The sequence below is a fragment of the Clostridium muellerianum genome (assembly GCF_012926525.1).
Classification (GTDB): Bacteria; Bacillota; Clostridia; order Clostridiales; family Clostridiaceae; genus Clostridium_AM; species Clostridium_AM muellerianum.
Window position 1 is genome coordinate 57,672 of record NZ_JABBNI010000001.1, and the last position, 57,671, is coordinate 115,342.

General features: G+C 27.7%; 62 protein-coding genes and 3 pseudogenes (2 of these 65 cut by a window edge). 61 read left to right on the forward strand and 4 right to left on the reverse strand.

Translation table 11 applies throughout. The features are described from left to right. From pdxR to HBE96_RS00260, 10 genes are all read left to right on the forward strand, one after another. A protein-coding gene (pdxR, locus tag HBE96_RS00215; RefSeq protein ID WP_169295764.1) for a MocR-like pyridoxine biosynthesis transcription factor PdxR crosses the window boundary here: on the forward strand, positions 1-1,133 show its 3' portion. The gene continues 271 nt to the left of window position 1, outside the view; 1,133 of the gene's 1,404 nt are visible here — the last part of the coding sequence; its start codon lies off the left edge, out of view; its stop codon occupies positions 1,131-1,133. A gap of 17 nt (positions 1,134-1,150) precedes the next feature. Further along, entirely contained in the window at positions 1,151-1,828 is a 678-nt protein-coding gene (locus HBE96_RS00220; RefSeq protein ID WP_169295765.1) for a HEAT repeat domain-containing protein, read from the forward strand. A 6-nt stretch (positions 1,829-1,834) separates the two neighbouring features. Next, on the forward strand, positions 1,835-2,488 hold the full coding sequence (locus tag HBE96_RS00225) for a YigZ family protein (protein ID WP_169295766.1): 654 nt from the start codon (positions 1,835-1,837) through the stop codon (positions 2,486-2,488). 128 nt (positions 2,489-2,616) lie between these two features. Further along, a complete protein-coding gene (locus HBE96_RS00230; protein ID WP_169295767.1) occupies positions 2,617-3,357 on the forward strand; it encodes a YebC/PmpR family DNA-binding transcriptional regulator in 741 nt (246 codons plus the stop codon). A gap of 150 nt (positions 3,358-3,507) precedes the next feature. Continuing rightward, positions 3,508-4,428: a tyrosine-type recombinase/integrase gene (locus HBE96_RS00235; RefSeq protein ID WP_169295768.1), complete on the forward strand. Its 921-nt coding sequence runs from the start codon at positions 3,508-3,510 to the stop codon at positions 4,426-4,428. Further along, the gene (locus tag HBE96_RS00240) at positions 4,428-4,691 is read left to right on the forward strand and encodes a hypothetical protein (protein WP_169295769.1); all 264 of its coding nucleotides are present in this window, start codon (positions 4,428-4,430) and stop codon (positions 4,689-4,691) included. The genes HBE96_RS00235 and HBE96_RS00240 overlap by 1 nt, the downstream gene beginning before the upstream one ends. 3 nt (positions 4,692-4,694) lie before the next feature. Next, positions 4,695-5,270, forward strand: a complete 576-nt coding sequence (locus HBE96_RS00245; RefSeq protein ID WP_169295770.1) for a hypothetical protein — start codon at positions 4,695-4,697, stop codon at positions 5,268-5,270. 546 nt (positions 5,271-5,816) lie between these two features. Continuing rightward, the gene (locus tag HBE96_RS00250; RefSeq protein WP_169295771.1) at positions 5,817-6,002 is read left to right on the forward strand and encodes a hypothetical protein; all 186 of its coding nucleotides are present in this window, start codon (positions 5,817-5,819) and stop codon (positions 6,000-6,002) included. Between the two features lie 276 nt (positions 6,003-6,278). Next, on the forward strand, positions 6,279-7,550 hold the full coding sequence (locus HBE96_RS00255; protein ID WP_169295772.1) for a hypothetical protein: 1,272 nt from the start codon (positions 6,279-6,281) through the stop codon (positions 7,548-7,550). 93 nt (positions 7,551-7,643) lie between these two features. After that, complete coding sequence (locus HBE96_RS00260; RefSeq protein WP_169295773.1) at positions 7,644-8,825, forward strand: AlbA family DNA-binding domain-containing protein; 1,182 nt, start codon at positions 7,644-7,646, stop codon at positions 8,823-8,825. Between the two features lie 280 nt (positions 8,826-9,105). On the opposite strand, the gene HBE96_RS00265 is transcribed toward HBE96_RS00260, so the two are convergent. After that, positions 9,106-9,282 carry a hypothetical protein gene (locus HBE96_RS00265; protein ID WP_169295774.1) on the reverse strand — a complete coding sequence of 59 codons (177 nt, stop codon included), beginning with the start codon at positions 9,280-9,282 and terminating at the stop codon, positions 9,106-9,108. Positions 9,283-9,620: 338 nt separating this feature from the next. On the opposite strand from HBE96_RS00265, the pseudogene HBE96_RS00270 reads away from it, so the two are divergent. The 3 genes and pseudogenes from HBE96_RS00270 to HBE96_RS00280 form a co-directional block, all read left to right on the forward strand. Continuing rightward, positions 9,621-10,046: pseudogene (locus HBE96_RS00270) on the forward strand (SF0329 family protein); the annotation flags it as partial. 393 nt (positions 10,047-10,439) lie between these two features. Further along, a complete protein-coding gene (locus HBE96_RS00275; RefSeq protein WP_169295776.1) occupies positions 10,440-10,829 on the forward strand; it encodes a cyclic-phosphate processing receiver domain-containing protein in 390 nt (129 codons plus the stop codon). Then, positions 10,813-11,019 (forward strand): hypothetical protein, encoded by a 207-nt coding sequence (locus tag HBE96_RS00280; protein WP_169295777.1) that lies wholly within the window; start codon positions 10,813-10,815, stop codon positions 11,017-11,019. Before HBE96_RS00275 ends, HBE96_RS00280 begins: the two co-directional genes overlap by 17 nt. 228 nt (positions 11,020-11,247) lie before the next feature. Here the strand turns inward: HBE96_RS00280 and HBE96_RS00285 are convergent, their stop codons facing one another. After that, positions 11,248-11,994: a hypothetical protein gene (locus tag HBE96_RS00285; protein WP_169295778.1), complete on the reverse strand. Its 747-nt coding sequence runs from the start codon at positions 11,992-11,994 to the stop codon at positions 11,248-11,250. Positions 11,995-12,540: 546 nt separating this feature from the next. Between HBE96_RS00285 and HBE96_RS00290 the strand changes: the two genes are divergently transcribed. Together HBE96_RS00290 and HBE96_RS00295 are read left to right on the forward strand one after the other, a co-directional pair. Then, entirely contained in the window at positions 12,541-12,699 is a 159-nt protein-coding gene (locus HBE96_RS00290; RefSeq protein ID WP_169295779.1) for a hypothetical protein, read from the forward strand. Then, entirely contained in the window at positions 12,696-13,094 is a 399-nt protein-coding gene (locus HBE96_RS00295) for a PBECR3 domain-containing polyvalent protein (RefSeq protein WP_169295780.1), read from the forward strand. The genes HBE96_RS00290 and HBE96_RS00295 overlap by 4 nt, the downstream gene beginning before the upstream one ends. 315 nt (positions 13,095-13,409) lie before the next feature. Here HBE96_RS00295 and HBE96_RS00300 read toward each other — a convergent pair whose 3' ends face one another. Continuing rightward, the gene (locus HBE96_RS00300; protein ID WP_243186784.1) at positions 13,410-13,637 is read right to left on the reverse strand and encodes an XRE family transcriptional regulator; all 228 of its coding nucleotides are present in this window, start codon (positions 13,635-13,637) and stop codon (positions 13,410-13,412) included. Between the two features lie 302 nt (positions 13,638-13,939). Between HBE96_RS00300 and HBE96_RS00305 the strand changes: the two genes are divergently transcribed. From HBE96_RS00305 to HBE96_RS00410, 22 genes are all read left to right on the forward strand, one after another. Next, positions 13,940-14,377 (forward strand): hypothetical protein, encoded by a 438-nt coding sequence (locus HBE96_RS00305; protein ID WP_169295781.1) that lies wholly within the window; start codon positions 13,940-13,942, stop codon positions 14,375-14,377. 6 nt (positions 14,378-14,383) lie between these two features. Next, positions 14,384-14,599 carry a hypothetical protein gene (locus HBE96_RS00310; RefSeq protein ID WP_169295782.1) on the forward strand — a complete coding sequence of 72 codons (216 nt, stop codon included), beginning with the start codon at positions 14,384-14,386 and terminating at the stop codon, positions 14,597-14,599. 484 nt (positions 14,600-15,083) lie between these two features. Beyond that, the gene (locus HBE96_RS00315) at positions 15,084-15,392 is read left to right on the forward strand and encodes a hypothetical protein (RefSeq protein WP_169295783.1); all 309 of its coding nucleotides are present in this window, start codon (positions 15,084-15,086) and stop codon (positions 15,390-15,392) included. A 105-nt stretch (positions 15,393-15,497) separates the two neighbouring features. Next, entirely contained in the window at positions 15,498-15,770 is a 273-nt protein-coding gene (locus HBE96_RS00320) for a hypothetical protein (RefSeq protein WP_169295784.1), read from the forward strand. Positions 15,771-15,803: 33 nt separating this feature from the next. Beyond that, on the forward strand, positions 15,804-16,256 hold the full coding sequence (locus HBE96_RS00325) for a hypothetical protein (RefSeq protein WP_169295785.1): 453 nt from the start codon (positions 15,804-15,806) through the stop codon (positions 16,254-16,256). 32 nt (positions 16,257-16,288) lie between these two features. Further along, the gene (locus HBE96_RS00330) at positions 16,289-16,483 is read left to right on the forward strand and encodes a hypothetical protein (RefSeq protein ID WP_169295786.1); all 195 of its coding nucleotides are present in this window, start codon (positions 16,289-16,291) and stop codon (positions 16,481-16,483) included. A gap of 19 nt (positions 16,484-16,502) precedes the next feature. Beyond that, a complete protein-coding gene (locus HBE96_RS00335; protein ID WP_169295787.1) occupies positions 16,503-18,401 on the forward strand; it encodes a DEAD/DEAH box helicase family protein in 1,899 nt (632 codons plus the stop codon). 379 nt (positions 18,402-18,780) lie between these two features. Continuing rightward, positions 18,781-21,918, forward strand: a complete 3,138-nt coding sequence (locus tag HBE96_RS00340; RefSeq protein WP_169295788.1) for a hypothetical protein — start codon at positions 18,781-18,783, stop codon at positions 21,916-21,918. A gap of 322 nt (positions 21,919-22,240) precedes the next feature. Continuing rightward, positions 22,241-22,426: a helix-turn-helix domain-containing protein gene (locus HBE96_RS00345; protein WP_169295789.1), complete on the forward strand. Its 186-nt coding sequence runs from the start codon at positions 22,241-22,243 to the stop codon at positions 22,424-22,426. Between the two features lie 64 nt (positions 22,427-22,490). Further along, positions 22,491-22,739 (forward strand): hypothetical protein, encoded by a 249-nt coding sequence (locus HBE96_RS00350; protein ID WP_169295790.1) that lies wholly within the window; start codon positions 22,491-22,493, stop codon positions 22,737-22,739. 132 nt (positions 22,740-22,871) lie between these two features. Continuing rightward, positions 22,872-23,024 carry a hypothetical protein gene (locus tag HBE96_RS00355; RefSeq protein ID WP_169295791.1) on the forward strand — a complete coding sequence of 51 codons (153 nt, stop codon included), beginning with the start codon at positions 22,872-22,874 and terminating at the stop codon, positions 23,022-23,024. A gap of 58 nt (positions 23,025-23,082) precedes the next feature. Continuing rightward, complete coding sequence (locus HBE96_RS00360; protein WP_169295792.1) at positions 23,083-23,649, forward strand: HNH endonuclease; 567 nt, start codon at positions 23,083-23,085, stop codon at positions 23,647-23,649. A gap of 708 nt (positions 23,650-24,357) precedes the next feature. Further along, a complete protein-coding gene (locus HBE96_RS00365) occupies positions 24,358-25,032 on the forward strand; it encodes a recombinase family protein (protein WP_169295793.1) in 675 nt (224 codons plus the stop codon). A gap of 375 nt (positions 25,033-25,407) precedes the next feature. Continuing rightward, positions 25,408-25,587 carry a hypothetical protein gene (locus HBE96_RS00370; protein WP_169295794.1) on the forward strand — a complete coding sequence of 60 codons (180 nt, stop codon included), beginning with the start codon at positions 25,408-25,410 and terminating at the stop codon, positions 25,585-25,587. Between the two features lie 68 nt (positions 25,588-25,655). Then, positions 25,656-26,420 (forward strand): hypothetical protein, encoded by a 765-nt coding sequence (locus HBE96_RS00375; protein WP_169295795.1) that lies wholly within the window; start codon positions 25,656-25,658, stop codon positions 26,418-26,420. A 120-nt stretch (positions 26,421-26,540) separates the two neighbouring features. Next, positions 26,541-31,883 carry an Ig-like domain-containing protein gene (locus tag HBE96_RS00380; protein ID WP_169295796.1) on the forward strand — a complete coding sequence of 1,781 codons (5,343 nt, stop codon included), beginning with the start codon at positions 26,541-26,543 and terminating at the stop codon, positions 31,881-31,883. Positions 31,884-31,975: 92 nt separating this feature from the next. Continuing rightward, positions 31,976-32,557: a hypothetical protein gene (locus HBE96_RS00385; protein WP_169295797.1), complete on the forward strand. Its 582-nt coding sequence runs from the start codon at positions 31,976-31,978 to the stop codon at positions 32,555-32,557. A 320-nt stretch (positions 32,558-32,877) separates the two neighbouring features. Then, positions 32,878-33,681 (forward strand): tetratricopeptide repeat protein, encoded by an 804-nt coding sequence (locus HBE96_RS00390; protein WP_169295798.1) that lies wholly within the window; start codon positions 32,878-32,880, stop codon positions 33,679-33,681. Positions 33,682-33,705: 24 nt separating this feature from the next. After that, positions 33,706-35,535, forward strand: a complete 1,830-nt coding sequence (locus HBE96_RS00395; protein WP_169295799.1) for a cell wall-binding repeat-containing protein — start codon at positions 33,706-33,708, stop codon at positions 35,533-35,535. 125 nt (positions 35,536-35,660) lie between these two features. Further along, positions 35,661-36,908 (forward strand): leucine-rich repeat domain-containing protein, encoded by a 1,248-nt coding sequence (locus tag HBE96_RS00400; protein ID WP_169295800.1) that lies wholly within the window; start codon positions 35,661-35,663, stop codon positions 36,906-36,908. A 360-nt stretch (positions 36,909-37,268) separates the two neighbouring features. Then, a complete protein-coding gene (locus HBE96_RS00405) occupies positions 37,269-37,589 on the forward strand; it encodes a type II toxin-antitoxin system Phd/YefM family antitoxin (RefSeq protein WP_169295801.1) in 321 nt (106 codons plus the stop codon). Positions 37,590-37,822: 233 nt separating this feature from the next. Beyond that, positions 37,823-38,494, forward strand: a complete 672-nt coding sequence (locus tag HBE96_RS00410) for a hypothetical protein (RefSeq protein WP_169295802.1) — start codon at positions 37,823-37,825, stop codon at positions 38,492-38,494. A gap of 439 nt (positions 38,495-38,933) precedes the next feature. Here the strand turns inward: HBE96_RS00410 and HBE96_RS00415 are convergent, their stop codons facing one another. Then, entirely contained in the window at positions 38,934-39,737 is an 804-nt protein-coding gene (locus HBE96_RS00415; protein ID WP_169295803.1) for a hypothetical protein, read from the reverse strand. Positions 39,738-40,151: 414 nt separating this feature from the next. Here HBE96_RS00415 and HBE96_RS00420 point away from each other — a divergent pair, with 414 nt between their 5' ends. From HBE96_RS00420 to HBE96_RS00525, 24 genes and pseudogenes are all read left to right on the forward strand, one after another. Further along, entirely contained in the window at positions 40,152-40,391 is a 240-nt protein-coding gene (locus HBE96_RS00420; RefSeq protein WP_169295804.1) for a hypothetical protein, read from the forward strand. 2 nt (positions 40,392-40,393) lie between these two features. After that, a complete protein-coding gene (locus tag HBE96_RS00425) occupies positions 40,394-40,993 on the forward strand; it encodes a hypothetical protein (RefSeq protein WP_169295805.1) in 600 nt (199 codons plus the stop codon). Positions 40,994-41,238: 245 nt separating this feature from the next. Then, the gene (locus HBE96_RS00430) at positions 41,239-42,285 is read left to right on the forward strand and encodes a potassium channel family protein (protein ID WP_169295806.1); all 1,047 of its coding nucleotides are present in this window, start codon (positions 41,239-41,241) and stop codon (positions 42,283-42,285) included. A gap of 272 nt (positions 42,286-42,557) precedes the next feature. Continuing rightward, positions 42,558-42,953 (forward strand): annotated as a pseudogene (locus HBE96_RS00435) (YebC/PmpR family DNA-binding transcriptional regulator); the annotation flags it as partial. 132 nt (positions 42,954-43,085) lie between these two features. Beyond that, positions 43,086-44,006: a tyrosine-type recombinase/integrase gene (locus tag HBE96_RS00440; protein WP_169295807.1), complete on the forward strand. Its 921-nt coding sequence runs from the start codon at positions 43,086-43,088 to the stop codon at positions 44,004-44,006. Beyond that, complete coding sequence (locus tag HBE96_RS00445) at positions 44,006-44,272, forward strand: hypothetical protein (RefSeq protein WP_169295808.1); 267 nt, start codon at positions 44,006-44,008, stop codon at positions 44,270-44,272. The genes HBE96_RS00440 and HBE96_RS00445 overlap by 1 nt, the downstream gene beginning before the upstream one ends. Positions 44,273-44,276: 4 nt before the next feature. Beyond that, positions 44,277-44,807 (forward strand): helix-turn-helix domain-containing protein, encoded by a 531-nt coding sequence (locus HBE96_RS00450; protein ID WP_243186785.1) that lies wholly within the window; start codon positions 44,277-44,279, stop codon positions 44,805-44,807. Positions 44,808-45,490: 683 nt separating this feature from the next. Then, positions 45,491-46,918: an AHH domain-containing protein gene (locus tag HBE96_RS00455; protein ID WP_169295809.1), complete on the forward strand. Its 1,428-nt coding sequence runs from the start codon at positions 45,491-45,493 to the stop codon at positions 46,916-46,918. A 14-nt stretch (positions 46,919-46,932) separates the two neighbouring features. After that, on the forward strand, positions 46,933-47,502 hold the full coding sequence (locus HBE96_RS00460) for an imm11 family protein (RefSeq protein ID WP_169295810.1): 570 nt from the start codon (positions 46,933-46,935) through the stop codon (positions 47,500-47,502). 329 nt (positions 47,503-47,831) lie between these two features. Further along, positions 47,832-48,116 carry a transposase gene (locus HBE96_RS00465; protein WP_169295811.1) on the forward strand — a complete coding sequence of 95 codons (285 nt, stop codon included), beginning with the start codon at positions 47,832-47,834 and terminating at the stop codon, positions 48,114-48,116. Beyond that, positions 48,113-48,403, forward strand: a complete 291-nt coding sequence (locus HBE96_RS26065; RefSeq protein WP_342590140.1) for an IS3 family transposase — start codon at positions 48,113-48,115, stop codon at positions 48,401-48,403. Before HBE96_RS00465 ends, HBE96_RS26065 begins: the two co-directional genes overlap by 4 nt. 135 nt (positions 48,404-48,538) lie before the next feature. Continuing rightward, positions 48,539-48,619 carry a hypothetical protein gene (locus HBE96_RS26925; protein WP_425350694.1) on the forward strand — a complete coding sequence of 27 codons (81 nt, stop codon included), beginning with the start codon at positions 48,539-48,541 and terminating at the stop codon, positions 48,617-48,619. A 147-nt stretch (positions 48,620-48,766) separates the two neighbouring features. Next, positions 48,767-49,024, forward strand: a complete 258-nt coding sequence (locus tag HBE96_RS26075) for an integrase core domain-containing protein (protein ID WP_243186787.1) — start codon at positions 48,767-48,769, stop codon at positions 49,022-49,024. A 47-nt stretch (positions 49,025-49,071) separates the two neighbouring features. Continuing rightward, positions 49,072-49,254, forward strand: a complete 183-nt coding sequence (locus tag HBE96_RS00475) for a hypothetical protein (RefSeq protein WP_169295812.1) — start codon at positions 49,072-49,074, stop codon at positions 49,252-49,254. A gap of 305 nt (positions 49,255-49,559) precedes the next feature. Continuing rightward, positions 49,560-50,684, forward strand: a complete 1,125-nt coding sequence (locus HBE96_RS00480; protein WP_169295813.1) for a 3'-5' exonuclease — start codon at positions 49,560-49,562, stop codon at positions 50,682-50,684. Between the two features lie 461 nt (positions 50,685-51,145). Continuing rightward, entirely contained in the window at positions 51,146-51,853 is a 708-nt protein-coding gene (locus HBE96_RS00485; protein WP_169295814.1) for a PBECR4 domain-containing protein, read from the forward strand. 264 nt (positions 51,854-52,117) lie between these two features. Next, positions 52,118-52,435: pseudogene (locus HBE96_RS00490) on the forward strand (YebC/PmpR family DNA-binding transcriptional regulator); the annotation flags it as partial. 84 nt (positions 52,436-52,519) lie between these two features. After that, positions 52,520-53,140, forward strand: coding sequence for a hypothetical protein (locus HBE96_RS00495; protein ID WP_169295815.1), 621 nt, complete (start codon positions 52,520-52,522; stop codon positions 53,138-53,140). A gap of 136 nt (positions 53,141-53,276) precedes the next feature. Then, positions 53,277-53,870, forward strand: a complete 594-nt coding sequence (gene ruvA, locus HBE96_RS00500) for a Holliday junction branch migration protein RuvA (protein WP_169295901.1) — start codon at positions 53,277-53,279, stop codon at positions 53,868-53,870. 15 nt (positions 53,871-53,885) lie between these two features. Beyond that, positions 53,886-54,947 carry a Holliday junction branch migration DNA helicase RuvB gene (ruvB, locus tag HBE96_RS00505; protein WP_169295816.1) on the forward strand — a complete coding sequence of 354 codons (1,062 nt, stop codon included), beginning with the start codon at positions 53,886-53,888 and terminating at the stop codon, positions 54,945-54,947. A 20-nt stretch (positions 54,948-54,967) separates the two neighbouring features. Then, positions 54,968-55,993 carry a tRNA preQ1(34) S-adenosylmethionine ribosyltransferase-isomerase QueA gene (gene queA, locus HBE96_RS00510; RefSeq protein ID WP_169295817.1) on the forward strand — a complete coding sequence of 342 codons (1,026 nt, stop codon included), beginning with the start codon at positions 54,968-54,970 and terminating at the stop codon, positions 55,991-55,993. A gap of 12 nt (positions 55,994-56,005) precedes the next feature. Then, positions 56,006-57,136, forward strand: coding sequence for a tRNA guanosine(34) transglycosylase Tgt (gene tgt / locus HBE96_RS00515; protein WP_169295818.1), 1,131 nt, complete (start codon positions 56,006-56,008; stop codon positions 57,134-57,136). A gap of 118 nt (positions 57,137-57,254) precedes the next feature. Beyond that, positions 57,255-57,581, forward strand: a complete 327-nt coding sequence (gene yajC / locus HBE96_RS00520; protein WP_169295819.1) for a preprotein translocase subunit YajC — start codon at positions 57,255-57,257, stop codon at positions 57,579-57,581. 70 nt (positions 57,582-57,651) lie between these two features. Continuing rightward, positions 57,652-57,671, forward strand: partial view of a TIGR04086 family membrane protein gene (locus tag HBE96_RS00525; RefSeq protein ID WP_169295820.1) — the 5' portion only. It continues 355 nt past the right edge of the window; only the first 20 of its 375 coding nucleotides appear in the window; it begins with the start codon at positions 57,652-57,654; its stop codon lies off the right edge, out of view.

Consider the following 57,671-nt stretch of genomic DNA (forward strand, 5'->3'; position numbering starts at 1 on the left):
CAGAAGCATTGAAAAAGATAGCTGGGAAAGCAATGCAAGAATATATAGATTTTACAGGTGAAACTCCAAGCAATAACTTTTTTCCAGTACAATCATTTAAAGATGTATTAAATGAAGTGTTGGATAGGGATGGTGCTGAAGCACTTATATATCAGGAAGCATTAGGATATGAAGGCCTAAGAACAAGCATAAGTGAAGTTTTTTGGAACAAGAATATTAAAAGTGATAATATACTTATAGTTTCAGGTGCACAGCAAGGTATAGATATAGTATCTAAAGCCCTTATAAATACTAATGATAGTGTTATAGTTGAAAAGCCAACATATAGCGGTGCACTATCTGTATTTAAATGGAGAAGAGCTAATATTTATGAGGTTCCTATGGAGGAAAATGGAATAGATATAGATAAATTCGAAAAAATACTAAAAAAAAATAATATAAAATGTTTTTATACTATGAGCTATTTTCAGAATCCTACAGGCATGAGCTACAGTATAAGAAAAAAACAACAAATTTTAAATTTAGCAGAAATTTATGATTTCTATATTATAGAAGATGACTATTTAGCAGAATTAATTTATGATAAGAGAATAGAATATAAGAGTTTTAAAAGCTTAGATAAAAATGATAGAGTAATATATATTAAAAGTTTTTCAAAAATATTTTTGCCAGGTATCAGAATAGGATATTTAATTCCTACAGCAAGATTTAAGGAGAGTATTGAAAATTCTAAAATAAATACAGATATATCTACATCTAGTCTTATGCAAAGAGCTTTAGATTTATATATAAGAAAAGGCTTATGGAAAGATTATATGAGTAATTTAAATGAAATATATAAGAGTAGATATTTATTAATGGAGAGTTATATAAAATTATATTTAGAAGATAAGATTGAATTCATAAGTCCGGGTGGAGGAATTAACTTTTATTTAAAAATAAAGGATTTTATAGATATGGATTCTATTCAATTGTTTAGAAAAGCTAAAAATAAAAATGTATTAATTACACCTGGTACTTTGTTTTATAAAAATCCTTTAGAGGGAAAAAGATATTTTAAAATTGGTTTTTCTCAAATAGATGAAGATTCTATGAAAAAAGGGCTAAATATAATAAATGAATTGTTAGAATAATTAAGAGGGTTATCATTATGAAAAAAGGTATGATTGATATAGAATGGTCTAAAATTGATTCGTATACAGAAGAAGATATAACTTACTTTTTATTTTTAGAAGGAAAATCTGTTGGTTGTTTGTGTAAAATAAGAAATTTATCTAAAGAAATAGTTCAAAAACATATATTAGATGGTAAAATTAAATATGGTATATTGGCCAAGAGTGGTAATGAAAAGGAACTTTTTCAGACCATATCATTGTCTGGAAAGTTAGATAAAATAGAAGTTTTAAAAGGATTAGATGAGGATAATAAAAGTAAACTTATGAATTACATAAGATGTAATTATGGAAATATGAAAAATAAAGATAAAGAAAGTGCTGTTTGGATTCTTGGAGAAATAGGTGATAGTAAAGTGTTAGATATTTTAATGAAGGCTTCTGTTCATAATCATGTAACTGTAAGAAGGATGGCAGTTTCTGCTATAGGTAAAATAGGAGATAAGTCTGCAGAGAATATACTTATAAGAAAACTAGATGATGAAAATCCACAAGTGGTTATGTATGCTATAAAATCATTAATAAAAGTTAAAAGCAAAAAAGCTGGAGATAAGGTTAGGAAAATTTATGAAAACACAGAAAAGGATTATATAAGGAGAGTATCTGAAGAATATCTTAAAATAATAGAGAAAGTGGAATTACAAGCTGAGGAGTGATTTTGAGTGGGTTATTTTACTATAAAGGATGAAGTTAGCACGCAGTTTGAAGAAAAAAAGTCTGTTTTTATAGGGCATATAAAAAGAGTATATGAGGAAGAGGAAGCAAAGAAATTTATAGATAAGATAAGAAGTGAACAAAAAGAAGCAAGGCATAATGTATATGCTTATGTTATCGGTGAAAACATGGGCATACAAAGATATAGTGATGATGGAGAGCCACAGGGAACAGGGGGGATTCCTGTTTTAGAAGTTATAAAGAAAAATGGAATAGCCGATGTAGTTGTAGTGGTTACTAGATATTTTGGAGGGATACTTTTAGGGAAAGGAGGACTTGTACGAGCTTATTCAAAGGCTGCAGTTATGGCAGTAGATGAAGGAGTCATAGTTGAAAAAGTTAAAGGATGTGTGCTAGAAGTATTCATAGAATATGATATGCTTGGAAAAGTTCAATATTTATTTGAACAAAATTTATGGCATATAGAAAATATAGAATATACAGATAAGGTAAAAATTATAATGTATTGTGATGTTTGTAATTTAAAAACAGTAGAATCTTCTATAGTAGAGGCTACTAATGGTAAATGTGAAGTTATAGTAGGGGATGAAAGCTATTATTTCAAGAAGGAAAACAGATTATTTAAAGAAGAAGATATTTAAGTTTGAATTTATAAGTCCTTGTATGATATAATGTTTTAGGTATTTTGTTAAACAAAACTTAAAAATTTTAACTAAGTGATTTTAGTAATAATTTAAAATAATATATAACCAGTTAGGGGGAAATAGATATGTCAGGACATTCAAAATGGCATAATATACAGGCTAAAAAAGGTAAAGCTGATGCAAAAAGAGGTAAAATATTTACTAAGTTAGGAAAAGAAATTGCTATTGCATCTAAAATGGGAGGATCAAATCTTGATGCTAACAGTAAATTAAGAGATGTTGTAGCAAAAGCAAAAGCTGCTAACATGCCTATGGAGACAATAACAAGGGCAATAAAAAAAGGTGCTGGAGAAATGGAAGGAGTAAACTACGAATCTGTAGTTTATGAAGGCTATGGTCCAGCAGGAACTGCTGTTATAGTAAATGCATTGACAGATAACAAGAATAGAACAGCTGCTAATGTAAGGCATGCATTTACAAAGAACGGAGGAAACATGGGCTCTACGGGATGTGTTTCTTTTATGTTCCAAGAAAAGGGTCAAATTGTTATAGAAAAAACAGATGATATGGATGAAGACGAATTAATGATGATGGCTTTAGATGCTGGCGCAGAAGATTTTGTAGCAGAAGATGAAGTTTTTGTAGTAACAACTACACCAGAAGATTTTGGAACAGTAAGAGAAGCTTTAGAAGCCAATAAGCTTGAGTTCTTAGAAGCTGAAGTTAAAATGATTCCAGATACATATACTGCAATTGATGAAGAAACAGTAGTTAAGTTCCAAAAAATGCTTGATGCTTTAGAAGATGACGAAGACGTTCAGGACGTTTACCACAATGCTGAGTTCCCTGAAGGATGGGAAGAATAAGTTATATCAACAGTTTGCAGATTTTTGGAAAGATTAAAAATCCAGAATGTATGTCATAACCATAGATAAACATTTAAAATTTAATGTTTACTGATTACGGAAACCATTTTTCATGTGAATATATTAAAATTCATGTGAGGAGTGGTTTTTTTGTTGTTAACAGATTTATTAAGAGAGTACATTTACGAGTGTGAAATTAGGAAGTATTCTCCAAGAACTATTAAAGAGTACAGAAATAATATTAAGTTATTTTTCAATTATTTAGAAAAGGAACATGGAATTATAACTTTAGAACAAGTATCACATGTTGAAATTAAACGCTATCTCAAATATTTAACTAGTATAGGACGTAAGGCAACTTATATAAATGGTATACTTAAAAACTTGAGAGGACTATATAAGTATTGTGAGCGGGAGGAGTATGTAAGCAACAATCCGTGTAAAAGAGTTAGTTGGCAAAAGGAACCTAAAGTTATTATTAATTCATTTACGGATACAGAAGTTATTAAGATGTTAAATGTATTTAATTATTCAAATTATTATAATGCAAGGAATAAATGCATTATAGCAACGTTAATAGATACAGGTATTAGAAACTTTGAATTATGCAGTTTAAAAATCCTAGACGTAAGAGAAACTGTTGTATTAGTACATGGTAAAGGTAATAAAGATAGGTTTGTACCTATTAGTCCATTACTAAAGAAAATAATGATTAAGTATGAAAGAATTAGAACTAGTTACATGATGAATAAACTTGTAAAACAGGATAACTATTTTCTTTCCTACCGTGGTAATCCGCTTACTGTTGAGGCAATTGAAAGAGTTGTTAAAAATGCAGGCAAGGAAGCAAAGGTTAGAAAAGAAATTAGATGTTCCCCGCATACATTTAGACATTATTTTGCACAAGCACAATTAAGAAACGGATTAGATTTATATAGTGTTAGTAGGCTCTTGGGTCATGAAAATATTACCATAACAAAAAGATATTTACAATCAATTAAAGATGAGGATATTGTTGATTTAGCTTTAAAAACTAGTCCTCTAATGAATGCAAAAGGGGGTAGAAAGTAATGTTGAACCTCCAAAAAGAAGTATATAAGAAAATGAATGAACTATGTGATAATCCAGCACAAGTTATTTATGAAAAACATAAAACTACTGATGAATCTTTAGAAATGTATATAGTTATAGTTAAAATACTAAGTGCTGATATACCTCGATTTAGAATATATAAAGGATTGCAATATAACAAAAGCACATCAGTAGAGTGCTTTACTATAAATGAAGATATGTATTTAGCAATAACCTCAAACCTAGTAATAGGGGAGGTGTAAATAATGCTAATGAGCGAACAACTAAAGGAACAACTTAGAAAAGAATTTATGCCTATTAAGAGCTTAAAAGTTTATAGTAACGCCAATGCAGTAAACTCAAAGATATCTTTTATTAAATCATTGGATAAGGGTATTAGAGGAGTATGCAGTATGATATTAGACTTCTTTGAAGCTAGAGTTAATACTGATGATACTAAAGATAATTATATGATTGTATATGCTTCACAGAAGGAGATAGCAGACGAATTTGGCTTCACTAGGGAGTACATATCACATTGTATTAATCGTATGGTAGAAAACACTATATGTCCATTTGTAAAAGTACGTCAAGGATTGAACAAGTCTAACTACTATATAATGAAAAAGAAAAAAGAGATGATAGACTTATTAAAGAAAATATTCCAAGCACAGCAGGAAGAACTTAAAGTTAAAAATGAAGAAAAGCAGGATAGACAGAAGAAAGAATATAAGAACAATTATAGTAGTAGTAATAAGGTAAGTACATTTAATAATTTTAAACAGAGAACATATGATTTTGAAGAGCTTGAGCGGAAATTGTTAGGATGGGATAGAAAATAAAAGTACAAAAAAGTAAAAGAGTTTACCAAAATTGCAGTTTGATAAACCCATAAGTTATAAAATTTGATACTTAACACTAATATTAGTATATCTTAAAATCTAAAAAAAATAAAGTATTTAGGTTTATTAAATTCAGCCTTTTTTAAAGATATATCGAAAAGGTTTATTTGTTATATTTAAAAATAATTCATATTTTAAATGGTATTTTTAAACATTATTTGTTTTTTAGTCATAGTTCAGTTAAAATATCTAAAATTCAAGCTTAATCATTAGATTATACTTTATTTATTTACGGATGTGAACTGTAGTTCTAAGTGGTATTAATAATAGTTTACATCCTAAAGTAAATAATAGCTAAAGTTAAAATGTATTCCAAAAACACACAAATATATAGAATTAACATATTTATATTTTAATAGATAATATAAAGAGTTTTAATAGATATATACTATTTATTTTTATATATTGATGTTTGATTTTGGTTAATGTTACAATAGTTTTAAATTAAGTAATAAGTTGAAAAATATATGAACAGGTGGTTATTTGATGAAAGAAAATAGTACTGGAATAAATAGGACATGCATTAACTGCATACATGTAAAAGTTAATCCTAAAAGCAAATATAAGAATCCCGATTTACATTGCATAAAGCGTGGAAATTGTAAATTGACTTGCAAAGAAGAAGCAAAATGGTGTAAATTTTACATGGATACACATGGCTTGTATAAATAAAATCCAAATTTTATATTTCAAAAGTTAGATTTTTGGGAGAAGCTATAAACAATAATGAGAGTAAAGTTTTATATTTTGCAATAAAAGAGGATGTAAGGGTATTATTGAAAAGCTATATGCAAAATATTATAATATAAGGAAAGTTGTTGATATTTATAAAGTACTTACCAATATAGTATTTACAGTTTTATATATTCGCAAAATTCATTAGATATGGAAATTAGTAATAGATAACAAATCCTATCTATTAATTTTTATAAGGAAACAGCAAAAGTTATGGTATGGAAAAAAGAAATTAAAGATAAGTTTAGAAGAGAGGATGAACATATGGAAAACTATTTATTTTATACAAAAGGAGATTTATATACCACAATTGAAGGGCATAAACAAAATATTAGAAATTATATACAAAGTGAAAAGCCCGATTATATATTAAACGTTAATGAAAATGATTATATTGAATACTTATATAATAAATTTATAATTAATCCATTAGTGTTAGATGAAGAAGAAATGGCTATTGTTGAACAAAAAGAAACAGATGTTGAAATATCAAATGATTGGGACAGATATAGCAAATCTTACACTGTAAAAGGTAATTCTATTACTATTGGAATACCATATGAAGGAGATTCAGATTTATTTTATTTAAGACCTTCTACATATTCATCTGTTTTTCCACATGGAAGTATCTCAAAAAATGATTTAGTACTTACTTATGAAGGTGTAAATTTAACAGATATACAAATAAGAGGTGATTTAGATAGAGATATTAGATTAGTAAAGGAATATATATCATGGACAAACAGGGATATACGACCATTTAATGAAAACTTAAAAAGTTACTTACAAGAATTGTTTACCAGTAGAAAAAATAAATTATTAAAAGATTTAAGTTTGGTTTCATCTTTAGGAATTCCCCTAAGGAAAAATACGGAATATGTAGAAACATATGTAGTGCCTACAAATAAGAGGATTATAAAGATAGAGAAACCTGTAGTAAATGAAAAATCATTTGTTCCAGAACCTAATATTGATATGTCAACATATGAAGATATACTTAATACATTGAGTAATATGAGTATGGTTATGGAAAGATGTCCTGAAGCGTTTAGTAAAATGGACGAGGAATCTTTAAGACAACATTTCTTAGTTCAATTAAATGGTATATATGAAGGTAAGGCTACAGGAGAAACATTTAATGCAAATGGGAAAACAGATATATTAATGAGAGAGAATGGTAAAAATATATTTATAGGTGAGTGCAAGTTTTGGAAAGGGGAAAAAATACTTACTGATACTATAAATCAAATATTAAGTTATATGTGCTGGAGAGATACTAAAGGAGCTATATTAATTTTTAATAGAAATAAGAATTTAAGTAATATTTTAAAAAAGATACCTGAATTAGTACAAGCACATCCTAATTTCAAAAAAAGAGTTAATATTCATCAAGAAACGCAATTTAGATATATTTTTAAGCAACCTAATGATGCTAACAGAGAAATATTGTTAACGATATTGGTTTTTGATATTCCAGTAGAATGAGAACTGTATGAACAAAAAAATTATAAACAGCTATGATTGTTAAGTTCATACATAGAAAATGTGGTTATAAAATGAGAGTTTGGAGTGATGAGAATGTTAAATAAGGATATAAATCAAATTACTGAAGAGGATTTGCAATCACTAATTGATAATGGAGTTTTAGAAGGAAAAACTATAGAATATAAAAAAGAAATCCACTATTCTAATGATAGTGAGAAAAAGGAACTTTTAGCTGATGTATCTTCTTTTGCAAATGCCGTAGGTGGAATTTTAATACTTGGGGTTGAAGAAGATAGAGAAACGGGTTTACCTAAATCGCTATGTGGATTAGATATATCTAATATTGATGAAGAGATAAGAAAAGTTGAAAGCATCATTAGAGATGGAATTTCACCCAAAATACCCAAATTGGAGATAGGATATGTTAGGCTAAAAAGTGGAAATATAGTACTTATTATTAAAATCCATAGAAGTTGGTTAAGCCCTCATAGGATAATATTTAAAGGGTGGGATAAATTTTTTTCAAGAAATACAAATAGAAAATATCCTTTAGATGTTAATGAGTTAAGGAATGCTTTTAATTTATCTTCTACTATAACAGATAAAATAAGGTTATTTGTACAAGAAAGAATATCAAAATTAAATATAAATGAAACTCCAATTCCTTATAAAAATGATGTGAAATTAATAATGCATTTAATACCTTTTGAATCTTTTGGCAGTAACAATTTATTACATGTAAAGGACTTTCAAGATGAAGCAAGAAAGTTAAAACCTATATATAGTTTTAGTTGGAATTATAAAATAAATTTTGATGGTCATTTAATATACAATTGTGATAAAAATAATTTAAGTTCATCTTTTGTACAGTGTTATAGAAACGGAATAGTTGAATATGTGAATAGTTCAATGTTTGAAGGTTTTAATCCAACAGAGAAAATAATTCCTAGTGTTCTATACGAACAAGAATTAATAAGCACCTTAGAGTGGACGTTAAATTATTTTCAGAATATTAATATAGAATGTCCTATTTTCCTATTTTTATCTCTTGTTAACATAAAAGATTATGAAATGGCTGTAGATAGAACTAAACATTGGTTTAGTCAATCAAAATATAAAGTTGATAGAGATATGTTAATTACACCAGAAATGATTATTGATAATTACAATATGGATACAAAATCAATATTAAGACCTGTATTTGATAGCATTTGGAATGCTTGTGGATTAAGTGAATCATTAAACTATGATAAGGAAAACAATTTTAGATATTAATAAGGTTGTCTTGAAGTATCTGTTTTGTTGATGTATTTAAATTATACATAGTTAAGTAAGTAATGTGGTTTTGCTTTAATAAGAAAAATCATAGGGCTCTTAAACACGTACAGATAAAATGAGAATTTTATCACTAAAAACATCTTATCTAAGGTAGCCAAGTTGAATGAAAATAATAGGACTTTAATTTAATTGAGTCTTCTCAATCAAATTAAAGTCCTTAAACTTTCTATCTATTAGATTAAATTGCACAAAATACAAGTTATGTATAATTTTGGAATTAATCATTAATATTTTTTAAATCTGATTTTACTGTACTTTGATTTATAGCAACTCTAATTACTCTTTGGATATCATCCAAGCTTTGACTTATAGCATGTTTAACTGCTAATCTTATTACAAAGTATGTAATATAAAAGCCAATGAAAGCAAATACTAAATATAATATTATTTCCAATGAATTGTTCCTCCTTTCTATATCCCAGTGATATAGAATTTAATTTTTGATTTATGTATTAATAATTAAATGTGCTTTCTAAATTATAACATAATTATATAAGCAATCAAATATTATGATATCAGTAAAATAAAACTATCCACTTAAGAGAAATATATAAAATAAAAACTTGAAAAAGGTTAAGAATTATTTATAGACCTGTATGAGCATTGCTATTATAATAAATATAAAATTATATCGGTTCTGGTAAAAATATAGAAAAAGAGAGTGTAATAATTTCTAAATGGGAGATGAGGTGTTAAGTATGCAGAGCTTCAGCGGATTTAAAAAAAGTCAAAAATTATATCTGTGCTAAACTAAGGAATAGACTTGACTTTAGGTTTGCAGTGTATAGGGAGCACGAATTTAAAACAGCTGTAATAAAAATACTTTTGGACGGCAATGAGTTATTTCAGATTAATGATGTACTACGTGGACGCTTGTATAATAAAGGTATTATAGATTATTTTAAAGAGCCAGAAATATTACAGAAAAATCTAATTGAACAGGGATGCTACAATACAAGTGAGTTTTATAAGTTTGCAAAGGAATTTTATTATAATATGGATATAAAAACTGCATTAAGCTCGCAAAACCCACTGATTCAATTTTTTGCAATCATTGATAGAAGGTGCGGTAGAAGGACTCTAGAAAAGCTTGATGTTAATAATAGACCATATTTTATAAAAAAAGTCTATAACTTAAGAATGCAGACCAAAAGTTAAAGACTATATTTTGAATACCCTATGGATAACAGGTTATAATATAGGAAAACTAATTTGTTGTAAAGAATATTGTGATAAGGAATGGTTTAATTGGAGAGAGAAAAGAGAGTTAAAATTGAAAGAGCATTAGTAATTATATGTTACAACTTGGGAATGATTTTATCTTGTGGTTTTATACTCTGGTGTGCGATTAGACATCAGAAACAATTTATTATTTACTTTATCTCATTTTTAGTTTTTTTCATATTTTTATATTTGGTCTACGAATACATAGAAAGGAATTACCAAGATTAAAACTTGAAAGCGAAGAATTTAGTGGAAAATATAGATGTACAAGAAATTAGACAAATATTAATATATTAAAGTGTATTATTTATGCAGGAGATAAAATTAATGAAGAAGGAGATAAAATTATTTCTTGATGATTTACGTGATATTCCAGAAGGCTTTACTACAGCAAGAACAGTGGAAGAAGCTATATATTATTTAGAAAACTTTCATGTGGAAATTCTTTCATTAGACCATGACTTAGGTGAAGATGAAAAAGGTGATTTATTGCCAACAGGATATGATTTGGTAAAGTATATCTGTGAGCACGATTATAAAATTAAATACATATTTATTCATACCGATAACCCTGTTGGAAGAGAGAACATGTATCAAACTTTAATAGGAGCACAGAGAAGAGGATTTATAGACTCGGATATTAAAATTTATGATTATCCATTTATAAAGAATAAATATACAGAAGGATGGGGGGAGCACAATGAGAGACCCAAATAGAATAAAGCCGTTTTTAAATAAATTAGAAGAGCTTTGGGCTACAAAGTATCCAGACCTAAGATTTGGTCAGTTAATATCTTTAATAACCAGTGAAATAAAAATACCAAATTTGCTTCTTGTAGAGGATGATGATTGGGAAAAAGTTATAGAAAAGATTATTGATAAAGCCAATGAAAAAGAAAATAGGTGATATAGACTGAGCATACAGATGTAGCCGGTTTAATAATAGAGAACGATTATAAAAGAAACAGAAGAATATGCTCAAGAAACAGGATTAACAATTGAATGGTAAAGGAAAGAAAAAGAGTTATTAGAGTAATTACTAATAGCTCTTCTATTTTATCTAAGGTTGTCTTTTGTTAAATAATTTGAGTTCTTTTAACATTTGCTTAAAGATGTTCTTGAGCATTAAAGTTATTTATACAATTTTTTTTATTTTTTCATTCTCTATTTTCAAAACATTAAAACCACTTTTTTTATAATTATCCAAAGTTAGTTTTATACGACATGTCTCAGAGAAAACTTTCTCTTTTTGATTAGATAAATAAAATTTATTTTTAATTCGGTCAATTATTTCCTGAAAATTTAATTTGTTCATTTCATGAATGAATAGGTTCTGTATTGGTCTATAAAATAATTCTTCAAAAGGGTCTTTCATCACAAGCTTATAATATATTTCTTTTGTATCAAATTTAAATTTAATATCACCGTTAACAGTTATAGTTACCATGACTGTCTCTATAGATTCACAGTTTGTACATTTTCTACATTCTAAAATTCTTTCTAAATTAAGAGAAGGAATTGTATCAGTTGTTATAATTTTAAGATTAAAATAATTTTCAAGATTGTTACGTACAACTTCTTCCAAATAATCAAGTAAACATTCGGTCTTAGATATATAATGTAAATAAGATAACTTTAAATTATCTGTAAGTTTGTTTAAATCTGTCTCATAAGTACTATGCAAGTCTCCTAAAATATTACTAATATCATTAAGTTTCATGTTAAGTCTTTGAGGGGATATATCACCTACACAAGGTATACCAACCTTTATAAAATTATAATAATCATTAAAAATATTTTTATCAACTAAAAATAATTCTTTATGCAAATTATTATCTTTTAGAATTTGTTTGATATTCTTTTCTACAATTTTTTTATCCATTTGATTACACCTTACTACCTAAGTTCCTTTCTTTTATTTCATCATTCTTCTAGTTATTTATTAATATCTAGTTTTCAAAATAAGTTTTATTAAATTCTTAATTTCTGAATACATAAAAACATTTAATTTACATATATTTACTATTTGATAAAATTATAGCATAAAATAGGAGAATGTCAACCAATATTTTCCAAAAGGATAAATAATGCAAATTCGATGAAAATGGCTAGATGTATTATTGAGCTTGAGAGAATTTATGGAATTAAGAAAGGAAAATAATCAAAAGAGGATACCGAATAATTCGGTATCCTCACAAGAGATTAGCAAAACAAATAGGAGTTAGTGTAGATACATTACAAAATTATAAAAAACTTAATGAACTAATACCAGAATTACAAACAATGGTAGAACATAACGCTGTAAAAGCAACAACACCGTATAAAATTTATGCTATTGAAATTAAATTGGTTACTAGAGAATAAAATTACCAAAACAATTAGAAGAGTTAAAGCTAAAGAAATATAGTCTTGTGTTCAAGGAGGAGTTTTGTTTACGCAAAATCTTGTGGAAGCAAATAAAGGTGAAACTAGAGATGTTGCAATACAACAATTTGTAGTGACTACAAGATTTTACTCAATATTCTCTAAACATACAAAATGTGGTATAATAAAACAAAACCTTTATTTTGCAGGAGAATACAAATGAGTATAGATGATGATAAATTAATTGAGGTTGGGGAATTCTATCAAGAATTAAATGATGTAATTGGTTCAAAATTACCATTGAAGAAAATATATATGTCAAAAGGGCTTAGTAGCCACATGATAAAAAGAAAACATTTTTGTGCATTAAAACATATAAATGATATATCTGATATTATAAAAAAACCTGATTACATAGGGATAAATCCAAATGAAGATGGTGATACAGTAGAATTAATAAAAGTTTTTGATAAAAATATATTAGTTGGAATAAAATTAGATATTGAAAATGATTACTTATATGTATCTACTATGCATGATATACCACAATCTAAACTAGATAGAAGGTTATATAGTGGAAGAATTAAGGAATTTTTTATTGACAAAAATAAGAGATAGATGTATTATAATTATAATAAATGAATATAATAATTATAGGATTGTTGAGGTCGGAAATGGTTCCCGACACACTCGAAAGAGTACCTGAGATGATGGATACACCGCCCATCCAATAATCCTGTTCATATATTTAATTAATATAATTGTGATTTTAAAGACTGAAATTCAAGTTTAGTCTTTTTTATTTTGCTTAATTAGAATAATCGATAAGGAAAATATAGTTGTGTTAAAATAGCATGAATTAAAATAAAAGCAGTAGGATTTATATTAGTCCTCTGCTTTTTTTCAGTAGCTATATGCTTAATCATATTTAAGTTAATTATTATTTTCAAAAGTAACAATGTCACTTATGGTAATCCTATCATCTAGCTTATTAAAAAAATTATATAGGCTTTCTAAATCTGCCTTATTGATTCTCTGTATAGTGTTATTAACATACATCTTTAATGTAGATGGTCTTATATCGCATTCTATAGCCACTTTTCTTTGACTTAACATATATTTATCTAATAATTCATTAATTTTAAATCTAATAATATACATTCCATAGCCTCCAAGTAAGTAAATGATAATATAATTATATCACTTTTAAAGTTATATTTCAATACTCCTATTGACATATAACCATAAGAGTGATATATTGTAACTATAAAATAGTAAATGAAAGGATGAAAGAGTGATGGATATAAGAATATTAGAATAATTTATTAGGTTCACAATTGCATTCAATCTTGAACTAACATCAGAAAACCTTTATAGGTTTAAAAAATTATGTTGTGATACCAATTTTAAGATATAAATATAATGGATGAACTATATTAAAATGTGATGGAGGAATCATATTAATGGAGTCAATAAGAAAAATTGAAAAGTTAACTATAAGAGATGTGAAAGAAATAGGGTTAGATTATAAAATAGTTGAAAGAGTAATTGAAGAAAAATATATACATAGCATTTCGATAGAGGAGCTTGTGCACAAAATAAGTCTTATAGCAAATAGTGATAATACTATGATGATAGTGGAAGTATTGGGTGTCTTAAGGATTCCACCACTACTGTATGAGAGTGAAAGTGGAGTTGAAGTATACATAGAGAAAGATGATAGTTCAGAAAAAACTTTTATATTAGCAAGTCATGATGATGATATTGGAAACTTTGAGTTTGATGCTTTAGAAGTTAAAGCAATAATATGGGATAGGTGGAACGGCTGTTTCTTAATAAGATTTATAGAAAACGATATAGAGATAATGATAAGCTATTTAGATTACAATTTCTGGAGGTAATAAGATATGATAAAAGGATTTATAATTGCTAAAAATAGGAAAAGTGTGAAGAGTATAGGAGTAATTGCAGGTTCAGAAAATGATGATGGCTCATTTAAACATGAAGTTATTGGGTATATAGGTAAGGTTCCTGCGGTTATTAAGACCAATCTTAACCAGCACCAATGGGATTTATTTTGTGAAGGGAAGCTATTAAGAGAAGAGCTAAGAAAATACATTTAAAATGTAGATATCAAAAAACACAAATAAACGTAAAATAATAAGAATCTTAAAGAAAAACTCTATTAAATACGTAATTTATCGCACAAATAGATTATATGGTTTGAAATACTATTTTGAATCATACAATAATTATGCTATAATCTGTGTGGAACTAACAATTTTGGTCTTCGACAAATAAATACATTTATGATAAGGATTATTTTGGCGATTAATCCTAATACCTAAAACCCAAAACATAATGAAGGGTTATCAGTGATGTAATTATAATACCATTTTTACTTGACAAAGTCAATATAGTATGTAGCATTTTTATTCTAGACTAGTGAAATCAAGGCTTTAAACTAATAGTAAATGCTGAAAAGATGATTTTTATACTATATTAAATGATTACGAGGTGAAATGATATATAAACATTAGGGGCGAAATCTTAAAAAGTGATAAAACGATATTTTTATCTATAAATGAAGGGAGAACAATAGAAAAAATGCAAGCAATTAAAGTATCAAAATTAAAATCTCACCTACATAAGGAAAAGGAAGAACATATACACAAAGGTGATAGATTATATTTTAAAGGAAAATACGGATTATACCATGAGGTTACTGTTAGGTCTATTCAAGGTGATTATGCATATGTAATTGGTGGATTTGGATTTGGAAGGCAGAAAGTAAGAATAGATAAGCTATTTAAACAACCATCAAATGAGTATCAAAAATTATCTAAACACGTTGAAGAAGAAGCATGTAAAGCTCAAGAGATATTATGGGAGTTTAGAGAAAGTCGCATCAAATAATAGTAGTCACATTCTATGAACAAGTTGTAGCAAAAAAATAAAGACTAAAAATTAAGAGAAATTTAAATATGATAGTTGCAAAAAAGACAATAGAGAGAGAATATAATGATTTCAAAAAAAATATTGGATAATATAAATCAATTTGCTAGTAAGGATTTTAGTGATGTTGATGTAATTTTTATATTCAAGATAGTTGGATGTAAAAAATTAGAGTTCTATATTATAGGAAGTACAGATTCAGTAGTGGCAGGTTTAACTAATAGAAAAATAGAAAAAATGGGTAATTTCATAGGTGGAACTGCAATGGATTTTAGCAAAACTTTAGTAAATAAGTGGAATAAGCTATGTGCTTATAGTGATGGTAGTTTTAAATTATAAATTTATAAAAAATATAAGGAGGAAAATTTAAATTTGAGTCATTTAGAAAAAGAAAGAGAGTTTACAATTAGAGACTGGGATAAAGAAATTATAAGATTGACTAAAGATGAGATGCTATTTCTTATTGATATCACTGTAGAGTGGGATTATATAAGTTTAGCTGAGAAAGGGGAAAAGGTAGAAGATTCAGTTAAGCTGGAGCTATTAGATGCATTAGAAAGCATATACATACATAGTACACATGCAGATAAAAGGATAGCTAGATTATGTGAAATAGCGAAAAATTTATACATCAAATTATTGGATATATCTTATAAGGATGTACTTTTTGTCATAAAAGAAATAATTAATATCAAAGGATTCATAACTAAATTTGGAGTGTTGGATTATTTTTGGCAGGAAAACGAGGTAACACAGATAAAAAATGAGTTAATAGAAACTGTGTCTAGAACACGACATTTAAAGCTTCTGAAATTATCTATTTAGGGTCAATAAAAATTATATGAGTGGAGGAACTTATGGGGAAAGAAAAAGTAATTATTAAAGGAGATGTATTTGTAGCCAAGACCAAAAGGCTGTGCAAATACTTAACAGATAAAGGATTTAAAATGAAAAGAGAAGATGTGGATAATTTAAATCCTAATTACAATGTATATATATTCAATAATTCAGCAGCAGTAAGACAAGCTGTTGCTGAGTACTTCCTAAAGTAGCAGGTTAGGAGGTAAATTATTGGTAACGAATAAGACAGAAAAATTAAAAGATATAATAAACAAAGAAGATAAAGATTTAATGGAAATGGTACGCTATATATCAAATCCTTTAATTGGATTACGTAGTAAATCTAAATTTAAGGTTTTCACTCTTGAAACTAGCAGGGGGAAGACAATAGGAACTGCCTATGCTATAGCGAAAGCTATCAAATGTGGAAGTTCAACAAAATATGTATTTACTACACATACGCTAGAAGAGTGTAGTAGAGTAACAGAAATGATAAATCAAGAAGTTGGAGAAAATATTGCTATGTATTATAATCCATCTCAAAAAGGAAAAGAAAAGAGCGAAGCATCGAGCGAAAACTTTTATGATTGTGCGGAAAAGCAAGTGTTGATTGTAACCCACAAAACATATTTAAATATATCTAATCCTAAAAATGATAAACATGAGAGATATCAATCATGTGTAAAAGGTAAGTTCGATTTTCTAATTGTGGATGAAGAAATTAATGCTGTAGTAAATACCCTTTGCTTCTATGATGATTATACATATAAAAAGATATTAAAGATAATTAAGTTTGTTGATGATTCTGAAATATTGGATTTATTTGATAAGTTATGTGAACAGCCAAAGAAAACTATAAAGTTCTATGAAATTAAAGAGAATTTGAAAAATAAAATTATTGTAGCTGAAGAAGTTGAAATGAATGATGTTTTTACAGATTTAGAATATAGCAGGCTTATAGAATTGATTAGTTCCATAGATAATGAGGTTATTAATGATTATAGCGTAGACAATAAAACAGATATTACTAAAAATGAAATTATTGAAGAAATTGAGAAGATAAATATACTATATAAAAATATGTCAGTTAATAGAGTATTGTATTGGAATGGAACATTATACAGTTGTAATTTTGACTTTGAATTTTTAATGTTAGATAACAATGTAATGTTAGATGCTTCTGCTAATTTCAATACATTATATACAATAGGTAAAATGTTTGATGTTGTTAAATCTGAAAGAATTATAGACCATTCAAAATGTTATTTACATTGGCATAAGAGGAATACTTCTAAGAGTGCCAAGAAGAAAAGTAGTAATAACAATCAGTTAACAGACTGGAGAAAATTTATTGTTGATGACATTAAAAAAAAAGCGAGGAAAGATTCAAGAGTATTAATAATAACTTATAAAGCTGAAGGAGATGCTTTAAATAAAAGATTTCTAGATAATGAATTTAAAAAGTATTTTAAAGAATATAATTTTCTTAATTTTTTAAATATGAGGGGAGTAGATAAGTATGCTAAATATGAAGAGTGCTTTATTGTTCATACTCACCGATTTGCTTTCCCTGTATATGTTTTGATGTATATGTATTATAAAAAATTAGACAATGCCTATGGGATTAATATGACTTATGGCAAATATAGAGGAAATAATACAATAGGATTTAAAGACCCTATGCTTGATAGTTTATTGTTAAGTGATGAAATATCTGCAATATACCAAGCTTGTAAGCGAATATGCAGAACAAAAAAGCCCATTGGAAATTTTCATATTTATAATAACAACTTAGAGGTTATAAAGCAAATACAAAAGGAACTATTAAATGTGAAAGTACTTCCAGATGCAGAAAATGAAAGAATGAAACATGTTGATGATTTTTATTTTTTAATAAGTAAAATTCGGGAAGGGACTTACAATGACTATAAGATTGTTGATGGAAAAACAGGTAGGAAGAAAAAGGCAGTTACCAGAGGTAAGAAAGATTATTATGAGGTTACTAAGAAGTTGTTCTATGAGGTATTAGGTATAGATAATACACATTTTGCTAGAGACATTGTTAGTAAGATTAATGTGGCAGAACTAGGAATTAAATTTAAAAATGATGTTGTGATAGTGAATTTTTAAAATGGGGGGATTTTTTTAGTGTAGAAAACTATTAATATTTGTTGATAAAGTGATGATTTTTTTCTCGTAAAGGTCGCCACTCTCTTTATATAATATATATAGACCTTGGCGACCTTTAAGAGGACTTTTAGGTGACTTTTTAATAGAAAAATGAAGTTATTTTGGTGTTAAAAAAATCCCCCCTTTTTAAATTAAGTGGAACGAATGGTATAAAATATCATATATTATGCGTTTCTTTTGGTTCTTTTCTTTTCGCATAGGTCTACAACATATATAGGAGTAGTAGGAACGATAGTGACGTACTAACCCTAATGTTGTAGAGATGGTGGTAAAAGAAAAAGAACATAATATATTTATTAAAAAATACAAAGGAGAAAATATGTTAAATAAACAAGTGCAGATATATAGCGTTGATACTAATGCTTTTTTAAATGAAGAAGAATCAAAAATATTAAAGAAAATAAAGGGTATGGAATATACAATAGAACTATTAACGCAATTTACGTTGCTAAATATAATAGAGAATTTATATAATAAAACAATAACATTCAAGGAAGTTAATGCAGAAATAAAGGCTTATAAAGATAATGTTGAACAAGATTTACAAGTCACTAATCTACTGTATAAGATTAATAAGAATAATTTAGTGCAAGGTAGAGTTGAAAAGCCTAGATATCATTTCGATAGTGTGTTAGACCTCCAAAATAAACTACAGGAAAGTGATAATAAAAGTTACATTGCAAGATATACAAACAAGCTAATGAAAAATAATAGTCAACTTGTTAAGGACAAAACATTTAGAAAACTTATGTGTGAAATAGATGATGAATACATAAAATATGAATCAGTTGAGATTAAGGATAAAAATAATAAGACTAGAATTGTAAAAAAAGATACTGGATATAAGGCTTCAATAAAACAATGGAAAAAAGAATTCAATGAATTAATAAGAAAAAATAAAAATGTGAGGATATTAAATAAAATTAGTAAATATAATATAATTTCAGTTTTTGATTCTTTTTTAACTAGAACTTTAGGTCTTGAAATTGGTAAATTAAGTGAAGAATTAATAACCCTTAGAGTTTGCCATTATCCAATATTTAAACAATTAATAAATAATGGATTTGTTTATAAAGATGAACGATATATTCCATTTACAGCAAGTGCAGGTCAAATACGTAATAAGAAAATGGTCTTTGTTAAAGAGAGTACTTGGGAAAATTTCAAATTAACATTAATGTGTGGATTAACTATAGAAGATATTAATAATAGTAAAGAAAAGGGATGTAATATAAATAAGTTTCTAGCATATTTAGCTCTTACAGCAAGTGCTACAGATGCATGGGAAGATTTTAATATTAACCAATGCATAGTTCTTGAAGATTATGTAACTACAATTAATAATGCTAAAGTAGATTATATTTCTAAAGAAAGAAAAAGTAGAGATGTAAAAGTAAAGGATGAAAATGGAGAGTATATTAAAAATAAAGATGGAACTATTCAAACCCAAAAAGAAGAATATTGGTTATTAGCAGATAAAGCCGAAGAAAGAACCATGGATATAGAAATAACACATTCAGATGGGTGTGGTTGGATATTACCAGATTTATCAAACAAGAATTTTCAATGTAGATTACCTTGGATAAAAGGTCTTTTAACCCCTGTAGATTTTATAGCATGGTGTGATGAATATAATTCTGGTAATTATAAAGTTACGGATATATATGGCGAAGAATGGAATTTGAAAGAAGATAATATTAAAGTAGTGTTTTTTAAATCTCAGTTTAAGATGAATAAGTATTATAAGTCATGGCAAGATTACAAGGACAAATTTAAAAAATATAATTGTAAAGCCGGAAAATGTAATATTGAAGATGATGAATTTAAGAATTCAAATTTTAATTATCAAATGTGGCAAACGTTAGAAAATGTTGATAATAGGGTTATTAAAAAATTTACAAAACCAATACACAAATTGATAACTAAAGCATATACAGATAAAAATACAATGTTAAAATTATTAGGAGCTACAAAGGAAAATTCTAATATGAATTATTTGCAGCAAGCACTTCTGTTGTATTCTGAATTAATACAAGATAAATATATTAAGAATAAAGTGAGTGAAGCTTTAAATAAGAAAAAGAAGGAAGCTAAATATGGAAAATTTCAAATCCGCCCAGCCTATTATACGTTTATAATTCCAGATGTTTTTGCATGGATGCAGTATGTTTTCTTAGGAAAAGATAAGGTAACTGGATTGTTGGAAGATAAACAGGTATATTGTAAATTATTTGACACTGAAAAATATCCCGAACTCTTAACTAATAGAAGTCCACATCTAGGAAAAGAACACTGTCCTAGAAAAAATGTATCGAATAGTGATATGGAAAAATGGTTTGTTAGTGATGGAATTTATACAAGTTCTTATGACTTGATTTCTAAGGTATTACAATTTGATAATGATGGAGATAAAAGTTTAGTTATAGGAGATAAAGAACTAGTTCAAGTTGCAGAAGACAATATGAAAGATGCAGAAGGTAAAAATATAAGACCTTTATATTATGAAATGGGGAAAGCAGAGCCTAAAATAATAAATGCCAATAATATATATAATAGTTTAATAACTGCTTTTAAATATGGTAATATTGGTGAGTTTTCTAATAAATTAACTAAGTTATGGAACTATAGAAAATATGATGCTGAAGGAAATGAAGTTCTATTTACAAAAGATGAAGTTAAGAAAAGGCTCAATCTTTCTAAAATAATTACCTGTTGCAATAATTTCTCTATTGATGCAGCCAAAACACTTGAAATGGTTGAAGTATCTGAGGTAGTACAAAAGCAACTGGAAGAACTTAATAAAATTAAACTTCCTTATTTCTTTCAATTTGCAAAAGATAAAAGTGAGAATCAAGTTGAACCTATTAATAACAGTACAGTGAATGGAATATGTAAAGAAATAGAGAATATCCCACAACTTGATTATAAATTTGATGATTTAGGTAGATTTAATAAACATATGCTAATGAATAATTTTAGAATAGAGATACTTGATGAGGTAATAACTAAATACAAAAAGCTTAAAGAGGAAATGCAAAAGTATTTTATGTATATATCTAATCAATCAAGTGTTATTAAGAATGATGAAGAGGTTAGTAAAGAAAGAATAGCTCCAGTTGTTTATGACAGTTTGTATTTAGAGTTTGAGGAATTTTGCAAACTGAAAAACATTGATGTAGTTGATGCAACTGATATGATAGTAAAATATATTTATAGCATTGATAAAGATAGCAAAAAAGGATTTGTTTTTAATATATTAGGGGACATTATTGTTACTAACATAAAGAAGAATATTAAGAAGAAATCAAAAAAGTTAAATAAGGTGAAGGAAGGATATATATTTTGCAGTGGTTGTGGTAAAGAAGTTTCTAGAACAGGGAATAGACAAACTATGTGTAAAGAATGTGCAGATACTAAGAGAAAAGAGAATGATAGAAAAAGAAAATCAAAAAAATAAAAATATTGGCTAAAGATAGTTGAAATATACTATCTTTAGCTAATATTTCTAAAGATTCCACATTTAGAAAATAAATTATATAACTTTTTATTTAATATTATATAGTTTTTTTTGTTTTGCTAAAAATTTTTTTCGTTAAATAAATTACCTTAATCTATTGATATATAAGGCTTTAAGCTATAATTTTCACTTTTCGCACTATGGAGATAATACAATAATTCAATTATATTATATTATTTAATAGTTTGAAAGTCAATAATTTTAGGATTAATTTACTAATGGTTTGATTATAAAATTATAAAGAAAGGTGGAGGTAAAGCTTATGACAAATGAGAGTGTAAAAGAAAATTTAAAGGATTATTTATTAAAACATGGAGTAAGGAATAACTTTATTGCAGAAAAAATAGGGATATCCAATACGAGTATTTGCTTGTTTTTACAAGGAAAACGCTTATTATCAGAAGACAAGTTAAATCAAATTGAAGAGCTAATAAATAAAAGTTATTAGTTTATAAAGTCAAAGGTTAAAATTAGAGGGGAAAGACCCTCGCAATATTTAGGGGGAAAGTATTATGAGAAACGAAGAAAGAATTAAAAAAACAATTTTGAACTTGCAAGATGGAGATAGGCTTTATGGTCACAATTTTAGGATTAGTGAGGAAGAAATTATATATGATGAGAATGGAAATAAGGTAGATTTAAAAGAAATTATTTTTGGAGAATTTTATGCTAATGAGATGATACTACATGAAAGGGACTCAGATGATAGATTCTTGTTAGCATACGAAGGCATTACAAGGCTAAATGTATTAAAAAAGTAGCTACTTTTGCGAAAGCAGCTATTTTTTGTTTTTTGAAATTTAACGATAAAACATAGATTTTATTCTTTATGTAAATAATGAGAATATAGTTGAGCAGAATAAAAATGGAATAAATAAAGATGGAGAAAAGTTATGGAAAAAGATATTAGGCAAAAGCATTACAACAGGTTTGAAAAATTTGTTACATACGACATAGAAGAGCGAGAAATTGACGAACAAAAGATTATTTTAGAAGAGATAATTAGGGTTGCGAATGATATGTTAAAAGAATTAAATAATAAATAACTTAGTAAATGTTATTGCCTACAACAAAAATAAATTATACAAGGTAGGTAATAAAGATATGGAAAATAAGATATACATAACACAAAATGATAAAAAATATATAGAAAATTATTGCAAAATACAAATTGAAAATAATGATAAGATAAGAGTTAAATCAGTCGCTGTTACATTATCCCAAAAATATGCTTTATATGAAATAATGCAATATATAAAACAAGATTTAGGAATAACAGAAGATAAAATATGGCATGGTGATGCAGATTATATCTTTAAAATGACAAGAGGACATGTGCAGATAGTAAGTGACTTATATTTTAATACTTCTTATATGCATCAATATGTGATTTGCAAAGAATTAGGTTTGGGGATAGAGCAAGTAAAAAAGTATATTATCCATCACATAGACCAAGACAAAAGTAATAATAACATTGATAATTTATGGCTATTCTGCGATAAATCATCACATATGTCATTTCATCAGTTGCTGAAAAAGGATGTTAATGCAGACATAAAAGAATTCAATTCAAATTACATAGAAAGTATACTTGATAATAGCAATAAAGAGGACATTAAAAAATATCTAGAGGTAGTAGACAAGCTAGAAAATACAAAAAAATGTGCTTAAGCAGGGTAATTTTCAAAATTTAAAAGTGTGAAATTCCGGATTCTATCTGACCCAACTACACAGAACTTGAAATTTTTTTAAATGCTATTTAAGGGTGGAAATTCAGCATAATATAAAAGATTTTCTTAGGCTTAACGATAGCCACTTACGATGACACACGATAGCATTTTTTTTTTAGAGAATAGCTAAACTATAAAGAATTTCTTTAGTATTTGTAATTGCCCACGTTAATAGTTTTTGTGGTACGATGACAGGTACGATTGCAAGTGTTTGGAAGGAACAGAGTAATTCTGTTCCTGTTATTCTATTGTTTTAAAGTTATAACAACACTATAACTATATTTAAAAAGCAGATTAATATAAAAAGTATAATCTTAAATAATTGTATTTCGTTCATGGAAAAGTTCTCCTTTCTATGATTTTTATATTTTGTAAGCTCTAGAGCTGAATTTAATAACTTTCAAGACGTCTTACATTAAGTATAAAGGAAATAACTAAGGGTATATTTCAAGAAAGACCCATATTTCTTCCAATTTTATTGCAATCCTTAAATTAAAAAAATCACAGATGCTGGGAAAGTATCAAATAAACCATTAAATTAAGTGTTTATGATAAAAGTATCAAAGTATATTGATTTATGGATTAAATGACGGTATAATAGGGGTATCAATTAAACTATAGATTAATTGATAGTTAGGGGGATTAGAATATGAGTAATTTTTATTTTTATCTAAGAATATCAACTAAAGAGAGTACAGATAAACAGAGTTTTAATAGGCAATACAAGAGTTTAAAAACATATGCAGATAATAACAATTTAAAATTTACAGATAGATATATTTATAAAGATGACTGTACTGGGAGCACTTTTAAAAGAAAAGAATGGGAAGAGTTAGAAGGTAACTTGAAAAAGGATGATACAGTTGTATTTAAAGAAATAAGTAGATTTACACGTCAAGCAGAAGAGGGATATTCTAAATATATGGAATTGATGGATAAGAATATTAACTTGGTATTTATAGACAATCCAACAGTAAGTACAGATTATATAAAAAATTTATGTAGAGTGGCAACAGAACAGGACTTGGTTGCTAAAACTGCATTAGAGAGTACTATAAAACTATTACTAATTGTGGAGCTAGATAGGGTGCAAAAGGAAAGAGAAATAATAGTTAAAAGAATTAAACAGGGGATTGAAGCATCAGATAAAAAAAGTGGTCGAAAATTTAACACATTAGATAAAATGACAGACGAATTAAGAGCAGACATATTTGGATTTTTAGGTAATAGAAATATAAAGCAAATTGACTTGATGAACAAGCATAACATCAGCAGAAACACATTAAAAAAATATGTTAAAATCATCCAAGAAGAAGATAAGTAAATAAGCCTTTTGTTTTAATTATTCTAAGGAATAGGGGGGCTATTTTCCACTTTTAGGTGACCTTCATTTTCAATTAGCAGGGTAGACTGTTCAACCTACACGACCATCGAAGTTTATTTAATTGGACTTATATATAGGTAGGTGGGGCTATTTAAAAATATTCCATAAATAAAAAAATACCTACATATTACATATGGGTATTTTAGAGATATAATTATTGATAAAAGTAAATTTAAAAAAGAGTGTACAGATTTAGGTATTGAGTTAGTACCAGTAATAATAAGAGAAGATATCATTGATGAAAATGACAAATTAAAAAAGCTTTTAGCAACTAATTTTGGTAGGCTCAAGAATAACCCTGTTAAACAAGGTAAAGTGTTTGCAGAGTATGAAAAATTATGTGGTGTAACTCATGGTGGCTCAAGAGGTAAAAATTATCCCTTGATAACTCAAGAAGATATTGCAAAAGAGCTTGGAGTTGATGTTAGAACTATTCAAAGACTAAAGAAACTTCAAACACTATCATCGGAACTACACGCAAATTATATAATTTGAGTTGTTAGCTATTCTTTGGTACAATATGCTTGAAATATGCAATTTTTATTTTAAGGGGGAATAAGATATTGAAGAAAGGTGTTTTAATTTTAGTAAGTATTGTATTGACTATAGTAGCTGGATTAACTGGCGTATATTTAGCTAAAGTACATAATGATTCTGATAGTCAAGATAAACAATCAGTTGTAAATAATATACAGCAAAATAGTGTTAGTACAAATCAGCAAAAAACACAAGAAAAACAAAATGATACATATTTAATTGATGGAATAAGCACATATCCTTTAACTGCCACTGAATTTAAAGATGCTGTAGGCAAAGGAATAGCACATAAGTCACATGAAAAAGATATTGGAGAAGAAAAGACTTTAACATGCAATAATGGTATGTTAATTGTCTGTTCTATAGACACTCCTTATTTATTTGTAGCTGAGGAAGCAGAAAAATATGCAAGACAATATAAAAATGTAACGTACGCAGAGATTGCGAATAAAACACCAAATCGCAAGTTATGTGTATGTACTTCAGTGATTGTTGGAGAATCAGTGGATTTCTATAAGAATATTCATATGGTCTTAAAAGTATATTATGGTAATAACCAAGTTAAAGTTATTCAGCCTAATGAGGATGTTGCTATCGAGAGAAACTCGCTTAATAATCACGAGAAGGTCACTGGATTAGGTGGCAAACGGTCTTATAGTGCTGTGGTGCAAGAGTCTTTTGAGAGTAAGGAAATAGTACCATTAAATCCAGAGAAAATTGAAGCTGTTTTGATAGATGGAAGTACAGAAATAGTACAATCATTTAACTATAAAGAATTGAATCAGCTTTAGAATTGTAGAAATATTTAAGACAATTAATATATTATAGGGAAGATGTTTGAAATTATAAAACATCTTCTTTTTATTTATGCAAAAAATTAAATTATAAATATAAAGGAGAGAAAAGTATAAATGATAAAAGCAAGCGAAAATTTTTATTTTAATGGAAGTTATGCAAGTGACTTTGGAATAATCAATGTGAATATTGATAGCAGTGGGATGATACAAGAGCCTTTTTTTAGTAATAGAACTTTAAATAAAACAAAATTGAAATATAAAGATAATGCATATTTTCAAAACATACAAACAGATGTCAAACAGATAGAATTGCAATTGGCTTTTTCAGATGAAATAGTAGTAACTAATTCATTGAAAAGAGCTGTTCAAAGATGGTTGTTAGATACAACAGGATATAAAGAATTGTGGTTTGAACAAGATTGCCAAGTTTTAAATGATGAATACGATATTACAAAACCAAAAAGAATTTATATGGCAACAGTAGTTAATAATTCAATGTTTAATCATTTTAATTTACCAGCTGGTTATTTTAATGTTACATTTGAAACAAACTCAGATATTTGTTATTCATTAGAAAGAGGAAACCAGCCTTATAAGGTAATGGAGTCTGAAGATGAAACAGAAGACTCATCAAAGATATATTTCTTCAATCACTCAGATTTTTTGATAAAACCTCAAATAAAAATCCAAGTTGGACATGTACCGGGGACAGATGAAAATAATCAAAGTATAAAAATGACTAGTCATGAGATAGATGATTTATCGCTCGGAGGAAATTCTGAACTAAATGATAATTTTCGGAGAATTTATGATGTACAAAAAACCGATTTTAGTAAATTTCCTCCTTTTGAGTTTTCTGAAGGTAAAAGTGCTTCGGGGATATTTCAGCTTCTTGGAACTATATTTTACGGAGAAAAATTTATTTTAGGTAATAATACATATGAGTTTGATTTAGGCTACGGTAAACCATACAATAAATTAGAAACTTCAAATATAATGGTTCCAGTTTTTGCAAAAAAAGCTAGTAACATTTTGGTCTTTAATGAAAATAGTTGGGTTAATGATGGGAGTACTATAACTATTGGAAATCAGTGCTTTGAATTTGATTCAAATGACTTAGTTAGTCCGCAAGCTGTAAAGGTCGATATATCTAATTATGTTGATAGGGGTAAGGCTAGGTTATATTTGAATAGTAATTTAATGCCAGGAGAAACCATGAAGGTAGGAGATATAAATTACGAATTTATGGGGGGAACCCGAGAAGATATTATAAAGATGACCGACCATTTGCTTACAGATGGTAGCGAAATAAACTACCTAGTAAATACAGACCGAAATACTTTGGTTAGTGACAATGTAAATATAAGTACCAAAAAATTAAAGGATGTTGATAAATGCTTAGTTAGAAACATTTCAAAGAATCCTTCCGACATTGGTATTAGAAAAATGGGATACTGGAACAAGGACTTTGTTCGTGTGTTGTGGGATTCAGAAAGTAACGAAGATTATCAGCAAGAAATAAATAACGTCCCAATATTAGGAAGGATAATTATTACTTTTGATAATCAAGTAGATGAAAAAACAATAAACAATGATACAATCCAAATAAGAGATATTGAAGGTAAATTAATAGATTGTACCCATGATATATCTAAAGATAAAAAGGTTATAGGAGTAACACCTAAAACACCTTATTCTTATGATAATTACTATTACTTATATGTTTCAAAGGGTGTTAAAGATATAAAAGGAGAAAGCTTTCATCAAGTTAGAAAAATAAAAGTCCATACTAAAAAAGAGAATGATACAACTATAGATAAATATGATGGAGTAAGTCCTATAAAGACATTTTCAATATATTCAGCTCAAAAGATTGATAGTTCTACCTTAAGTAATAATGTTTATGTTGTAGAAGAAGGTAGTAGCATACACTATGATGTAAATATTAATTTAGTTGATAGTGGAAAAATAATCAATGTAAGCCCTAAAAATAGATATGGATATGGAAAAACATATGAACTACATGTGGGAGTTGGCATTAAAAACGTAGATGGTACTGCTATTTTAGGTAGCGAAAGGATTATAGATTTTACTGTACAAACAGAAGTAAATGAAACTCATGTAGATAACGATTTTATACCATTATCTAATGTTCCAATATCTGAGACCATTAAAATACCATTTGATGGCAAGCTAGATAGTGGCTATGTAAATAATAGTTTAGTAGGTAATGCTGTAATATTGCAAGATGGAGATAAAATTCAAGTGTATATTGACATTAACATTAATTCCATAGCTCCTAATATATTAGATATAACACCAAAAAAAGCATTAAAATACAATTCTTATTACTTCCTTTATATATCCCAAGCATTAAAACTTGATGGAAAAAGCAATATATCAGCACCATTACAATATAAATTGATTACAGAAACCGAAGCAAGTGCAAAAAATATTATAAACTCAGATGCGAATAATGAGTTAACAACGTCAGAAACAGGTGATAAATCTTTATTACAAATAGACCTTGGAAGCTGTAATACAGATAAGGTTATAACATATCATTACAACGCTCCGTTAGATACTTCGACTATAAATAATACTAATGTATGGGTTAAAGATTGTAAAGGCAATAAGGTAGATATAATTGTTGAGCCTACAACAGATAATACAGGCATTCAAATATTTCCTTCTCCAGTATGGGAAAATGGTGAAAGTTATAAAGTTTACATAAATAACCAAGTAAAAACAAGCTCTAAACCACGTGTATTTGCAGGCAGTGTTCCACCAGATGGAGATTATGAAAATGCAGTAAATATTTTTGGAAAATACTTTGATGTTATAAAGACTAATGGGTTTAAGGTACAGGAAAATAATATAATCGACCACAATGGAAATCAAGTAGTATTTACTAAGAATGATATTGTTTTTCAAAATAATTATGGTATAAAAAAAGAAGATTTGAATGATGATGGCTCAGTTAAGGATGGAACTAGTATAACAAGTATTCCAGCTAAAGGTATTAATACAGAGAATGCGAAAAATCTAGCTTCAACTGATAGGGTTGCTACAAAAATTGCAATGCAGGAAAAAATGAATGAGATTCAAGGGCAATCTTGGATAACTCAACAATTAGTTAATGAAGATACTGAAATAGTAACCTTTAATGTAAAAGATAATAATGAAAGAATATTAATAGATGTAGATTCAAGTATCATTCTTGAAAGTAGCAATATTAAAAATGAAGTTGTAAAGAAAATAGTAGGAATGACACCGGGGGATGATATCAATTTATATGAAGAATCTGATATGGACTTCTGTATAGACCCCAATTCCTTAGTTCCATCAACAATCCCAGTAGGTGCTAAGGTTTATGCTGGCAAGAGTACAGATAAGACAAATGCTACTGATGATGATTATACTAATGCATGTAAGATATTAGCTCCTCTTGGATATACAGTTATAGATACAACAAGTATGACATTAGAAGATAAAAAGAAAGCTCTTTTCAAGCCTTTTGATATAGTGATAGGGGGAGTATTAGCTGGAACCAAGCCATCTGATTTTGACCCTAAAACAGGTAACTTATTAACTTCAAAACCCTCTGAGACAGACACTACTGATACAAGAACAACAAGAGTTACTGGTATGCCTATGGAAGTAAACATATATCCTGCAATACGTTTGCAAGGTAGTGCTAATAATCCGGGGCGTGAAGGAACAAAATTAGCAATGCAGGAATTTGCTGATAGATATAATAAAGAGAAAAAAGGTGGAGAATTAGGTGAATATACATCTAATATTTGCCCTAAAGGAGTAACACTGATGTACAAGGTTCCTAGTGGAAGTAATGTATATGGAGCTGGAGCGGATTACTATAATGCAATTCGCTATTTAAACTCTTTTGGATTTAATAACTTCGTAAATGTTGGGGTGATGACAGATGCACAAAAACAAGCTATTGGATTTACAAAAAATGATATCATCGTAGGAGGAGTTCAAGCAAGTGATACTGCAACAACTAATACAGGTCAATCTGTTACAGTTACGGGTATTGGTGCTATTCCTTTAAATGGAGCTTTAAGACTGGGTGGTGTGGATAGATATGATACAGAAGCTAAAATTAAAGCGTATAGTGAGAGCTTAAGAATAAAGACGATAGAAGCAGGTGACATCGTAAAACTTAAGATAAAGATTAATAATCCTAACAACATGATAATAGATAGTAATAAAACAGCATCTGGAGATGATGTTGCATTAGAAAATAGCAATGAGACCATAGATGAAAATATTAGAATAGAATATCACATCGTAAAAAGTGTAACTCCATTAAGTCGTAATAGGGTTCACATTGATTTCTATGAAAATATTAGAACTATAGGCTTTATTTCAGAAATTGAGATAACAGATTTATATAAATTATATGAAACTAGGACTGCTGAGGATTATCTTTTTAGTGGGAGTTATCAGATTAAAATAGGCGATGACAAAAATAAAACAATGCTAAATATAGTAAAAGCAATAAACGGGACAGGCGTGTATGGAGTGGAATATAGTCAATACACATTCAAACACTCAATTGTTTTAGGTCAAATAGCTTCTGAGAATGAAATTGAATTGGATGCGATAGAAGCAGGAACAAAAGGAAATATACCTGTAAGTTTGGTGGATAAATTAGACCCTAAAAATAGATTCTTAACTTCTTCATTAGAAGGTGGAAAAGACTGTACTCAATCTGATGCGATAAAGGCTTTGGCTAAAACGATACTTGAACAAAACGATAAGAAGGAAAGATATAATAAAGACAAGTACGATGTTACTTATGATGCAACTACTTTAACTATTACACACAAAATGTGTGGTGAAAAGTATAATGATATTATATGTCTTGCTAATGTAAATCAGCAAATTCAAATGCCATATATTATAACAAATACGGGTGTAAAGAATGTTGATAATGGTAGTTTGATTAATCTTAAGGACTTCTTAAATAGAGAGAAACAGGTAGCTAAGTGGAAAAACTTCACATTAATAGGTGGAGAAGACCCAAAAGCTGAAGATTGTGTAATAACTCTTGTGGCTAAGATAAAAGAAAAGCACTCTGCGGAGATAATAACAACTTACTTTAAGAAGGACGATGGAACCGATGATAAAACTGGCTTTAATATTGAGTATGCTAAGGTTGGAGAGATTGGAAATAATGCACCACTTGACACAACATGTGTAAATGGTAGATTATCGGGAAAGAAGCTTAAGGGTGGATTAGATGGTTTACAGGTTGGAGAGGTGATAACTATAGACAATGAGAGACAAATCATAGAAAGTAGTTTAAAGAAAAATAGATATAAAAACTTTAATAATAATTGGCTAAGCGTTCCACTTGATGGCGTAATGTTGCGAGTTAGACAAGGTAATTTTACAATAACGTTCGCGTACAGGGAAAAATATTACATTTAGAGATAATTTTAAGGAGTATTACATTATAATTTTGTTGATGTAATACTTCTTTATTTAAAAGAAAAATTAAAATATAGATAGGAGAGAAAACAATGATAAATAACAGAGAAACTGAACAGATATGGAAAGAAGCTTTAAAGGATATAGAAGAAAATATGAAAAATGATGTTGCAATAACTATAGATAATGATAACTTACGAGGAAATTTAATAAATATTTTTAGCATTTTTGATAATATATCCTATGAAATAGATAATGAAAGGACTGAAGAATGTAAAAGGATTTTATATAAAGATGAGTATTTTGAAGCGATAAAGTATTTGCTTAAGGATTATAAGATAAGTTTTGTAATGGAGCTAATTGACTCTATGAAGCATTTTTATAAAAGGCTCTGCGAAAATGTAGAAGGAAAGGAAATATTTGTAACCTATAAGAAAGCAAATAATATGTATCATTTTATAGAATTAATGTTTACAGAAAAAATAGTTAAAACCTTGTTCCGTAATAATATTGTAGAGCATTTATTTTTTGTACAAGATAATAAAAACAGATTAAATAAAGCAGTATTTATAAATAATATAGATGCGTTAAGTGTATTATATAATAAGCTGGCAGATGAAAGGGGAATTCCAGAAAAATTTAGAAAAAAGATAGTTTTAGATAATATTAGATAATTTAACACAGCAAATGAATAAAATGTCTAAAAAGGTTAAGAATATAAGTGGGAAATGTTTTTTTAGTGGTTCATGGGAACATTCGCAAGTATAAGTTAGTTGTGACATGGCTTATACGGCAACCCCTTTTTTTTGATTAAAAGTTGCATGGAAGAAGATAAGCTAGTCGTTACCTAGCTTATTTTTGTTTGTTATAAAACTGAGAAAGTAATTTTAAAAAATAGTTAACAAATTGTATACAGAATGTTAAAGAATTATTTACCAGTATTTCATTTTTTGATATACTTATATAAACAAATGAAGAAAGGTGCAGATTAATTATGGCAAAAAATAAGATACTTATGATAATTAGTGGAATACTTTTATCATGTTTATTATTTATAGGTTCTGCGTTTGGAACTTCTAAGATTGTACAAGCTAAAAATTACAATAATTTAGTTAACTCTGCTAATCAAAATTTTAATTCTGGTAATTATGATGAAGCTATATCATTATATGATAAAGCCCTACAAATAAAGGATGATAGCAATGTAGTAAAGAATAGAGCTATGGCACAAAATTATAAGCAATATCAAAATACATATAATGAAGGATTAAAATTAATAACAGATAAGAAGTATTCAGAAGCTATACAAAAGTTAGGCACAATTAATCAAGTTGCAGGACAAGTATATACTAATGCTCAAGGTAAAATAGAAGAATGTAGAAAGAATATTATAAGTGATAATATACAAAATGCTAATACGGCTATATCTAATAAAGATTATGATAGTGCTAATAAATATATTGCTGAAGTATTAAAAATAGATTCAAATAATACAAATGCAAAACAATTACAAACTACTATTGCACAGGCTCAACAAAAAGATAAGGAAGAATCTGAACAACAAAATACTAAATCTGTAGAGGTTAACTCACAAGGAAATAATAATAGCCAAAAGGTTCATAAAAATAATGAACAATCTCAAAATACATCCAGTGGATTAGATGAAATCAATGATGAAATAAATCAATGTAATAACTATATATCTACTTTAGATAAGGGAAGTCAAAAGTATAGAGATGCTTTACATTATAAAGCTAATTTACTAAATAAAAAATTAAATATTTTGCAATCTCGATAATATAAGAAAAGGGGATAAGAAAAAATGAATAAACAAAAGATAAAAATGAAAAACATCTTATTAGGATTAACATTAACATCAATTTTTACCATAGGCACTACATTAGTATATAATAACAATGTATATGCAAGTGACCCTATTACAATTAATCGTATTAGTGGACAAGACAGGTTTGAAACCTCAGTAAAATTATCTCAATACTGGAGACAGTATAGTGACTATGCAGTTCTAGTTAACTCAGAGGATTACCCCGATGCTGTAGCAGTAGCTCCATTAGCAAGAAAATTTGAAGCCCCTATATTGTTAACTAATAAAGATAGTATTCCAAATGTGATAAAATCAGAACTACAAAGATTAAAAGTTAGAAAAGTATTTATTATTGGTGGAACTGGTGTAATTTCAAAAAATGTAGAAAATGAATTAAGCAATTTAGGAATTACTGTAGAAGAGAGAATTGCAGGACAAGATAGATTTGAAACATCTACTAAAATTGCACATCATCTTGTTAGTAGAAAAAATGATGTTTATGTTGTTGAAAATGAGAATTGGCAAGATGCTTTAGCGATATCTCCAGTAGCATCATATTATAACGCTCCTATTATATTAGTGGACAAAGATAATGGGGTAGCCAATACAATAAAACAAAATATATGCAATGAATTTCACACTTACCTATTAGTTGGCGAAAAATATCATCAAGATTTTAGAAACCAAGCTGAAAAAGGATTAGGTGAAGGTACTGGAAATGGAATTGCTGTAAATGTTCTAGGTAACACGAAAGAAGATACAAATATTGAGATATACAATACATTTAAAGATACTGGTAATATTGAAACAGATGGAGCTTTAAAATTAGATAGAGTATATTTAGTATCAAATGAAGGATTAGCAGATGCTTTATCACTATCAACTATAGCAGGGCAAGATAGAAGTATGATACTATTTGTAAATAAAGATTACTACGGTACTGCTAAGAAATTTTTAACTGAAAATGCAAGTAAGATAAAAGATATAGAAGTAGTTGGTGGAACGGGTATACTTCCTCAAAATGTAGTAGATGATTTATATAATAGCATGACAAACACTAAGGCTACACAAGATGCACAAGCTAAGGCTCAATATGAAAAAGACTGGAATGATAGGAATGCAGTAGTATTTACTACTCCAGACAAATATGTGGAGCCACCGATAACATTTTTAGAAGGAAGTAAAATACTTGGAGCATATTTAAATGTTGATTATAATAAGGTATATGGAGAAGATGGTCAAATGGGAGTAAATATGCTAGGATTCAATGACTTAACCCTTACTGATGGTAGAAACCTAGCTAGTGTTACACATGCTCATATGTGTACAGCTGTTGAAACAGGTTTGGTTAATGGTAAATTCAACTATATATTATTACTTGACAGAAACAGTGGGAATTTGTATGAGAAGGTCGATAGAAATAATCCAAACGCAAAGGAATTTAAACTTGTAAAAAATGTGTTGGGTAAGCCACCAGTAGTACCCAAAACATCAGATAAATTAACATCACAGTTGTCACTCAAACAATCAGATGAACTAATGCGTCAATATTTAAGCGAGGGTGACCATGAGTGGGGAGGTATAAAGGCTTATGAAAAGTATGGATATATATATATTGATGGAGTATATGAAAATTACATTGTAGAAGATGGCACAAACTTATTAGGACATAACTGTTTGGTCTCACATGGAGAGGGCGTAGGACATGAATTAAGTCCTTGTTCATATATTTTAGATAGAGGTACAGGAAATTTATATGTAAAAGTAGACAAAAGCAATAAAGGTTCGAAAGTATATAAATTTGTAAAAAATTTATTAGCTAAATAGATAAAAGTAGATAAAAAGGAAATTCATTATATGGTGAATTCCTTTTTATATGCTTTAAATGACTTTAGTGATAACTTTTAGAAATTTAAATATATATAATAAACATAATACGGGGGACTAATAAAATGAAAAATAAATTCTTAATAGCAATAATTTTTAGTGCTTTTTTATTGATTGCACCTGATGTAAAAGCGGCAAATTATACTGATTATCAAACAGTAGATAAAAATAAAACATGGACATTAAAGTTTACTGGAAATGTTGGTTTTGATGATGCAACTAAGCAAGGTATTACTGTAACAGATAGTAAAGGTAATCCAGTAAATGTAGGTATTAAATTAGGAAAAGATGATAGCAGAATGGTTACAGTAACAGCTCCAACAGAAGGTTATACAGCAGGGGAAAGTTATATATTAAATATTGGAACTAAAGTACATTCTAATAAGGGCAAGGCATTGAAGAAAGAATATAAAGTGCATTTTAATATTAGAAAAGATGATGACAGCATAGTAACCTTTAAAGATAAAAATTTAGAACAAGCAGTAAGAGAACAAATAAGAAAAACTACAGGAAACTTAACAATCAAAGACATTAAAGGAATAACAAAGTTATATGCTCGTAACATGAATATACAAGATATTAGTGGAATTGAGCATTTAACTAACTTACAGAAGCTTTATCTAGGGGATAATCGAATAAGTAATATAAATGGATTGAAAGAGTTAACTAATTTAAACGAGCTTTGTTTAGATGAAAATCAAATTAAAGATATAAGTCCATTGCAAGGATTGATTAGGTTACAATCGCTTCACTTATATAGAAATCAAATAAGTGATATAAATGGGATAAAAGAGTTAACTGACTTGCAAGAACTTGATTTATCTAATAATCCAATAAGTGATATAAGTGGATTAAAGAAATTAACTAATTTGAAATCTCTTCGCTTATTTGGTACTAAATTAACTAATTTATCTGTATTAAAAGGCTTGTATAATTTGCAGAAGCTTGACATAGGAAATAGCCAAGTTAGTGATATAAATGAACTAAAAGGGTTAACTAACTTACAGGAGCTTGATTTAATATACAATACAATAAGTGATATAGATGTACTAAAAAGCTTGACTAATTTGAAATCTCTTTACATATACAGAACGCAAATAACTGATATAAGCGTACTAAAAAAGTTGCCTAATCTGAAATCGCTTAGTTTAGAGAATACTCAAACAAGTGATTTGAGTACGCTAAAGACATTAACTAATTTAGTGTCTCTATACATATATTATGACGGTGAATTAAATGAAGATGATGTGACAAAAGTAGAGAATGTTTTACCTCGATGTGGAATTGGTGTATTTAAAATAGGAGCATATTAGTGATAAAAAAGCTTACAGTAAATTAGAACTGTGAGCTTTTTTATTCAGAAGGGCTATAGACTGCCAATTAGGGAATTGACATTGGAATATTTTGTAAATTAAAAAAGGCGATTTCTTTTAAGTTTTAGGAATTATTTTCAAATTGTAGTAGGATTAATAGTGCTTATATCTCTTCGAGGATTTAAGTAATATTAAGTTTAATTTTAATCTAATGTTACTTGAAAAATTTATTAAATTAACCTAAAATAATTTGATAATGTAAGTGTTTTTTTGATTTAATTTGAAAATCTACAATGATGATAAAATTAATGATATTGAGTATAATAGTATCAATCAACTTTCGAAAAGAGGGAAGAGTTAATGCTAAACAATACAGAAAATTCTATAGTTCCTATTTCTAGATTTAATAATGGAGAAGCAGGTAAAATTTTTGATGAAGTAAATAAAAGTGGTTGTAAAATTGTGGTTAAAGATAATAAGCCAATATGTGTGCTTATCAGTCCCAAAGAGTACCGAGATATTATAGAAACAATAGAAGATTGTGAATTAATAATTGAAGCTGAACAACGCATGAAAAATGAAGATGGTATGAAGAGCTACTCCATGGAAGAAATTATGAAGAAATATGGAATAACACAGGAAGAATTGGATGCTATGGAAGATGTGGAGATAGAGGAGTAAGTTGAATAATTAAAAGTATATAAATGGAGCTGAAATAAAAAAACGGAATGAAACAAAGATTAAGTTTATAATTTATAAAACTTGGATATAATAAGAAATAAGTAAGGAAATCGTGTGGTTTTTGTTACTTAGTGTATGTTAGATTTAAAAAATTGGTGCTTTGTTGTGGAAGCACCTTTTCGCTTTTTTGAATCTATTATTTGGTAATAAAGATTGAATTATGGGTGATTGTAATGAGAGTATCAAAAGTAGGTAAACTAATAGTAAAAAATTATTCGAATGTAATTTCAAATGAGGAAATAAATGAATGTATGAAAGTTCTTTCAATAGAATATAAAAAGGTTAAAGCAAAAGTATTTATTCATAAAAATTTTAAAGGGTATTTTTATTTTTGTGTAAAAAATGTGAGGTTGTTGGATTTGCTGGGGGCAGTGGAAGAGCGGGGTATTGAAAAAATAAGAAAGAATAATATAACTGAAGGTCTTTATAAACGTAATAAAAATGAAATTCATATTTTTGAAGAAAGAATACGAGAAAGTCTTATATTAAAGAAAAAAGCTTTTAAAGAATTGGAAGATTGGAAATATGTAGATGAAACACTGTGGAAAAAATATGAGGATATGTGGACTAAATATAAAATAATTTATGACTTAATTCATGAAATGACACATGCTATTCAATTCAGCAAAAATAAATTTACTGTAACCTTTAAGGATATACTAAAAAAATGGGATGATAAAAAATATGAAATAGATGCTGTGACGAGGAGCGAGGCTATTTATAAAAAACTAGATAAGGATTTTATTAAAATACTAAAAGTAGATGGTATCCATGTTTATCATCAATATGAAGATGAGCTATATGTAGGTTTTAAATATAATATAACATATAAAAGTATTAACTAAGAATTATAGTATTTTTTGGTTCATATAGGTAATATTTATGATTTAGTTATAAATAACTTAGAAATGAGCATAATGTAAATAGAAAAGCCGTTGAGGTTTTTGTTAATATGTTTTTGAGTTATAAAAATGCACTACTTGGCGAAGGGTGCATTTTTATTTTTTTGATATAAATAACAAGACTAGGTTTATATTTTTATAGTGAGCACTATTTTAATCATGAACATCTACTGGATAATATAGCTATAGTGTGGGCATAATAGAGAAAGGAGTACAAGGCTAAGGTGCTTTTGTATTTGATAAAGGTTTTTTGTTTAAAGAGCTATCGGTAAATAGCTCTTTTCTATTTAGATGTTGATAAAGCTTCTATTTTATCATAGAAATAGACTCTCTATTTTTCTTAGTATCTTCAATATAACAATATTTTGGCAATTTACTTTTGTTATAAATCTTCATCAATATCTTTCACTTTATATAATTCCCTAAATTTATTATTTAAGTTCTCTTTAGTATCTGATTTTACCTTTTCAACTTCTGTTTCTGACAATATATTTTTTTCTATTAAAAGGTTAGTAAGATTTTCAAGGTATTCACTAGAATATATTAGAATTTCCTGCATGTTATTAAATTCAGGATAGTACATGCCTTTGAAATTATCAGTATTGTTCATATCATATGATTTTTCAACAAGTGTAATATATTGCTTTGTAAAGCTATTATGTTGTGACCATAATACTTTACCATACCTCATTTGTATGGGTTTATCATCAATTCCTTTTCTAACAACATCAAAATACTGTTTTCCTTTTACGCTCTCCTTAAGTTTGCTTAATTCATCATCTGTTATCTTTATTTTTGTGCTAATTATTATTGAATCCTTATCAACTTGTTCTTCATAATAATATGGCTTTATATCTTGTCCTTCAATAACTAATGTATCAATTTTTAATTCTTCATTTTCTTCAAGTTGTATAGTATATTTATATAATGTGGGTTCATTATTTTGAATATAGCTATATGATGAGTTAACAATTTTAAATGTTCTTAATATGTTCTTTTCATTATCAACTTCATTTATACATTTTTTGGAGTTTATAAATTTATTGAAACGATTTTGTAAGTCATCTCCTTTTAAGTTAATGTTACATGAAAAACGTAGTAGTAAATTTCCTGTATGTCTTGAGAGTATTTGGTCTTCATTAGTAGCAGTTATATTAATACACCTATCCAAAATTTCTAATAACATAGTAGTACCTCCATGATTTGTATTTTTATGTATAAATTATACTTACATTATTTATTTTACCACGTTATCCAATTTATTGTTGTGGAATTTAATGAAAATAAAATCGAAATTTTAAAACTTTTAAAGAGTATTTGATAAATTCGTTTATTATGAATTTGATTCTATGTTGACTAAAGATACTTATATATGCTTAATTTTTAATAACATAATAATTATACAAAATATGTAAATTAGAATAATATTACAAACTATATGTCTGATATTAGAAAATGATTATTCGTTACTTTTATTACAGTATATGGTAAAATATAAAAAGGTATAAAAATATATTATACCCATAATATCTAAAAATGATTCATATTTAAATAAAAAATCATTCGACAATTATTGCTAATCAAACAATGAGGTGGTAAAATGAATATAAAGAAATGGACAAACCATAAGGGGAAAAAGATAAAATTACGAAAAATACTAAATGATAATGGGGGGAGAACTATGGCAGTATTAACAAGTTGTAAGCCTAGTAAGTTTGTTATTAATGCATCTAAAGCTAAAGCATTTATAGAAGAAAGTAATAGGAATAAAATAACTGATTCTTTTTTGGAGGAATGTAGACAAGCTGCAAATTTATTTAGAAAAGAAAAAAGGGATTAAATATGCGAAAAAAAGAGTTAAAGTTATTAAAAGAATTTAATATGGAAGTTATTAAGTTTACTCCAGAATATGAATGTTTGTCAAATGCATTTAATTCTGGAGAACTTGCGTTTAATGAATATATTTCTAAGACCGCTTTAAAAGATAAGATTAATGGAAGTGGAGTAACATACATAGTTGTTGATAAAAAAAATCATAAAAAATTATTAGTTGCTTATTATACAATATCAACATCAACAGTACATATTAAAGACCTGTATGATTATGAGGATGATGCAATACCTGAAGAAGAAAAAAGAGAACATTTTTCACCTATAAGTGCTTTTATGATTAATATGTTCGCAGTCGATAAAAAATACCAGGATTGCTTATATAATAATCAATTAGTAAGTAGTTTAATTTTGCGACAAATAATAAGTAACTTGTATGATATGAGTGTAAATTTAATTGCTGCTAAAACAATATTATTATGTGCTGTTCCAGATGCAGTAAAATTTTATGAAAATAATCGATTCTTGAAATTAGCTGACGAATTTACATTATTCGATAAATGTGATGCTATGGATAATATTCCAATGTACTTACCAATACATAATTTTTAAGATATTAAATTTAGAACTCTTGAATATTAAGCTATTTAGGAGTTTTTATTATATTATAACTATTTATGATGATAGTAATTTTATATATCTGTAAAAATTTTTTTATAAGCGAGAAAAGTCATATACTAAATTCTAAAACAGATAACTATAGTTATTTAATTTAATAAAGTATCAGTTCTATTATAAAGCCTAATTGATAGAATTTGATAATATATACATATTATTAAATTTTGGAGGGTATTACCATGGATGAATTATCTTATTTGAAACTAATTCCTATGCTATTTATTTTGTTAGTTGTCACGATACCTACAGTAATATACGTTTTTGTTAAGAAAGTTAGAATCTTTAAAAGAGTTCTATTTATTTATTTTTTTGTATCAATGTTAATAATATTTATTTTTGCATTTTTTTACATGACAGTAGTTCTTGTTGACATACAGAATTTTAAACATCAATACCCTAATTTATTAAGTGCATTAGATATTACAAAGGAAAAAAAGCAAGAAATATTTAATGGTTTTTTACATATTAAAGGTATTAATGTTTCAGACTACAAGGGAAGTTTTATTTTATTTTTTCTCGATTTACTTTATTTTAGCAGTATGACATTTTTTACTGTTGGATATGGTGATATAACAGTTGTTGGAATAGTAAGAATAGTTTCGATTTTGGAAGGCTTTCTTGGAGTGGCTATGACAGGAATAATCATATCAATGGTTCTATCTAATTCAATAGAAATGAGTAAAAAAGAAGATAGGTTGAGAATGTTTATATTTAGAGGATATGATATACTTTATTTTGAAAAAACTTCATTTAATAAGGGTTTGGGGCTTTCTTTACTTGAAGTGTTTTCTGAAAAGTTATCCACAAAAATGTTTAAGAAATATAATAAGGATTTATATCACGTGCATTTAATAGATTCCAATGGCAAAGTAGCTATGATACATTATATTAATTTAAATGATGAAGCAAGGGAAACGTTTGAAAAATTTGAAATTACATGGGATTTTATTGATTATAGAAACAAGAATATAGAATACTACTACAAGTTCGCTCAATGTTTAATGTATAAATTGAGAAAGAAAATTGATGTAGGTTTAGAAGTTGAGCTTTATAAGTTTATAAAAACGGATAAAAAAATCAATTTATTTGAATTTAAGGAATTCTTAATAAAGCTAAAAAAATCTCTTATCAATAAAAGAATAGATGATATAAGGCTTAATAATGATATAATTGATTTGACCACTAAGTGCATTTATGGTATAGACAAAATTAATGAAAATATATAAATGTTTAGTCTCAAAGGAGAAGTTTTCTGTTTAAGTAGAATAGAATTGATTTAAATATTATTAATAAAATTTAAGTTTTATAGAAGAATTTATTTTAAGTGTAGATATTAATGACTTTGTGAAGTATAATAATTTATAGGTAGTAATAGTAATGTATATATTAATCAAATCATAACTTTTATGAAAATGATTATGATAAACAGTGCTATTACATAGGAAAAAAGTAATAAATTTGATAATGATATATATCACATGATAATGGTAGTTTTGTTGCATTTACAAAGAACGGAGGAAACATGGGCTCTACGGGATGTGTTTCTTTTATGTTCCAAGAAAAGGGTCAAATTGTTATAGAAAAAACAGATGATATGGATGAAGACGAATTAATGATGATGGCTTTAGATGCTGGCGCAGAAGATTTTGTAGCAGAAGATGAAGTTTTTGTAGTAACAACTACACCAGAAGATTTTGGAACAGTAAGAGAAGCTTTAGAAGCCAATAAGCTTGAGTTCTTAGAAGCTGAAGTTAAAATGATTCCAGATACATATACTGCAATTGATGAAGAAACAGTAGTTAAGTTCCAAAAAATGCTTGATGCTTTAGAAGATGACGAAGACGTTCAGGACGTTTATCACAATGCTGAATTCCCTGAAGGCTTTGAAGAGTAAATAATATCAACGGTTTACAGATTTGAAGCTGTGAAAAACGTGATGATATACGTTTTTTTACCGTTCTATGATGGAATATAACACCTTTAAATGTATGTATGAAAATTATTTACATTTGGAGGTGTTTTTATTATGCAATTAAATGATATTTTAAAAGAATTTATATTTGATTGTGAGGTTAAAAATTTTTCTAAGAGAACATTAAAATCTTATAGAAATAATAATGCTTTGTTTCACAATTATTTAAGGCAAGAATTTAAAATTACAAATTTAGAAGAAATTAAAACAATTCACATTAAAAGATATTTTAAATTTTTAATGAAAAAGGGGTTAACTCCAACTTATGCAAATGGAGTATTAAAAACTATAAGAGCTTTTTTCAGATATTGTTTAAATGAAGAATATATAGAAGAAAATCCATGCTTAAAAGTTGGATGGCAGAAAGAAGGAAAAGTTATAATTAATACTTTTACAGATGAAGAAATAGTTAATATGTTGGGAATATATAAATTTACTACGTTCTTGCAAGCTAGAAATAAAATGATTATTGCTTTTTTAGTAGATACAGGAGCTAGGAATAATGAAACTTGTACTGTATTAAAAGAAGATATAAAAGATAGGGTTATTTTGTTAAGAGGAAAGGGTAATAAACAAAGACAAGTAAGTATTAGTCCTCTTTTAAAAAAATATATGATTAGATATGAGCGTATTAGAGATTTCTATTTTAAAGATAAGATAGTTAAAGTAAATAATTATTTTCTAAGCAATACAGGTAAACCACTAACTATAGAGACAATAGAACGTGTCGTTAGTGAGGCAGGGAAGAAAGCAGGTGTAAGGGACGAAATAAGATGTTCTCCTCATACAATAAGGCATTGGCACGCTCAAGAGCAACTTAGAAATGGATTAGACGTATATTCCCTAAGTCGTCTCCTTGGACATGAGAATATTTCTATAACTAAGCGTTATCTACAATCTATTAAAGATGAAGATAATATCGATTTAGCAGTAAAAACTAGTCCTTTAATGAATATAAGAGGGGGTAGACGATAATGCTGAACCTCCTAAAAGAAGCAGTATATAAGCAAATAGAAGAAATGGAAGATGATAAAGAATCAGTTATTTACGAAAATTATGAAGTCAATGAAAGAGTTGAAATTGAAACTTATATAGTGATTATTAGAATTAGAAGTTTTGGCTTTAGAATTTATCATGGTATGATGCACTCGGACGGAGATATAAGTGTAAAATTTATGGGTGTTGATAATGATATGTATTTAGCTATGACATCAAACCTAAAAGTATTAGGGGAGGTGTAGTATCATGTTATTAAGTGAACAATTAAAAGAACAGCTTAGAAACGAGTTTATGCCTATTCCAAGCTTGAAAATTTACAGTAATGCAGATACATTAAATCTCAAAATAAGATTCTTGAAATCGCTCTCAAATGGCATAAGGGGTACTTGTAGCATGATTTTAGACTTTATGGAATGTCGTGTTAATACACAAGAGGAATCGGTCAATTACATGATTTGCTATGCTTCCCAACAACAGATTGCTGATGAATTAGGTTTAACAAGGGAATGGGTATCTCATTGTATTAATAGAATGATCGAAAAAGAGAATTGTATTTTTACAAAGGTGAGACAAGGTCTCAATAAATCGAATTATTATATACTTCAGAAGAAAAAAGAAATGGTACATTTATTAAAACAAATATTCCAGGCACAACAATTAGAACTTAAAACTAAAAATGAAGAAAAACAGGATAAACAGAAAAAAGAATATAAGAAGTATTACAAGAAAGTACATTTAATGATTTTGAACAACGTACTTATGATTTTGAAAAATTAGAAAAACAATTATTAGGATGGGATACGGAATAAAAACACACAAAAGTAAAAGAGTTTATCAAAGTTACAACCTTTGATAAAACCTAAAAACGTTAAAACATGTACTCAACACTAATATTAGTATATCATGTTTTAATTAATCTTAAAATATCCCATTAAAAAATTTCTTAAAATTTAGGTCTATTAAATTCAGCCTTTTTTGAATCGTATTGGAAAGGCTTATTAGTTATATCCAAAATTATTTCATATATTAAGATATCTCATATAAATCAAATAACCATTATTAAATAATATCTATTTCAAAATACAAATTGTTTTGTTATATTAAAATTTTAAAATTCACTTATTAAAATACCTTAAATTATCATTGTTAATTTTCGGATGTAAATTAAGATTAGCACTATTAAGAATTACAGTTTACATCCTAAAGTTAATAAGAATAAATAATAAGTTGTGCTGCAAAGGCTACAGAAATATATAGAATTATTATATCTATACCTTAAATAATTAATATAAAGACTTTTATCAATTATTTAAAGTACTCTATATTGGTTTAGGAAAAATAAGTAAAACTTGACACACATATACATAATAATTAAAATAAAGGAAGTAAATCAATATTAATGTAAAAATTAGATATATTATAATTACATTAATATATAATTAGTACATGGGAGAAAATAAATGGATTTTGAATTAGATATTGGTGAATTAACTGCGACAATAAATCAATATGAAAATGTAATAAAGGATTTAGAAGAACAAAAAGAAAATATAAATAAAACAATTAAAGAACTTACCGACCAAGGTTGGTCAGGTGAAGCAAAAGATAAATTTATGGAAAATCATATTAAAAAGCAGGAATTTTATACAAATTTCATAAAACAAATGAAATATGAGAAAAATGCGTTAGAAAATGAAGAAAAGCCAAGGGCAATTCAATTAAAGAAAAGATGTGAGGACTTAGAAGCTTGCATAAAAAGAAGTGCAGGCGGTGTAGCTCTTACAAATGATGATACAGGAATTATTTTACTTCAATATGGAGGACAGTTTTCAATAAATAATAATGTTGATGAATGTGTAAATAACCATTTTAAAAAAATGGATTCTAAATTTGTAGAAATACAAAATTTATTGAATAGCCTAACCTTTACATCATTTCCTATTGGAGAAGATGTTGAAAAGGCACGAAAGTCACTAAAAGATCAAACAACTAGTTTAACAGATTTTAAAGATTCCTTTAATGCATATTGTAATAGTGTACGAGATATGGAAGAAAATATATGCTCAGTATTTTCAAAGATATCAGGAATAACTGCAGGGATATCCCAAATCAGAGGTATGTCCATTATTTCAGAAGATGGACAAGTAGATAAAAATAAAGTAATGCAGTTAATGTTAAAGAATCCAGCAGACTTAACGAAAGAAGAAAAGGAAATACTAGAGTGTGCAAAAATTGTTTTGGGAGAAGATGAATATAAGAAAACAAAAGAAACTGTATTTACATATAAAGAAGCACGAAAATACATTAATTGTACTGCTTTTGGAATGGTTGTAGGACTTAAGGCATATTTCCCAAATGAGATATCTAATTTGCCTAAACAGATAACTTATGAAAAAGATGGGTATATTTATACTTACGATTTAATAGAATGCCCTGCGCCTACATTTAATGGAGTAGAACTTCCTAATGATGATATAATTACAAAAGATGGTCAAGTGATTAGTACTAAATTATATGGTTATAAACTTGTTTATACTAATGAACCAAAGATATCAACAGGAACCGTTTTTATTTCACCTACAAAGGGGGTAAGTAACTCTGAAGTACATCATATAGCTACTAATAAAAGTAAGAAATTTGATTTCAAAAATCACCCTGCTTTTAAAGAGACAGGTATTAATGTAAATAAGGATGTTGATAATTTAGTGGACTTAGTTAATCATAGAGGTAGACACACTTATAAATATCATCAGGAAGTACAAGACCGATTAGATGCAGTTGTTGAACGTTATGGTGGTACTGACAAATTTGAGGGTGCTGTTAGACAAGAATTAAATAAGATGAAACAAGAACTCTTAAATGGAAAGTTAGACCCTTATAAAAAATAAAAGGAGGATAAACGGTGAACTATTATAGATTAGTATATAGTGAAGATGATGGGATAGAAAATTTTATTATGATTAATGATTATGATTTAAAAGGATTTGATTACAGAAGATTATGGAGAGGACAAATTATAGATAGTTGGCAAGATAACATTGAGCTCTTTTATGAAAAAGAGGGAGAGGTACTTGATTATACTCCTAATGTTCTTTCATGGCTTATATTATCTGATGAGGTTATAAGCATATTTAATGAGTTAGACATAAGACAATTTCAAGCATTTCCAGTAAAACTAATTAATAAATTTACAAAAGATAAAAGTAGGTTTTCTAATGTAATTAATATTACATGTGATAATAGTGTGTTAAATTGGGAAAAGTCAGATTTAGTAACTTGGGATGATGACCCAAAGTATATTAAAGCTATTAGGAATTTAGTAATGGATAGTTCAAAATTAGATGGATTGCCAGATATATTTAGATTATCAGAAAGTAAAAATTACATTATAGTGTCTGAGCAATTTAAAAAGAAAATTGAGGAAAAAGGATTAACAGGATTTCAATTTTTAGAAATTGAAATAGAAAAGTAATTCACAATTTACTAAATTAGAATAAAATTATAGGATTATATATAAGTTGTAATTAAAATTCTACATTAAATTTAGTATTCATTTTAACAACTAGTAACATATAATTTTAATTAATATGAAGTATCATTACTACAACTTATATAAAATAAATTAAAATCAATAGAAGATTAAATTGAATCGATAGCATAATTGTAATAATGTAGTAAAAGAAGTACTGAATGAACTAGCTGAAAAGTAGTAGTTAGTGCTAGAATAAAAATAGTACAATAGAAATTGAGAAAGTTCCCGACAAGGATTAAAATAAAATTAAGAGATGGGGGAACTTAATCATGAAAAAGCAACATGACAAACAATTTAAAGAAGATGCTGTAAAATATTATATAGCTCATAAGGAGCTTGGAGTAAGAAGGTGTGCTCAAAATCTTGATGTAGGTGCTAGTACCTTATCAAAGTGGATTAGAGATTTTAAAAGTGAAAATGGCATTCAGGTTCGTGGTTCGGGTAACTATTCTAGTGATGAACAAAAGGAAATTGCACGATTAAAACGTGAACTTCGTGATACAAAGGATGCTCTTGATGTATTAAAAAAAGCCATAAGCATTCTGGGAAAGTGACAGAAGCAATATACCTTGAAGTCCAAAATAAATGTGAGAAAATCAAAGAAAAACGCCGAGTTTCTGTCAGCAGAATGCTTTGTATATTAGGCGTTTCACGTTCAGGGTATAATTCATGGCTACATTGCCTACCTTCCAATCAACAAAAGAGAAAACAGTCTGTAAAGAAAAAAATCAAGGAAATTTATGATAAATCACATCAAAATTATGGTGCTCTTAAAATTACAAAAGAAATACAGAAAACTGGCGAAAAAATATCTGAACGTACTATTGGAAAATATATGTAAGAACTAAAAATTAAGGCACAATATGTAGAAACATATACTGTTACTACAAAAATTTTAAATTTCAGCAGCAAACTTGAAAATATCTTAAATGAGCAATTTAATCATGATATACCAAATGCAGTATGGTGCACAGATATTACATATCTTTGGACTGATGCAGGCTTTGTATATCTTACAAGTATCATGGATTTATATTCTAGAAAAATCGTAGCTTGAACACTTTCAGAAACTTTAGAAGTCTCTTGTGTTATTAACACAATTAATAAAGCGAAAATAAGCAGAAAGCTTGTTAATCCAGTCATTATACACAGTGACAGAGGCTGTCAATACGTATCAAAAGAATATAAAAAAGCTACCTCAAAAATGATACTTAGTTATTCTAAGAAAGTTTATCCATGGGATAATGCATGTATTGAATCATTCCATGCAATTATTAAACGTGAATGGATAAATCGCTTTAGAATTAAGAATTATCGTCATGCATATACTCTTGTATTTGAATATATTGAAACATTTTATAATACCACAAGAATTCATAGCCATTGTAGTTATATGTCACCAAATGAGTTTGAAAAAGCATATGAAAAAATCCAAAAACTTAGTTTGTCAGCTGTAAGTTAAAATGTGGAAATAGTTTGGGGTTTTCTCATTTTAATTTGTACTTTTTCTTGACATATCACCAACTTTTGAATAGTTTTAATTTAGAACAGTTAAAAGATATAGCAAGACAATACACACCTGATGCTAGAGGATATGTATACAAATGGAATGATAAAAATAAAATAATTGATTATATCGTTGAGCGTTCAATGTCTTTATCTGAAAAAGGAAGTGTATTTGTAACTGACTAGAAATAAGTAATAATAAACATTTTATTTAATAGTGATAAAGTTAAAAGTCTACGTCAAACCTGTTACGGTGAAACGTACTATGAAGAATGTAGACTTTTTTAATACTATTGATGGAATTAATTTGAAAGTTAATGATGATTTGATAATATGTGGATGATAAACAAGTAAGGAAGCAAAAAGTTCTTCCTTTTCTATTTTACAGATAGATAAAATATTAGTTATGTGTTGATATTTTAAAGAAGAAAAATGTATAATTGGTATTGGATGGTAGTTGACCATATATGAATAAATACTGGAGGGTTATCATGGGAAAACAATATACAGAGAAACAATTAAAAGGGTTTACTATAGTTAATAAAGTTTTATTTATCATTTTAGGAATAATGCTATTACTTCTTACGATTGTATTTCCAATATGTTTATTATTTTCAATTGGAGCATTTATTATAGCTTTTAAGTACAAAGCTAAAAACGCTTCAATAGGTAAAACTGAAAGTCATACGTTATATGAGCCTATAAAAGCTTCAGATGATTATTATAGCCAAACATATTCAAAAGGTATTGAATCATACTCACAGACTTATAATTGTACAGAAATACCACCTAGCTTTGTAATACTTGATTTGGAGACTACAGGTTTAAGTAGTTTAAGTGATAAAATTATTGAGATATCAATAATAAAATATGAAAATGGAAGAGTAGTTGACACATATAATCAGTTAATAGACCCTGAAATGCACATACCGCAAGAAGCATCAAACATAAATGGAATTACTAATGATATGGTTAAAGGTTGTCCTAAAATTCATGAAATTATAGATAATGTGTATGATAGAATAAATGGTGAAATTGTAATGGGGTACAATGTTGAATTCGATATTAAATTTCTAAGTACTGCATTTGGTAGAAGCAATAAAAAGATTGATAAGTTGGTATTAATAGATGTACTGCAAGTAGTAAAAGAAACTCTTCCATCTAAAGAAACCCAAAATAGAAAACTCGAAACTATGAAAAATTATTTTGGTATAGAAAGTACTAGTCACAGGGCTTTGGCTGATTGTGAAGTTACTTTTGAGGTTTTCAAAAGGTGTCTTAAAATTAAGAAAAATTATGAATTGCAAAGGCAGTCAGAACAGAAGGAAAGAGTATCAAAATTAAATGATGGCGAAAAATTATTTATATCTGCATTAGAAGAAAAACTTTATAATATTAATCTTAAGGACAAGCTTAGATATAACATAATGAGTGATAAAGTTATTAATTTTCAGATTAATAATGCACAAATTGGTCGTGTTAAGTTAAATGGTAGAAAATATAAAATGCAAATTCTTGATAAAGATAATGTTCTTTGGCTAGATATTGATAATGTTGATGAAGCAGTAAATAACATCAAACATTGGATTAAGTATTGTGAATATCTTACTAAATAGGTTGATGTGCTATAGGAAATTGAGGAGTAACTGGTGTATAAAGTTTTTATAAAATAATATAAATGATAAATTAATAAATTTAAGTTTTATCTAGGCTGAGGCGTAGTTAAAGAAAGCCAATTTTTCCAAGTGCCAGACTTGACTTTTTTCTGAATTGATACTAAAATAAAATTAAAGGTAACTTACTTACTAATATTAAAAGTAATAGCGGAATTTATTTAAATTGATATAAAAATAATTAATTACAAGTATGATAATTTTGGTGGACTGACACCTTAATAATCCGAAATGAATGTATGACGAATGGGCATATAGTTGGTGGACAACAAAAAAATCCAAAATGAACGCATGGCGAATGGACATGTAGTTGGCGGACAACAAAAAAATCAGTCATTTAAAAAAGGGTATAATTCACTGCGGTGGATATACCCTTTTTTATTAGAATACAAGGGGATAAAATAATGGACAAACAAGAAGCTCTAAAAATAATTATAAGTTGTGCTAAGTTATATCAACAAAATTTAGAAAATACAAATTTATTGATTGTATCGTTAAAAACTAGAAAAGTAAATTTTTTAGAAGCAAAATTTCTAAGAGGTAATTATTTGCATTTAGCTGGTGTGGTTACTAACAATGGTATTAGTGCTCAGCTATTTTATCAGAAATGCTTAAATAATAAGCTATCTTTAAAAGATTTTGAGTTCAAAGGAGATGGTACTACTCCTTTAAAGTTATCTGTATTGCCAAACTTAATGAACATACATAAAAGTCTTAATATGATTGGGGATTTTAATGGTTCAAAGCCTAAATTATATGCTGATAAGTTAACAGGCAATATAATGGCTTGTATAGGGTTAACCAAGTCTGGAGCTTATTATGCACCTTGTACAACTTTAAAAGAAGATATTAGACCATTAATTAATAATCAAGAGCGGGTAATTGCTGTTTTTTTAAAAAATATGAAAGAACAAGTCTATACTAGTTTAACATACATAGCTAAAGGTTTTAACAATATTGAAGTGGAGAAAATACCAGTAGACATTTTGAATAAAATTGATATTGATAACATAAAAAGTAGTTTTAAGATAACATTTGTAAAATCCAATAATGAAGAAAATGAAACTAAAGAACAAATTGCTTCAGATAGTGAAACGGATAAAGATAATTAAATGTAAAGTTACAGATATTTTGAGAGGATATTCAATTTATTAATTAGTCATTATATGAGATATGTAAAGTAATGCTATTTATATAGTTTGAAATTAGAAAATATATTTTGTAGTAGATAATGTCAATTCTTTGATGTATAATATTAATACTAGTAATGTATATAGTCATCAAATCTTAATTTTTAGTAAAATGATTATGATAAACAATGCTATGATACATTATTTTGGTAAGAAATTTGATAATGATATATATCACATGAAAATTCTACAGGATGTGTTTCTTTTATGTTCCAAGAAAAGGGTCAAATTGTTATAGAAAAAACAGATGATATGGATGAAGACGAATTAATGATGATGGCTTTAGATGCTGGCGCAGAAGATTTTGGAACAGTAAGAGAAGCTTTAGAAGCCAATAAGCTTGAGTTCTTAGAAGCTGAAGTTAAAATGATTCCAGATACATATACTGCAATTGATGAAGAAACAGTAGTTAAGTTCCAAAAAATGCTTGATGCTTTAGAAGATGACGAAGACGTTCAGGACGTTTACCACAATGCTGAGTTCCCTGAAGGCTTCGAAGAATAATCAAGAAAAAAACATTCATTAAATCATCAGTTTAATGAATAATAGCTTTAATATATGTCCATAATATCCTTTAGGAGGGATATTATGGACTTTATTAATAATAATAGAAAAAAAATAAAAACAGTTTTGCTGGTTGTTTCAACTATTGCAATTTTTAGTTTAAGTTATTATCTATGCATAAATAAGCTAAGAAGTACAAATGTTAAAGAAAACAAGTATAAAGCAGAAAATCGCAGTAAGGATTTAGGTAAGGCTGTAACTGTGGACTCTAATGTAAATACTTCACTTTCATCAAATGCAAAGGTAGTATTTAAAAAAAAGTATGTTAAAAGTGGTGAAATTGTAACTGAAAAAGAAGAAAATGCGGGCAATTTGGCAGGTAAGAAAAAGAAGGAACTAGATCAGGTTTATAAAGGACAAGGATATAGTGTGGCAAGTATAAAACCTTCTGAAGTAGTATTTATGAAAGAATTTGATAGATATGCTCCAAATAAATATGTACTTGGTATAAAAGATAAATTTATTGCTATATATAAAACTGATAAAGAAGGAAATATGTTTCTAGAAGATGAGAAGAGAGATATAACAGATGTAAAAATTGATAAATTAAAGAAAGCAGATATAGATCTTTTAACAAAAGGTGATAAATATTTTCAGTGTAATACAAGAGAAGACGCAGAAGCACGCCTTGAAGACTATGAATAATAGTCTTTGAGGCGTTTTGTAGTGGATAATATTCTTTGTTTCTTGAATTAAATTAAGTATAATGGTAAAGTAATATATGTTAAGTTTGTATAAAACCTTTGACTTAAAATTTAAAAAATTTTGGAGGACGTCTTTGATGTATGAGTATATACGCGGAACATATGTAGGAATGAATAAGGATTACATAATAGTTGACAATAGTGGCATTGGTTATAAAATATATACTTCAGGAAGTACTCTAGCTAAAATTCCTAAAATAAATGAAGAAATAATGCTTTATTTACAGCAAATAGTGAGAGAAGATTTTATAGGTCTTTATGGTTTTTTAACTAAGGAAGAATTGAATATGTTTAATTTGCTTTTAACAATAAGTGGTGTGGGTGCAAAAGCTGCATTATCACTTTTATCTATAAGTAGTGTTAACAATTTAAAATATGCAATTTTATCTGGCGATGAAAAACTTATTGTTAGAGCACCAGGTATAGGCAAAAAAATGTCTCAAAGAATTATATTGGAGCTTAAAGATAAGATAAAACCAGAAGAAGTTGACATATGTGATGAAAATAATATTGAGGTAAGTGGCGTTTCTGAAAATGGTTCAGAAGCATTAGAAGCACTTATAGCATTAGGGTATTCTGAAAAAGAAGCTAAAGGTGCTGTTAAAAATATAGATAAAAATGATTCTATAGAAAATATAATAAGAAATGCCTTAAAGTTTTTAATGAATTAGGCAGGTGATAACTTTATGAATGATGATAAAGATAGGATTGTTACGCCTTTAAATATAGTTGGAGATACAGAAAATGAATATAGTCTAAGACCTAAAAAGATTAATGAGTATATTGGACAGAAAAAGGTAAAAGAAAAATTAGAAATTTTCATAGAAGCAGCAAAAAAGAGAAAAGAAGCATTAGATCATGTATTATTATATGGTCCACCAGGTCTTGGTAAAACTACATTAGCAAATATAATAGCTTTAGAAATGGGAGGAAACTTAAAAGTTACATCAGGTCCTGCCATTGAAAGAGCAGGTGATTTAGCTGCAATACTTACAAGTCTTAATAATTATGATGTATTGTTTATAGATGAAATTCACAGATTAAGTAGGAATGTAGAAGAAATACTTTATCCAGCCATGGAGGATTATGCTTTAGATATAATTATAGGAAAGGGAGCGTCTGCGAAGTCTATAAGATTAGATTTGCCTAAATTTACATTAATAGGTGCTACTACTCGAGTTGGACTTTTAACATCACCTTTAAGAGATAGATTTGGAGTAATGTGTCCAATGGAATTTTATGAGGATGATGAGTTAAAAGAAATTATAGTGAGATCTGCTCAGATACTTGGTGTTGGCATAGAAGAATCAGCAGCATTAGAAATAGGAAGTAGATCAAGAGGAACTCCTAGAATAGCTAATAGGCTTTTAAAAAGAGTTAGAGATTATTCAGATGTTAAAGGTAGTGGGATAGTAAATTTAGAAGTTACTAAGGCTGCTTTAGAACTTTTAGATGTAGATAAAGAAGGATTTGACAGCATAGATAATAAAATAATAACAGCAATAGTAGATAATTTTAATGGTGGTCCAGTAGGTTTAGAGACTCTAGCATATTTTATAGGAGAAGAATTGGACACTATTCAGGATGTTTATGAACCATACCTTCTTCAAAAGGGATTTATAATTAGAACGCCTAGAGGAAGAGTTGCATCGGATAGTGCATATAAACATTTAAATAGAAGTAGAAAGTGCAGTAAATCAGATAAAAACGCAGTAGAACAAGAGTCAATATTTAATGATGAAATATAAGAAATGGAGAGTAGATATTTTTGAAAGTTACAGATTTTGATTTTTATTTACCAGAAGAATTAATAGCACAGAGCCCATTAGAAAAAAGAGATGAAGCAAGACTAATGACGTTAAATAAAAATAATGGTGAAATAGAACATAAAATATTTAAAGATATAATTGACTATTTAGAGCCAGGTGATTGCTTAGTATTGAATGATACAAGAGTGCTGCCAGCAAGGCTTATTGGAGAAAAAGAGAATACAGGAGGAAAAATAGAATTTTTACTTCTTAAACGAATAGATAAAGACAAATGGGAAACTCTTGTTAAGCCAGGAAAAAGGGCTCAAGTTGGAAAAAGGTTTGTATTTGGTGATGGAGAATTAAAAGCAGAAGTAGTTAGTGTTGAAGAAGATGGAAATAGAATTGTAGAATTTGAGTATGATGGAATATTTGAAGAAGTGTTAGATAAATTAGGACAAATGCCGCTTCCTCCATATATAAAGGAAAAACTTGAAGATAAAGAAATGTATCAAACTGTTTATTCAAAAGAGCAGGGGTCAGCAGCAGCACCTACTGCAGGATTGCATTTTACAGAGGAACTTTTAAAGAGAATAGAGGAAAAGGGTGTAAATATAGCATTTTTAACTTTACATGTAGGCCTTGGTACTTTTAGACCAGTTAAAGTTGAAAATATACAAGAGCATAATATGCATTCAGAATATTACACTATGTCTAAAGAAACTGCAGATATAATAAATAAAACAAAGAAAAATGGAAAAAGTATAATTGCAGTGGGAACTACTTCATGCAGAACTTTGGAAACCATAGGAAATGATCAGGGAGAAGTAAGGGAACAATCTGGTTGGACTGATATATTTATATATCCAGGATATAAATATAAGATAGTAGATAAACTTATAACTAATTTTCATCTTCCAGAGTCTACATTAATAATGTTAGTAAGTGCTTTAGCTGGAAGAGAAAATATAATGAATGCCTATAATACAGCAGTAAAAGAAAAGTATAGATTTTTTAGTTTTGGAGATGCAATGTTTATTAAATAAAGGGGTGTTTTAATGTACAAATTACTTAAAAAGTGCGGAAAGACTAGAAGAGGTGAGTTTACAACTCCTCATGGTGTAATACAGACACCTGTATTTATGAATGTAGGTACGTTAGCTGCCATAAAGGGTGGAGTATCTAGCATGGATTTAAAAGAAATAGGATGTCAGGTAGAGCTTTCAAATACATATCATCTTCATTTAAGACCTGGTGATGACGTAGTAAAAAAAATGGGTGGATTACATAAATTTATGAATTGGGATAGACCTATTTTAACTGATTCAGGTGGATTTCAAGTATTTTCTTTAGCAAAGATGAGAAAAATAAAAGAAGAAGGAGTTTATTTCAATTCTCATATAGATGGAAGAAAAATATTCATGGGACCAGAAGAAAGTATGAGAATTCAAAGTAATTTAGCATCTACTATAGCTATGGCTTTTGATGAATGCATACATAATCCTTCACCAAGAGACTATGTAGAACAATCTGTAGCTAGAACTACTAGATGGTTACAAAGATGCAAAGACGAAATGGATAGATTAAATTCTCTTCCAGATACAATAAATAAAAAACAAATGCTTTTTGGTATAAACCAAGGAGGCGTTTATGAAGATATAAGAATTGAACATGCTAAGACCATAAGTAAAATGAATTTAGATGGCTATGCTATTGGTGGTTTAGCAGTAGGAGAAAGTCATGAGGAGATGTATAAGGTAATAGATGCAGTAGTTCCGCATCTTCCAGAAGATAAACCTATTTACCTTATGGGAGTTGGAATACCAAGTAATATATTAGAAGCTGTAGATAGAGGAGTAGACTTTTTTGACTGTGTACTTCCAGCTAGAAATGGAAGACATGGACATGTATTTACTAAAGAAGGAAAAATAAATTTATTTAATGCAAAATATGAATTAGATTCTAATCCTATAGATGAAGGTTGCCAGTGTCCAGCTTGTAAACATTATTCAAGAGCTTATATAAGACATTTGTTTAAAGCTAAGGAAATATTGGCAATGAGACTTTGTGTACTACACAATCTTTATTTCTATAATAATATGATGCAAGAAATAAGAGATGCCATAGATGGTGATTATTTTCCAGAATATAAAAGTGAAAAACTTAAACAGTGGAATGGAAGAGCTTAAAAGAGTTAAAAACTAAAAGTAGAGAGTTAACTATAGTTCGTAATATTTTTAAATTACGAATTGAATAAATTAAATAAAAGTTTAATTGTTAATTATAAAAATGAGGGAGGTGATTTTGATGAAAACTTTAATACAATTTTCTCCACTTATATTCATGCTTGTAGTTGTTTATCTAGTTATATTGTTACCAGAAAGTAAAAGGAAAAAACAATATGCAGCAATGCTAAATAGTCTTAAAGTTAATGATGAGGTTATGACTAAAGGTGGTATAATTGGTAGGATAATGAATATACAAGATAGAATTATAATACTTCAAACAGGTCCAGATAAAGTTAGAATTAAGCTTGATAGAACTGGAGTATTGAATTTATTATCTGCATTTACAGAGCATAATAAAAGTGCTAAAGATGAAAATAAAAAAGAAGAAAAAAGTTCAGATAAGTAGAGTTCTTTAAATTTTAATCATAAAACACCTTCTTTCTACATAGATAGTATTAGGTAGGAGGTGTTTTAAATTGGAAGAAAATAAAAACAT

Bases quoted from the DNA above. Each gene is read 5' to 3' on its own strand.
- HBE96_RS00220 (WP_169295765.1), top strand. From the start codon at position 1,151: ATGAAAAAAGGTATGATTGATATAGAATGGTCTAAAATTGATTCGTAT.
- HBE96_RS00230 (WP_169295767.1), top strand. From the start codon at position 2,617: ATGTCAGGACATTCAAAATGGCATAATATACAGGCTAAAAAAGGTAAA.
- HBE96_RS00240 (WP_169295769.1), top strand. From the start codon at position 4,428: ATGTTGAACCTCCAAAAAGAAGTATATAAGAAAATGAATGAACTATGT.
- HBE96_RS00245 (WP_169295770.1), top strand. From the start codon at position 4,695: ATGCTAATGAGCGAACAACTAAAGGAACAACTTAGAAAAGAATTTATG.
- HBE96_RS00250 (WP_169295771.1), top strand. From the start codon at position 5,817: ATGAAAGAAAATAGTACTGGAATAAATAGGACATGCATTAACTGCATA.
- HBE96_RS00255 (WP_169295772.1), top strand. From the start codon at position 6,279: ATGGTATGGAAAAAAGAAATTAAAGATAAGTTTAGAAGAGAGGATGAA.
- HBE96_RS00260 (WP_169295773.1), top strand. From the start codon at position 7,644: ATGTTAAATAAGGATATAAATCAAATTACTGAAGAGGATTTGCAATCA.
- HBE96_RS00275 (WP_169295776.1), top strand. From the start codon at position 10,440: ATGAAGAAGGAGATAAAATTATTTCTTGATGATTTACGTGATATTCCA.
- HBE96_RS00280 (WP_169295777.1), top strand. From the start codon at position 10,813: ATGAGAGACCCAAATAGAATAAAGCCGTTTTTAAATAAATTAGAAGAG.
- HBE96_RS00285 (WP_169295778.1), bottom strand. From the start codon at position 11,994: ATGGATAAAAAAATTGTAGAAAAGAATATCAAACAAATTCTAAAAGAT.
- HBE96_RS00295 (WP_169295780.1), top strand. From the start codon at position 12,696: ATGAGTATAGATGATGATAAATTAATTGAGGTTGGGGAATTCTATCAA.
- HBE96_RS00300 (WP_243186784.1), bottom strand. From the start codon at position 13,637: ATGTATATTATTAGATTTAAAATTAATGAATTATTAGATAAATATATG.
- HBE96_RS00305 (WP_169295781.1), top strand. From the start codon at position 13,940: ATGGAGTCAATAAGAAAAATTGAAAAGTTAACTATAAGAGATGTGAAA.
- HBE96_RS00310 (WP_169295782.1), top strand. From the start codon at position 14,384: ATGATAAAAGGATTTATAATTGCTAAAAATAGGAAAAGTGTGAAGAGT.
- HBE96_RS00315 (WP_169295783.1), top strand. From the start codon at position 15,084: ATGCAAGCAATTAAAGTATCAAAATTAAAATCTCACCTACATAAGGAA.
- HBE96_RS00320 (WP_169295784.1), top strand. From the start codon at position 15,498: ATGATTTCAAAAAAAATATTGGATAATATAAATCAATTTGCTAGTAAG.
- HBE96_RS00330 (WP_169295786.1), top strand. From the start codon at position 16,289: ATGGGGAAAGAAAAAGTAATTATTAAAGGAGATGTATTTGTAGCCAAG.
- HBE96_RS00340 (WP_169295788.1), top strand. From the start codon at position 18,781: ATGTTAAATAAACAAGTGCAGATATATAGCGTTGATACTAATGCTTTT.
- HBE96_RS00345 (WP_169295789.1), top strand. From the start codon at position 22,241: ATGACAAATGAGAGTGTAAAAGAAAATTTAAAGGATTATTTATTAAAA.
- HBE96_RS00350 (WP_169295790.1), top strand. From the start codon at position 22,491: ATGAGAAACGAAGAAAGAATTAAAAAAACAATTTTGAACTTGCAAGAT.
- HBE96_RS00355 (WP_169295791.1), top strand. From the start codon at position 22,872: ATGGAAAAAGATATTAGGCAAAAGCATTACAACAGGTTTGAAAAATTT.
- HBE96_RS00360 (WP_169295792.1), top strand. From the start codon at position 23,083: ATGGAAAATAAGATATACATAACACAAAATGATAAAAAATATATAGAA.
- HBE96_RS00365 (WP_169295793.1), top strand. From the start codon at position 24,358: ATGAGTAATTTTTATTTTTATCTAAGAATATCAACTAAAGAGAGTACA.
- HBE96_RS00380 (WP_169295796.1), top strand. From the start codon at position 26,541: ATGATAAAAGCAAGCGAAAATTTTTATTTTAATGGAAGTTATGCAAGT.
- HBE96_RS00385 (WP_169295797.1), top strand. From the start codon at position 31,976: ATGATAAATAACAGAGAAACTGAACAGATATGGAAAGAAGCTTTAAAG.
- HBE96_RS00390 (WP_169295798.1), top strand. From the start codon at position 32,878: ATGGCAAAAAATAAGATACTTATGATAATTAGTGGAATACTTTTATCA.
- HBE96_RS00395 (WP_169295799.1), top strand. From the start codon at position 33,706: ATGAATAAACAAAAGATAAAAATGAAAAACATCTTATTAGGATTAACA.
- HBE96_RS00400 (WP_169295800.1), top strand. From the start codon at position 35,661: ATGAAAAATAAATTCTTAATAGCAATAATTTTTAGTGCTTTTTTATTG.
- HBE96_RS00405 (WP_169295801.1), top strand. From the start codon at position 37,269: ATGCTAAACAATACAGAAAATTCTATAGTTCCTATTTCTAGATTTAAT.
- HBE96_RS00410 (WP_169295802.1), top strand. From the start codon at position 37,823: ATGAGAGTATCAAAAGTAGGTAAACTAATAGTAAAAAATTATTCGAAT.
- HBE96_RS00415 (WP_169295803.1), bottom strand. From the start codon at position 39,737: ATGTTATTAGAAATTTTGGATAGGTGTATTAATATAACTGCTACTAAT.
- HBE96_RS00420 (WP_169295804.1), top strand. From the start codon at position 40,152: ATGAATATAAAGAAATGGACAAACCATAAGGGGAAAAAGATAAAATTA.
- HBE96_RS00425 (WP_169295805.1), top strand. From the start codon at position 40,394: ATGCGAAAAAAAGAGTTAAAGTTATTAAAAGAATTTAATATGGAAGTT.
- HBE96_RS00430 (WP_169295806.1), top strand. From the start codon at position 41,239: ATGGATGAATTATCTTATTTGAAACTAATTCCTATGCTATTTATTTTG.
- HBE96_RS00440 (WP_169295807.1), top strand. From the start codon at position 43,086: ATGCAATTAAATGATATTTTAAAAGAATTTATATTTGATTGTGAGGTT.
- HBE96_RS00445 (WP_169295808.1), top strand. From the start codon at position 44,006: ATGCTGAACCTCCTAAAAGAAGCAGTATATAAGCAAATAGAAGAAATG.
- HBE96_RS00450 (WP_243186785.1), top strand. From the start codon at position 44,277: ATGTTATTAAGTGAACAATTAAAAGAACAGCTTAGAAACGAGTTTATG.
- HBE96_RS00455 (WP_169295809.1), top strand. From the start codon at position 45,491: ATGGATTTTGAATTAGATATTGGTGAATTAACTGCGACAATAAATCAA.
- HBE96_RS00465 (WP_169295811.1), top strand. From the start codon at position 47,832: ATGAAAAAGCAACATGACAAACAATTTAAAGAAGATGCTGTAAAATAT.
- HBE96_RS26075 (WP_243186787.1), top strand. From the start codon at position 48,767: ATGATACTTAGTTATTCTAAGAAAGTTTATCCATGGGATAATGCATGT.
- HBE96_RS00480 (WP_169295813.1), top strand. From the start codon at position 49,560: ATGGGAAAACAATATACAGAGAAACAATTAAAAGGGTTTACTATAGTT.
- HBE96_RS00485 (WP_169295814.1), top strand. From the start codon at position 51,146: ATGGACAAACAAGAAGCTCTAAAAATAATTATAAGTTGTGCTAAGTTA.
- HBE96_RS00495 (WP_169295815.1), top strand. From the start codon at position 52,520: ATGGACTTTATTAATAATAATAGAAAAAAAATAAAAACAGTTTTGCTG.
- ruvA (WP_169295901.1), top strand. From the start codon at position 53,277: ATGTATGAGTATATACGCGGAACATATGTAGGAATGAATAAGGATTAC.
- ruvB (WP_169295816.1), top strand. From the start codon at position 53,886: ATGAATGATGATAAAGATAGGATTGTTACGCCTTTAAATATAGTTGGA.
- tgt (WP_169295818.1), top strand. From the start codon at position 56,006: ATGTACAAATTACTTAAAAAGTGCGGAAAGACTAGAAGAGGTGAGTTT.
- yajC (WP_169295819.1), top strand. From the start codon at position 57,255: ATGAAAACTTTAATACAATTTTCTCCACTTATATTCATGCTTGTAGTT.